At 67.5% G+C, this 57,041-nt stretch carries 47 protein-coding genes and 2 pseudogenes (2 of these 49 running past the window's edge); 30 read left to right on the top strand and 19 right to left on the bottom strand.

Annotation, left to right across the window (positions count from 1 at the left end):
* From NJD74_RS16370 to folE, 4 genes and pseudogenes are all read right to left on the bottom strand, one after another.
* Nucleotides 1-1,956, bottom strand: a pseudogene (locus NJD74_RS16370) (SbcC/MukB-like Walker B domain-containing protein); its annotated part reaches 1,689 nt to the left of the window's first position; the annotation flags it as partial.
* A gap of 46 nt (nt 1,957-2,002) precedes the next feature.
* Nucleotides 2,003-2,602, bottom strand: a pseudogene (locus NJD74_RS16365) (DUF4194 domain-containing protein); the annotation flags it as partial.
* Between the two features lie 88 nt (nt 2,603-2,690).
* Complete coding sequence (locus tag NJD74_RS16360; protein WP_319624584.1) at nt 2,691-4,160, bottom strand: DUF3375 domain-containing protein; 1,470 nt, start codon at nt 4,158-4,160, stop codon at nt 2,691-2,693.
* Between the two features lie 127 nt (nt 4,161-4,287).
* Entirely contained in the window at nt 4,288-4,890 is a 603-nt protein-coding gene (gene folE / locus NJD74_RS16355) for a GTP cyclohydrolase I FolE (protein WP_019183982.1), read from the bottom strand.
* 159 nt (nt 4,891-5,049) lie between these two features.
* Between folE and NJD74_RS16350 the strand changes: the two genes are divergently transcribed.
* The 6 genes from NJD74_RS16350 to NJD74_RS16325 all read left to right on the top strand — a co-directional run bounded on the left by NJD74_RS16350 (nt 5,050) and on the right by NJD74_RS16325 (nt 10,700).
* On the top strand, nt 5,050-5,505 hold the full coding sequence (locus NJD74_RS16350) for a MarR family transcriptional regulator (protein ID WP_261997941.1): 456 nt from the start codon (nt 5,050-5,052) through the stop codon (nt 5,503-5,505).
* A gap of 84 nt (nt 5,506-5,589) precedes the next feature.
* Nucleotides 5,590-5,799 carry a DUF1656 domain-containing protein gene (locus tag NJD74_RS16345; protein WP_319624583.1) on the top strand — a complete coding sequence of 70 codons (210 nt, stop codon included), beginning with the start codon at nt 5,590-5,592 and terminating at the stop codon, nt 5,797-5,799.
* Nucleotides 5,796-6,704: an HlyD family secretion protein gene (locus tag NJD74_RS16340; RefSeq protein ID WP_070426259.1), complete on the top strand. Its 909-nt coding sequence runs from the start codon at nt 5,796-5,798 to the stop codon at nt 6,702-6,704. The genes NJD74_RS16345 and NJD74_RS16340 overlap by 4 nt, the downstream gene beginning before the upstream one ends.
* The gene (locus NJD74_RS16335; RefSeq protein ID WP_319624582.1) at nt 6,701-8,158 is read left to right on the top strand and encodes an efflux transporter outer membrane subunit; all 1,458 of its coding nucleotides are present in this window, start codon (nt 6,701-6,703) and stop codon (nt 8,156-8,158) included. Before NJD74_RS16340 ends, NJD74_RS16335 begins: the two co-directional genes overlap by 4 nt.
* Nucleotides 8,159-8,161: 3 nt before the next feature.
* Nucleotides 8,162-10,219: an FUSC family protein gene (locus NJD74_RS16330; RefSeq protein WP_319624581.1), complete on the top strand. Its 2,058-nt coding sequence runs from the start codon at nt 8,162-8,164 to the stop codon at nt 10,217-10,219.
* An 85-nt stretch (nt 10,220-10,304) separates the two neighbouring features.
* Nucleotides 10,305-10,700: a hypothetical protein gene (locus NJD74_RS16325; protein ID WP_019183988.1), complete on the top strand. Its 396-nt coding sequence runs from the start codon at nt 10,305-10,307 to the stop codon at nt 10,698-10,700.
* A 14-nt stretch (nt 10,701-10,714) separates the two neighbouring features.
* Here the strand turns inward: NJD74_RS16325 and recD are convergent, their stop codons facing one another.
* The 3 genes from recD to recC are packed head-to-tail and all read right to left on the bottom strand — an operon-like array spanning nt 10,715 to nt 19,592.
* The gene (recD, locus tag NJD74_RS16320) at nt 10,715-12,610 is read right to left on the bottom strand and encodes an exodeoxyribonuclease V subunit alpha (protein WP_319624580.1); all 1,896 of its coding nucleotides are present in this window, start codon (nt 12,608-12,610) and stop codon (nt 10,715-10,717) included.
* Entirely contained in the window at nt 12,607-16,248 is a 3,642-nt protein-coding gene (recB, locus tag NJD74_RS16315; protein ID WP_319624579.1) for an exodeoxyribonuclease V subunit beta, read from the bottom strand. Before recB ends, recD begins: the two co-directional genes overlap by 4 nt.
* Entirely contained in the window at nt 16,245-19,592 is a 3,348-nt protein-coding gene (gene recC / locus NJD74_RS16310; protein WP_319624578.1) for an exodeoxyribonuclease V subunit gamma, read from the bottom strand. Before recC ends, recB begins: the two co-directional genes overlap by 4 nt.
* Before the next feature lie 224 nt (nt 19,593-19,816).
* Between recC and NJD74_RS16305 the strand changes: the two genes are divergently transcribed.
* The 6 genes from NJD74_RS16305 to NJD74_RS16280 all read left to right on the top strand — a co-directional run bounded on the left by NJD74_RS16305 (nt 19,817) and on the right by NJD74_RS16280 (nt 23,959).
* Nucleotides 19,817-20,605 carry an ATP-binding cassette domain-containing protein gene (locus tag NJD74_RS16305; RefSeq protein WP_070474222.1) on the top strand — a complete coding sequence of 263 codons (789 nt, stop codon included), beginning with the start codon at nt 19,817-19,819 and terminating at the stop codon, nt 20,603-20,605.
* Nucleotides 20,605-21,354 carry an MlaE family lipid ABC transporter permease subunit gene (locus NJD74_RS16300; RefSeq protein WP_019183993.1) on the top strand — a complete coding sequence of 250 codons (750 nt, stop codon included), beginning with the start codon at nt 20,605-20,607 and terminating at the stop codon, nt 21,352-21,354. The genes NJD74_RS16305 and NJD74_RS16300 overlap by 1 nt, the downstream gene beginning before the upstream one ends.
* 117 nt (nt 21,355-21,471) lie before the next feature.
* Nucleotides 21,472-21,999 carry an outer membrane lipid asymmetry maintenance protein MlaD gene (gene mlaD, locus NJD74_RS16295; protein WP_019183994.1) on the top strand — a complete coding sequence of 176 codons (528 nt, stop codon included), beginning with the start codon at nt 21,472-21,474 and terminating at the stop codon, nt 21,997-21,999.
* Nucleotides 21,996-22,658: an ABC transporter substrate-binding protein gene (locus NJD74_RS16290; RefSeq protein ID WP_019183995.1), complete on the top strand. Its 663-nt coding sequence runs from the start codon at nt 21,996-21,998 to the stop codon at nt 22,656-22,658. Before mlaD ends, NJD74_RS16290 begins: the two co-directional genes overlap by 4 nt.
* Nucleotides 22,648-22,959 carry an STAS domain-containing protein gene (locus NJD74_RS16285; protein ID WP_019183996.1) on the top strand — a complete coding sequence of 104 codons (312 nt, stop codon included), beginning with the start codon at nt 22,648-22,650 and terminating at the stop codon, nt 22,957-22,959. Before NJD74_RS16290 ends, NJD74_RS16285 begins: the two co-directional genes overlap by 11 nt.
* A gap of 1 nt (nt 22,960) precedes the next feature.
* Nucleotides 22,961-23,959, top strand: coding sequence for a VacJ family lipoprotein (locus tag NJD74_RS16280; protein WP_070474156.1), 999 nt, complete (start codon nt 22,961-22,963; stop codon nt 23,957-23,959).
* A 56-nt stretch (nt 23,960-24,015) separates the two neighbouring features.
* On the opposite strand, the gene NJD74_RS16275 is transcribed toward NJD74_RS16280, so the two are convergent.
* The 4 genes from NJD74_RS16275 to NJD74_RS16260 all read right to left on the bottom strand — a co-directional run bounded on the left by NJD74_RS16275 (nt 24,016) and on the right by NJD74_RS16260 (nt 27,716).
* Nucleotides 24,016-24,576, bottom strand: a complete 561-nt coding sequence (locus NJD74_RS16275; RefSeq protein ID WP_070474157.1) for a glutathione peroxidase — start codon at nt 24,574-24,576, stop codon at nt 24,016-24,018.
* Between the two features lie 56 nt (nt 24,577-24,632).
* A complete protein-coding gene (locus tag NJD74_RS16270) occupies nt 24,633-25,001 on the bottom strand; it encodes a hypothetical protein (RefSeq protein WP_070474159.1) in 369 nt (122 codons plus the stop codon).
* Between the two features lie 86 nt (nt 25,002-25,087).
* Complete coding sequence (gene rmuC / locus NJD74_RS16265) at nt 25,088-26,671, bottom strand: DNA recombination protein RmuC (RefSeq protein WP_070474161.1); 1,584 nt, start codon at nt 26,669-26,671, stop codon at nt 25,088-25,090.
* Nucleotides 26,672-26,708: 37 nt separating this feature from the next.
* Nucleotides 26,709-27,716, bottom strand: a complete 1,008-nt coding sequence (locus tag NJD74_RS16260; RefSeq protein ID WP_070474163.1) for a zinc-binding alcohol dehydrogenase family protein — start codon at nt 27,714-27,716, stop codon at nt 26,709-26,711.
* Between the two features lie 91 nt (nt 27,717-27,807).
* Between NJD74_RS16260 and NJD74_RS16255 the strand changes: the two genes are divergently transcribed.
* The 3 genes from NJD74_RS16255 (at nt 27,808) to NJD74_RS16245 (ending at nt 30,005) form a co-directional block, all read left to right on the top strand.
* Nucleotides 27,808-28,731 carry a LysR family transcriptional regulator gene (locus NJD74_RS16255; RefSeq protein ID WP_319624577.1) on the top strand — a complete coding sequence of 308 codons (924 nt, stop codon included), beginning with the start codon at nt 27,808-27,810 and terminating at the stop codon, nt 28,729-28,731.
* 60 nt (nt 28,732-28,791) lie between these two features.
* Nucleotides 28,792-29,418 carry a leucine efflux protein LeuE gene (gene leuE / locus NJD74_RS16250; protein WP_070474168.1) on the top strand — a complete coding sequence of 209 codons (627 nt, stop codon included), beginning with the start codon at nt 28,792-28,794 and terminating at the stop codon, nt 29,416-29,418.
* 185 nt (nt 29,419-29,603) lie between these two features.
* A complete protein-coding gene (locus tag NJD74_RS16245) occupies nt 29,604-30,005 on the top strand; it encodes a hypothetical protein (protein ID WP_070474169.1) in 402 nt (133 codons plus the stop codon).
* On the opposite strand, the gene NJD74_RS16240 is transcribed toward NJD74_RS16245, so the two are convergent.
* Nucleotides 29,971-30,870 (bottom strand): LysR family transcriptional regulator, encoded by a 900-nt coding sequence (locus NJD74_RS16240; RefSeq protein WP_319624576.1) that lies wholly within the window; start codon nt 30,868-30,870, stop codon nt 29,971-29,973. The genes NJD74_RS16245 and NJD74_RS16240 overlap by 35 nt on opposite strands.
* A 100-nt stretch (nt 30,871-30,970) precedes the next feature.
* Between NJD74_RS16240 and NJD74_RS16235 the strand changes: the two genes are divergently transcribed.
* Together NJD74_RS16235 and NJD74_RS16230 are read left to right on the top strand one after the other, a co-directional pair.
* Complete coding sequence (locus NJD74_RS16235; protein ID WP_319624575.1) at nt 30,971-31,966, top strand: aldo/keto reductase; 996 nt, start codon at nt 30,971-30,973, stop codon at nt 31,964-31,966.
* 236 nt (nt 31,967-32,202) lie between these two features.
* Nucleotides 32,203-33,615, top strand: coding sequence for an amino acid permease (locus NJD74_RS16230; RefSeq protein ID WP_019184038.1), 1,413 nt, complete (start codon nt 32,203-32,205; stop codon nt 33,613-33,615).
* Nucleotides 33,616-33,745: 130 nt separating this feature from the next.
* Here the strand turns inward: NJD74_RS16230 and NJD74_RS16225 are convergent, their stop codons facing one another.
* Entirely contained in the window at nt 33,746-34,996 is a 1,251-nt protein-coding gene (locus tag NJD74_RS16225) for a dipeptidase (protein ID WP_319624574.1), read from the bottom strand.
* Between the two features lie 118 nt (nt 34,997-35,114).
* Nucleotides 35,115-36,284 (bottom strand): class I SAM-dependent rRNA methyltransferase, encoded by a 1,170-nt coding sequence (locus tag NJD74_RS16220; RefSeq protein ID WP_313211278.1) that lies wholly within the window; start codon nt 36,282-36,284, stop codon nt 35,115-35,117.
* Nucleotides 36,285-36,698: 414 nt separating this feature from the next.
* Between NJD74_RS16220 and NJD74_RS16215 the strand changes: the two genes are divergently transcribed.
* Both NJD74_RS16215 and NJD74_RS16210 read left to right on the top strand, forming a co-directional pair.
* Nucleotides 36,699-37,658, top strand: a complete 960-nt coding sequence (locus NJD74_RS16215) for a TerC family protein (RefSeq protein WP_070474178.1) — start codon at nt 36,699-36,701, stop codon at nt 37,656-37,658.
* Nucleotides 37,659-37,755: 97 nt separating this feature from the next.
* Entirely contained in the window at nt 37,756-38,538 is a 783-nt protein-coding gene (locus NJD74_RS16210) for a rhomboid family intramembrane serine protease (RefSeq protein ID WP_261997925.1), read from the top strand.
* A gap of 113 nt (nt 38,539-38,651) precedes the next feature.
* On the opposite strand, the gene NJD74_RS16205 is transcribed toward NJD74_RS16210, so the two are convergent.
* From NJD74_RS16205 to rpmH, 5 genes are all read right to left on the bottom strand, one after another.
* A complete protein-coding gene (locus tag NJD74_RS16205) occupies nt 38,652-39,704 on the bottom strand; it encodes a glycerophosphodiester phosphodiesterase (protein WP_319624588.1) in 1,053 nt (350 codons plus the stop codon).
* A 134-nt stretch (nt 39,705-39,838) separates the two neighbouring features.
* Nucleotides 39,839-41,182: a tRNA uridine-5-carboxymethylaminomethyl(34) synthesis GTPase MnmE gene (mnmE, locus tag NJD74_RS16200; RefSeq protein WP_319624573.1), complete on the bottom strand. Its 1,344-nt coding sequence runs from the start codon at nt 41,180-41,182 to the stop codon at nt 39,839-39,841.
* Nucleotides 41,183-41,289: 107 nt separating this feature from the next.
* A complete protein-coding gene (gene yidC, locus NJD74_RS16195) occupies nt 41,290-42,987 on the bottom strand; it encodes a membrane protein insertase YidC (RefSeq protein ID WP_019184045.1) in 1,698 nt (565 codons plus the stop codon).
* Nucleotides 42,987-43,478 carry a ribonuclease P protein component gene (gene rnpA / locus NJD74_RS16190; protein ID WP_019184046.1) on the bottom strand — a complete coding sequence of 164 codons (492 nt, stop codon included), beginning with the start codon at nt 43,476-43,478 and terminating at the stop codon, nt 42,987-42,989. The genes yidC and rnpA overlap by 1 nt, the downstream gene beginning before the upstream one ends.
* Before the next feature lie 5 nt (nt 43,479-43,483).
* Nucleotides 43,484-43,624, bottom strand: a complete 141-nt coding sequence (gene rpmH / locus NJD74_RS16185) for a 50S ribosomal protein L34 (RefSeq protein ID WP_006404565.1) — start codon at nt 43,622-43,624, stop codon at nt 43,484-43,486.
* Nucleotides 43,625-43,877: 253 nt separating this feature from the next.
* On the opposite strand from rpmH, the gene dnaA reads away from it, so the two are divergent.
* From dnaA to NJD74_RS16130, 11 genes are all read left to right on the top strand, one after another.
* Nucleotides 43,878-45,212: a chromosomal replication initiator protein DnaA gene (gene dnaA / locus NJD74_RS16180; RefSeq protein WP_046272260.1), complete on the top strand. Its 1,335-nt coding sequence runs from the start codon at nt 43,878-43,880 to the stop codon at nt 45,210-45,212.
* A 276-nt stretch (nt 45,213-45,488) separates the two neighbouring features.
* Complete coding sequence (dnaN, locus tag NJD74_RS16175) at nt 45,489-46,589, top strand: DNA polymerase III subunit beta (RefSeq protein ID WP_319624572.1); 1,101 nt, start codon at nt 45,489-45,491, stop codon at nt 46,587-46,589.
* Nucleotides 46,590-47,779: 1,190 nt separating this feature from the next.
* Complete coding sequence (recF, locus tag NJD74_RS16170) at nt 47,780-48,877, top strand: DNA replication/repair protein RecF (protein WP_319624571.1); 1,098 nt, start codon at nt 47,780-47,782, stop codon at nt 48,875-48,877.
* A gap of 113 nt (nt 48,878-48,990) precedes the next feature.
* On the top strand, nt 48,991-51,450 hold the full coding sequence (gyrB, locus tag NJD74_RS16165; protein WP_070426277.1) for a DNA topoisomerase (ATP-hydrolyzing) subunit B: 2,460 nt from the start codon (nt 48,991-48,993) through the stop codon (nt 51,448-51,450).
* 67 nt (nt 51,451-51,517) lie between these two features.
* A complete protein-coding gene (locus tag NJD74_RS16160; RefSeq protein ID WP_019184051.1) occupies nt 51,518-52,369 on the top strand; it encodes a CPBP family intramembrane glutamic endopeptidase in 852 nt (283 codons plus the stop codon).
* A gap of 71 nt (nt 52,370-52,440) precedes the next feature.
* Nucleotides 52,441-53,247 (top strand): M48 family metallopeptidase, encoded by an 807-nt coding sequence (locus tag NJD74_RS16155; RefSeq protein WP_319624570.1) that lies wholly within the window; start codon nt 52,441-52,443, stop codon nt 53,245-53,247.
* Nucleotides 53,248-53,389: 142 nt separating this feature from the next.
* Nucleotides 53,390-54,586 (top strand): tetratricopeptide repeat protein, encoded by a 1,197-nt coding sequence (locus NJD74_RS16150; RefSeq protein ID WP_319624569.1) that lies wholly within the window; start codon nt 53,390-53,392, stop codon nt 54,584-54,586.
* A gap of 257 nt (nt 54,587-54,843) precedes the next feature.
* Nucleotides 54,844-55,401, top strand: a complete 558-nt coding sequence (locus NJD74_RS16145) for an energy transducer TonB (RefSeq protein WP_026069914.1) — start codon at nt 54,844-54,846, stop codon at nt 55,399-55,401.
* An 86-nt stretch (nt 55,402-55,487) separates the two neighbouring features.
* Nucleotides 55,488-56,246: a TonB-system energizer ExbB gene (gene exbB, locus NJD74_RS16140; protein WP_019184055.1), complete on the top strand. Its 759-nt coding sequence runs from the start codon at nt 55,488-55,490 to the stop codon at nt 56,244-56,246.
* Between the two features lie 57 nt (nt 56,247-56,303).
* Nucleotides 56,304-56,729 carry a biopolymer transporter ExbD gene (locus tag NJD74_RS16135; RefSeq protein ID WP_019184056.1) on the top strand — a complete coding sequence of 142 codons (426 nt, stop codon included), beginning with the start codon at nt 56,304-56,306 and terminating at the stop codon, nt 56,727-56,729.
* Nucleotides 56,730-56,732: 3 nt separating this feature from the next.
* Nucleotides 56,733-57,041, top strand: the 5' portion of a protein-coding gene (locus NJD74_RS16130; RefSeq protein ID WP_319624568.1) for a biopolymer transporter ExbD. 105 nt of this gene lie beyond the right edge of the window; only the first 309 of its 414 coding nucleotides appear in the window; its start codon is at nt 56,733-56,735; the stop codon falls past the right edge of the window.

Genomic DNA, 57,041 nt, shown 5'->3' with positions numbered 1-57,041 from the left:
GCAGGCGGCGATGCGCTGCGCCAGTTCGATCGCTTCGCGCTCGTACAGGTCCAGCTTGTCGCGGTTGTTGAAGCCGAGCAGCCAGCGGCGGCGGTCGCTGATGTTGTGGCGATCGTCCTTCTCGAAACGCTCGCCCGGGTGCTTGACCTGGCCTTCCTTGGTGATGCCGCGGTCGGTATCGCGCAGGTGGCGCGCATCGACGCATTCGTAGTCAAAGCGCTTGCCCAGCTCGCGGCGCAGCCAGCCGGCATAGCCGTGCTCGCGCAGCACCAGCTTGTGCAGCAGCGAGCGTGCACCGGGCTCGCGGACGTGCAGGGCATCGTCGTTGCGGCGCACGCGGTAATACACCAGGCGGGTACCGAGGTGGGTCTGGTTGATCCACTCCGAGACCTGGGCATGGTGGCGCTCGTCAACCAGCAGCGACTGCGCGAAGCCGTGCAGCACACGCTCGATCGCGCCCTGCCATGCGGCGTCTTCATCGCGGACCTGCAGCAGTTCACCCACGAACGGCAGCGCCGCCTCGGGAATGCCGGTGTCGCTGCTCAGGCGCGCGCGCAGCTGCTGCATCGGCGCCGGAATGCTGGACGGGGTGCGCTTGAGCGCCTCCAGTTCCGAACGCACCTCGGCAAAGCGGCGCTCGTCGTCGCGCTTGCCGCCCATGCGCTCGGCGATGGCTTCATCCAGCTCGGCCGCGGCACGCTGGCCGTCGTCCAGTCTGGCCTGGGCGCGGGCAAGCTGTTCGGCGAAGCCGTGCGCGGTCTCGGCCAGGGTTTCGCCGAGCTCGCGGCTGGCATGGTTGGCCTGGTTGCGCTTGGCCAGGCGGCGGTCGCGTTCCTGGGCGACACGGCCCTGTTCGCGCTCCAGCTCTTCGATGCGCTCGCCGCCCTGCTGGCGACGCTGCCCCTCCAGTTCGGCGAGGTGGCTTTCATGGTTCTCCAGCGCGCTGCGGCGCTGGCCTTCTTCACCGGACAGGCCGCGGTCGCGGGTGTCCAGTTCCAGCAGGCGCGCCTCGAGCAGGGCCAGGCGACGCTGCTCGCGCACACCGTCGATGCCCAGCTTCATCTCGTCCAGGTCTTCACGCTGGCGGCGCAGTGCCTGCAGATCGGCGTAGTGGCCGCGCGCCGGCAGCAGGGTTTCGACCTGGCGGCGCGCGGTGACCACGGCCTGGTGGGCGCCATCGAGTTCGGCGAAATCATCGACCAGGCGCTCGGCGGCATCGAAGGTGCGCGGCGCATCGAGCATGAAGTCGCGCAGGAACACGTTCAGATCGCCGAGGTTCTTCGCCGACTGCGTCTTGTGCAGCAGGCGCAGCGCCATTTCGTTCTCGATCCCGAGCACGTGGCGGAACCGTTCGGCATAGCTGGCGAAGCTGTCGAAGTGATGCACATCGCCCAGGCGCTGCTTGAGCTTGCGCAGGTCCAGGTCGAAGCCGCCGAGGTCGCGCGCGATGTCGAAGCTGCGCTCTGCGACCATGTAGTGCTTGCGCACATCGGCCGCGGCGGCGCCGTTGCCGGCGATCCAGAACAGCCGCACCAGGCTGACGATGCGGCCGTCGTTGCTGCGGTACTCCAGCACCAGCGCGGTCCAGGTGGCGCCCTTGCGCAGGTACTGGGTGGCGATCTCGCCGGTGCCGCTGTCTTGCTGGTCAGCCCACGCGCCACGCACATACGAGACCAGGTTGCGGTCGCGGCCACTGCGTTCGGCTTCGCGCGCGGCGGCGTTGAAGTCGACCAGGGCCGGCGGCACCAGCAGCGCGGACATCGCATCAAGCAGGGTCGACTTGCCCGAGCCGGAGCGGCCGACGAACAGGAAGCCACGTTCGGCGATCGGCACTTCAGTCAGGCCGGAGAAGGTGCCCCAGTTGTGGACCTGCAGGCGGCGCATGCGGAACTGCTGCGCGCGCGGGTCGGGCTGGTCGCCGGGGAACAGAGCGGGTGCGGGAATGTGGACGGTCATGGCAGGGCTAGCAATCCAGGCAGGGCAGCGGCGCGCGGGCGCGCGCTCAGGCGTCGAGGTCGGCCGGCGCTTCGCGCAGGCGGCGGTACACCTGGGCCAGGGCGGCGACATCTTCGGCGGAGAACATCAGTTTCAGTGCCGGCGAGACTTCATGACGCGCATCGTCACCGCCAAGGCGGGTGAGGATGTGGTTGTCCTTCATCTTCTGCACGGCACTGGCGACGCGGCGGTTGAAGCCGGCGCGGTCGGTGGACAGGTGGCGCTCGTACACGGCCAGTGCTTCGGCCAGTTCGGCATCCTCGACCACCGCGCGCACGCCGCGTGCATCGGCTTCGGCCAGCTGCTGGCGCAGGTGCAGCAGCAGCACCGAGTCGATGAAGGTCAGCGGCGAGGTACGCAGCAGCACCGGCGCGTCGATATCTTCGGTATCGGCCTGGCGGGTGAAGGCCACCCCGCTCTCGCGGTCCAGCACCAGCTCCAGGAACAGGTCCGAGAGCGCCGAGCGGATCGCCGCTTCACTGCGGATCAGCGCCGGCCACAGCTTGGCGTGGCGCAGCTGGTCGATGCTGGGGCCGATCAGCAGCTGGCACAGCGCACGGCGGCCATCGAGCGGCAGCCGGCCGGTATCGCCCATGTAGAAGACATCGTTGCTGCGTCGCAGGACCGGCGTCACCACGACGGGCTCGTCGTCATGCTCGTCGGCGCCGCCATCGATCGGGGTGTCGGTGGATTGTTCATGCCAGCTCATGGCGTTTCTCCTGGGTGAACCAGATCAGCGGAATGCGGGCGCGACGCCATTGGCCATCGCCGCCGCGCCATTGCGCGATCTCCTGTTGATCGGTGGCGACCTCGCCATGGCGGGTGCCGAGGGAGAGGTAACCGATGATGCTGCCCAGCCCCTGCGGGGCCTCACGGTGGTCGAGCACCTGCGCGATCGACAGCCGCGGCTGCTCGCCAAGCAGGTCGTGCAGATCGCGGCGCAGGGTGCGGAAGTCGATTTCCGAGGCGGCGACGAGATCGCCGACGCTCTCCAGCGAGATCGCGGCGGTGTCGTTGCGCTGCACGCTGCCATCGACCTGCGCCTGGCGCGGGTCGTGCAGTTTCCACTGCGACAGCGAGCGCAGGCGGCTGGTGGTCAGCTGCAGGTCGCGGCCGATGCTGCGCTGGGCCGGGATGTGGTCGCGCAGGCCCAGCGCCTCGCCCTGGGCCTGCTTGAGCAGCTGGTTGAGGCGGCGCTGTTCCAGGTAGCCGCGGCTCTGCACGAAGCCACGCAGGCTGCGCGCGAAGTGCTGCAGCACATCGTGGACCTGGCCACCGCGCTCGAGCATGGTGGTGGTGAAGCCGCGCAGGAAGGTGCGTTCGTTGCGGTCCAGCTTGCGGGCAAAGCCACGGGCAAGCACGGTCTCCAGCGCGGCGTCGAGCTGGGCGCTCTGTTCGGCATCGTTGAGCAGGCGCCAGAACGCGTCGAAACTGCGCCCGGCATCGCTGTCACCGATCACATCCACGCCTTCGAACAGCTTGGAGAGCACGTCGCCGCGCTCGCCTTCGTCATCGATGATGCGTTCGCGGAATTCGCGGTTGAGGCGTTCGAAGTCGTCACGCACGCGGTGGAAATCTTCGGTCAGTTCGTCGGCCAGGCCGATGATCTGGCGGGTCCGTTCCAGCGCGCGCTTGCCATCCAGCGAGGATACCTTGCCGCCGCTGACGCGGGCGATCTCGGCATCGATGCGGTCGCGCTCGTCGCGCAGCGCGGACAGGCGTGCGTCCGGATTGGATTCGGTCAGCGCGGCCAGCTGCGAGAGCTGCTCGATCACCAGTGCCAGGCGGCTCTCGGTGGCGGCAGCGCGCGCCTGCTCCAGGCTGTCGGCGAAGCGGATCGCCTGCGCGGCCTGGGTGGACAGTTCGTACTGTTCCTGGTCGGCACCCTCGGGCAGGCGGCGTTCCAGCCAGCCCTGGGCCAGCCAGTGGGCGATGTAGACCTGCGCGGTGCGCGGCAGATCGCGCGAGAGTTCATCGGCCTTGAGATCGTCCAGCGCGCGCTGCAGGCGTTCGTGCAGCACCGCGGTGGACAGGGTGCGCTCGTCCTGCATCAGCAGGCTCTGCAGCAGGCCGATGATCTCCGGCGCGTGATCGGCCGCCAGCAGCTTCCACTGCGATTGTTCGCGCAGGTGGCGGTAACGGGTAATGCGCTCGCGATGCTTCATTCGAGACCGGGGACAGGAAGACGGGCCGCGCGGGTCGCAGCGGCCGGGAGGGAAACGGGACGCGCACGCACCCGCAGGGCCGGGCCGAAGCCCAGCACCTGCCGGCCGCGCGCGACGGCGCGGGGAATCAGCGCTTGCCGCCCACTTCGATGAAACGCAGGAACTCGGCGCGGGTACGCGCGTCCTCGCGGAAGCTGCCCAGCATCTTGGAGGTGACCATGCTGACGCCACGCTTGTGGATGCCGCGGGTGGTCATGCACTCGTGCGCACCTTCCACCACCACGCCCACGCCGACCGGCTGCAGCACGTCCTGGATGCACTGGGCGATCTGCGCGGTCATCTTTTCCTGGACCTGGAAGCGGCGTGCGTACGCCTCGACCACCCGGGCCAGCTTACTGATGCCCACCACCTTGCCGGCCGGCAGGTAGCCGACGTGCACGCGGCCGATGATCGGCGCCATGTGGTGTTCGCAGTGGCTTTCGTACTCGATGTCGCGCAGCACGATCAGTTCATCGTAGCCGGCCACTTCCTCGAAGGTCCGCTCCATGTAGGCGCGCGGGTCATCGCGGTAGCCGCTGAACCAGTCGCCATAGGCTTCGGCGACGCGGCGCGGGGTATCCAGCAGGCCTTCACGGGTCGGATCTTCACCGGCCCAGCGCAGCAGGGTGCGCACCGCCGATTCGGCCTCGGCCTGGGTGACGGGGTTGGCGTCGTTGTCTTGCTTGCTCATTACATACAGCACCCGAAGGGGGGCGAGCATCGTACCCGACAGACCCCTCGGGCGTCCTGCGCCGGGGCTCGGTGGCCCTGCCCGCGCAGGCCCTCGTTGGGCGACGGTTGTGCCGGAGGTATTGATAGGATGGAAATTAGTAGTATCCTATCTATTCTGATGAACCGATCCTTCGACGAACGCACCCAGCTGCAGATGCAGCTCAGTTCCGGCCTGCTGTACGCAGGGCGGCAGTGGCAGCGCCTGGCCGACCAGGCCCTGGGCAGCTACGGCATCTCCGCCGCCTGCACCATGCCGCTGCTGATGATCGGGCGCGCCGGCGGGGGTATCCGCCAGGTGGCACTGGCCCATCAGCTGGGCATGGAAGGCCCGTCGCTGGTACGCCTGCTGGACAAGCTGGCCGCCAGCGACCTGGTCCGCCGCGAATGCGACGCCAGCGACCGCCGCGCCAACCTGCTGTGGCTGACCGACAAGGGCCAGGCCCTGGTCAGCGAACTGGAAACCCAGTTGATCGGCCTGCGCCAGGACGTGTTCGGCGAGCTGTCCATGGATGAACTGCGCACCGTGCTGAAGCTGTGGCAGCTGCTGGCCGACGCTGCCGACCGCGTGACGTAAGCCTGTTCCCCCGTTGTGCCGCCCGGTGTCGTCCCTCGACGCCGGGCGATCCCCTTTCCGCTCCCCTGCGAATCCTTTGCCTCGATGTACGGTGAATTCAGTCTCTATGGTGTGTTCGTCCCGACCCTGCTCGGGCTGATGCTGCTTGCCTACCTGCTCAAGAGCGGGTTGCGCGTGGTCCTGCAGCGCACCGGCGCCTACCGCCACATCTGGCACCCCGCCCTGTTCAACCTGGCCGTGTACGTGATCGTGCTCGGCGCGTTGTTTTCCCTGATGCGTTGGATGCAATCGTGAACAAGATCCTCAAGCAGACATTCCCGGTCGTATTGACCGTCGTGGCCGTGGTGGCCGCCGTGCTGGTGCTGCGCCACCTGTGGGCGTACTACATGGACGAACCGTGGACGCGCGATGCGCACGTCAGCGCCGACGTGGTGCAGGTGGCGCCGGATGTGTCCGGGCTGGTGGAGGCGGTGAAGGTGGCCGACAACCAGCCGGTCAAGCGCGGTGAGGTGCTGTTCGTGGTCGACCGGGCGCGCTATGAGATCGCGCTGGAGCAGGCCCAGGCCGCCCTGGGCGAGCGCCGCGCCACGCTGGACCAGCTGCGCCGCGAGATCGCGCGTGACCGCAGCCTGCAGGATCTGGTCGCCGCCGAGGATGCCGAAGTGCGCCGCGCCAAGCTGCTCGCCGCGCAGGCCTCGATGGCGACCGCACAGGCCGCGGTGGATCTGGCCAAGCTCAACCTGGCGCGCACTGAAGTGCGCAGCCCCAGCGATGGCCACGTCAACGACCGCACCGTGCGTGCCGGTGACTATGTGACCGCCGGGCGCCCGGTGATGGCCGTGCTCGATACCGGCTCGTTCCGCGTGGACGGCTACTTCGAGGAAACCCGCCTGCAGGGCGTGCATGCCGGCCAGAAGGTCGACATCCGCCTGATGGGCGAGGCGCAGCCGCTGCAGGGCCACGTGCAGAGCATCGCCGCCGGCATCGAAGACCGTTACCGCAGCGAAGGCAGCAGCCTGCTGCCGAACGTGACCCCGGCCTTCGACTGGGTGCGGCTGGCCCAGCGCATCCCGGTGCGCATCCATATCGACCGCGTGCCGGCCGGCGTGAACCTGATCGCCGGGCGCACCGCCACCGTTACCATCCAGCCGGACACCGCGCCGGCCACGCCGGCACAACCGGCACGGACGGCGCTGTGAACCGCCCGGCGCTGCACCGCATCGCGCTGGGGCTGGCGCTGACCACGCTGGCCGCGTGCCGCACCGTCGGCCCGGACTACGCGGTACCGGCCGGCTCCGCGTTCCAGCGGCCGGAGGCCAATGCCGCCTTCCTCGACACCGGCAACCCGCAGGTCGCCGCTGGCGCCGCGCTGCCCGCACGCTGGTGGGAGCTGTACCAGGACGACACCCTCAACGCCCTGGTGCAGCAGGCGCTGCGCGACAACGTGGAACTCAAGGTGGCCGATGCCAACCTGCGTCGCGCTGCTGCCGTGTACGAGCAGGCGCTGGATGCCGGTGGGTTCGAATACGAGGCCGAGGCCGGGGTGAGCCGCGCGCAGCTGTCGGCCGAATCATTCCTGCTTGAACACGAACTGCCGCCGATCAACCTGGCCGACGGCAAGTTCGCGGTGTCCTATCAGTTCGATCTGTTCGGCAAGCTCAAGCGCGCCTCCGAAGCCGCGCATGCCGACGAGCAGGCCACCGCCGCCGCGATGGACCTGGCGCGCGTGTCGCTGGTGGCGCAGGTGGCCGGCAGTTACGTCGACATCTGCCACGCCAACCACGAACTGCATGTGGCCGAGCACTCGCTGCAGCTGCAGCAGCGCAGCCGCGAGGTCACCCAGCGCTTGATCACCGCCGGCCGCGGCACCCCGCCGGAGCTGGCGCGTGCCAACGCCCAGGTGGCGATGCTGCAGGCCGCGTTGCCGCCGCTGCGCGCGCACCGGCAGGCCTCCGAATACCAGTTGGCCGCCCTGCTCGGCCGCACCCCGGGCCAGCTGCCCGACGGCGTGAGCGACTGCAGCCAGGCCCCGACCCTGGCCCAGGCGCTGCCGATCGGCGATGGCCGCGCGCTGCTGCAGCGCCGCCCGGACATCCGCCAGGCCGAGCGCAGGCTGGCTGCCGCCACCGCGCGGATCGGCGTGGCCACCGCCGAGCTCTACCCGGACATCCGCCTCGGCGCCTCGCTCGGTGCGGCCGGCCTGCTGGAAGACTTCGGCACGCCGCTGACCCAGCAGTGGTCGATCGGTCCGCTGATTTCCTGGACGCTGCCCTCCTCCGGCACGCACGCACGCATCCACGCCACCGAAGCCGGTGCCGACGCGGCGCTGGCCGAGTTCGACCACAGCGTGCTGCAGGCCCTGCGCGAAACCCAGACCGCGCTGAGCCGCTATGCCCAGGACCTGCAGCGCCTGCAGTTCCTGCAGCAGGCGCAGCAGCAGGCCGACCTGGCCGCCAGCCAGAACCGCCGCCTGTACCAGGGCGGGCGCACGCCCTACCTGGCCAGCCTGGACGCGGACCGCAGCCTGGCCAGCGCCGATGCGACGCTCGCCGATGCCCAGGCGCAGGTCTCGCGCGACCAGATCCAGTTGTTCCTGGTGCTCGGCGGTGGCTGGAATGCCGACGCCGTCGCCGCCGGCACGGCCGCGAGGTAAGCCATGCTGCTGCTGGACAGACAGGCCTGGTTGTTCTCGGTCAAGACCTTCCTGGCGGCGCTGGCAGCGCTGTACATCGGGCTGGCCGGCAATCTCTCGCGCCCGTACTGGGCGATGGCCACGGTCTACATCGTGACCCAGCCGATGCTGGGCCCGACCCGCGCCAAGGGGGCCTACCGCATCCTCGGCACGCTGATCGCCGGCGCGGCCACGCTGTGGATGCTGCCGCACCTGGTGGAAATCCCGCTGCTGCTGAGCGCGGCGATGTCGCTGTGGCTGTCCACCTGCCTGTTCATCGCCCTGCTCAACCGAGGCCCGCGCGGCTACGCGTTCCTGCTGGCCGGTTACACCACCGCCTTCATCGGCTTCCCGGCGGTGACCTCGCCGGACACCATCTTCGACACCGTGGTGGCGCGCAGCGAGGAGATCATCCTCGGCACCGTGGTGGCGGTACTGTTCGCCTCGCTGTTCTTCCCCGCCTCGGTGCGGCCGATGCTGCGCGCGCGGATCGGCGGCTGGATGGCCGATGCCGCCGACTGGTGCCGGCAGATCCTCTCGCGCGGTCACGCGCATGGACCGCGCAACCGCCTGGCGGCCGATCTGGTGCAGTTCGAAGCGCTGATCGAGTTCATGCGTCGCGACGACCCGCGCCACGCCGGGGCGGCGGTCTCGATGGAGCGCCTGCGCGAACGCATGCTGCTGATGCTGCCGGTGCTGTCCTCGATCGCCGACCGGCTCGGTGCGCTGCGCGCGGGTGGCCGCGCGCTGCCACCGGGGCTGGAGCCCTTGATCGCCGATCTGGCGCAGTGGCTTGAGCAGCCCGGCCGCTCCAGTGCCAGCGCCTACGCCACGCTGCGCGCGCGCATCGTCGCGCTCAAGCCGGCGGTGGATGGCGAGCTGGATCACCTGCTGCTGGTCACCCTGCTGCTGCGCCTGGAAGAGCTGGTCGATCTCTGGCAGGACTGCACCACCCTGCACGCCGCCATCGACGCCGGCACCGCGCCGAGCGATACCGCGCACTACCGCGTGCGCACCCAGCGCGTGGACCATGTGCGCCATGTGGACTACGGCATGGCGCTGTTCTCCGCGGCCAGTGCCGGTGTCGCCCTGATGACCTACTGCGTGCTGTGGATCGGGCTCGGCTGGGAGGGCGGCGGCAATGGCGCGATGATGGCCGCGGTGGCCGCCGCGTTCTTCGCCGCGCAGGATGATCCGGCGCCAAGCATGCTGTCCTTCCTGCTCTGGGCAATCGTGGCCAGCCTGGTGGCCGGCGTGTACCTGTTCGGGATCTTCCCGGCCGTGCACGACTTCGGCAGCCTGGTGCTGGTGCTGGCGGTGATCTTCCTGCCGCTGGGCCTGCTGCTGCATCGGCCCAAGACGGCATTGATCGGCCTGCCGCTCACGGTGAATCTGGTCGCGCTGTTGAATGTGCAGAACACCTACAGCGCCAACATCCAGAGCTTCATCAATTCGGCCGTGGCGATGTTCATCGGCATTGGCTTTGCGGTGGTGATGACGCGGCTGTTCCGCTCGGTGGGTGCCGAGTGGACCGCACGCCGGCTGGTACGCCAGGGCTGGAACACGCTGGCCGATGCGGCCGAGGGCCGTGGCCAGCAGGACCGCCAGCAGTTCGCCGCGCGCATGCTTGATCTGCTCGGCCTGCTCGCACCGCGCCTGGCGGCCACCCCGGAAGGCAGCGATATCGCCTCGGTGGACATGCTCACCGAAGCGCGGATCGGCCTGAACATCCTGCAGCTGCGCCGCTCGCGGCACGGCCTGCCGGCGGCCAGCGTGGCCGCGATCGAGGCCATCCTGGACGACATCGCCGCGTACTACCGCGCGCAGGCGGCCAAACGCCGCCCCCTGCCGGCACCGCCCGGGCTTCAGGCACGGCTGGAGGCCTCGCTCAAGCGCGTGCAGACCGTGGAGGCGGGCAAGGCCCGCGACGAGGCCCTGATGGGGTTGATCGGGCTGCGCTATGCGCTGTTCCCCGAGGCACCGGTCATCGAGGCCGCCGCCGATCCCGCCGCGGCAACACCGGGCCTGCCGGCGCCGCGCTGAACCGGCCCCGGCGCGCGCCGGCCGGTCCGCGCCGATCAGGGCTATCCTGACGCATGCATTTGCGCATGGATCAAGGTGATTCCCGATGAGTTACGACCTGATGGTGTTCGACCCCGCCGTCGCGCCGCGCGAGGCCGAGGCCTTCCTGCAGTGGTACGACGCGCAGACCGAGTGGAACGAGACACACGACTACGACGACCCGGCCGTGTCGGTGCCGGCGCTGCAGGCGTTCTTCGCCGCGCTCGCCGAGCATTACCCGCCGATGGACGGTCCGCTGTCCGATGAGGAAGACGACCGCCCGGAGGTGACCGACTACAGCATCGGCCAGCACGTGGTCTACGCCTCGTTCGATGACGAGGTGGCCGAGAACGCGCATGGCCTGGTGCAGGTGCTGGCCAACACCCACCAGCTGGGCTTCTTCGATGTCAGCGGTGACGGCGCCATCGTGTTCCCCGATGGCACCGTGGTGATTCCGGAGTAAGACCGGACACGGGGCTAGAACAACTGCCCCTGGGCCGGCGCCGTCACGACGGCGTCGGCTACTGCGTCTCCCTGGCCGCCCTGCAGGCGCGCCGCCAGGCCCGACAAACGGCTGGCATGCCGCGCCAAGGCGGCCTCCAACACTTCCGCACTGCCGAGCACGTGCAGCGCCTGCCGCGCGCGGGTCATACCCGTATAGATCAGCTCGCGCGACAGCACGCGGTTGTCGCGTCGCGGCAGCTGCAGCCAGACCTCATCGAACTCCGAGCCCTGTGCCTTGTGCACGGTCATCGCGAACGCACTCTCATGTGCGGGCAACGCACCCGGGTGGAAGCCGCGCGGCTGGTCCGGCGTCTCACCGGGGAACCACGCCGTGACACTGCCGTGCCGATCCATCAGGCAGATGCCGATGTCGCCGTTGAACAGGCGGTGCCGGTAGCTGTTCTCGGTGATCAGGAGCAGCCGGCCGTGGAAGTAACCCGGCGCCATGCCCGGCCGCGGCACACCGGCCAGCAGCGCTTCGATGCGGGCATTGAGCCCGCGCGCGCCCTGTGGGCCTTCGCGCACGGCGGTGAGCAGGCGGATGCGGCCGGCATTGGCCAGCGCAACGCCGGGATCGGCGGCTTCGCCGAGGCCACGCCAATGCCCGAGCAGGTGCTCGCGATGATGCTGCAGCGGGTCGCTCTGGTCCTCGTGGAAGTGCACACCGGCCAGCGTGCCCACGCGTAGCAGGGCAAGTGCGGTGGCACTGTTGCCCTCGCGCACGGCATGCGCCAGCGGCGCCAGATCGAGCGCGTCGGTCTGCCGGTAGCCGCGCTGCAGCTGCACGCGCCGGCCCGCGAACCGGCGTGGCGGTGCCAGCGGTTGCAGCGCGTCGGGCGCGAGCAGCGCGCGTAATGCCTGCGCGTCGTCAGCCTGGGTGCCCAGGCCATCGCCACTGGCATGCAGGATCGCACTGAGCACATCGCCGGCTTCCACCGAGGGCAACTGATCCGGATCGCCGAGCAGCACCAGCCGGCTGCCATCGGCGACCGCCTCGACCAGCTTGGTCATCAACGGCAGATCGATCATCGAGGCCTCGTCCACCACCACCACGTCATACGGCAGCGGGTTGTCGGCGTGATGGCGGAAGCGCGGCGAATCCGGGATCACCCCGAGCAGGCGATGCAGGGTGGTGCCGGTGCTCGGCATCGCATCGCACAGGGCCGGCGCGATGCCAACCAGGCGCAGCCGCTGCACGGCCAGGCGCAGGCTCTCGGCCATGCGTTCGGCGGCACGGCCGGTGGGCGCGGCCAGCGCGACCCGTGGCAATGCCTGGTCCGCCTGCACTGCCTGGGCGGCCAGCAGCACCAACAGGCGTGCGATGGTGGTGGTCTTGCCCGTACCGGGACCACCCGTCACCAGCACCAGCGGATGGCGCAGCGCGACGGCGGCGGCGCGGGCCTGGTGATCGATGCCCTCGCGCGCCTGCGGGAACAGCTGGCCAAACAGGGTGGCCAAGGTACCGGGATCGGCCTCGGCCAGCGGATGCGTGGCGATGCGTTGCAGGCCTTCAGCGAGCCGACGTTCGTATTCGCGGTAGCGGCGCAGATAGAGCAGCCCGTTTTCCAGCACCAGCGGTGCATCGCCGGCGACCACGTCATCTGCGGACGGCACATCCACCCACGGCGAGGCGCGCAGCTGCGCCAGCCAACCCTCGGGCGCGGGCCACGCGATCTCGGCGTCGATCAGCCGCTGCGGCTGGGTCGGGTCCAGACCAGCGTGCCCTTCCGAGACCGCCAGCGAGGCCAGTGCAGCACCCAACAACACTGCGTCGGGCGTATCCGGGCGCAACCGGCGCAGGCTCTGCGCCAGTGCGTGATCGAGCGTGCGCAGCGCATTGCCGCGGTACAGCGTAGTGAGCAAGCTCATGCCTCCCCCCGTGCGCGCGCGGCCATGCGTGCCTGGGCGTGTTCGCCCCCGGCGAACAGGGCATCCAGGGCATCGACCAGGGCCGGATCGAAGCGATGCGCATACAGGCCCGGGCTGTCGTCGCGGCGGGCATCCAGGCCGCGGCAGAACAGATAGCGGATACCGCCCATGTCGCGCGCATAGTCGTACTGCGCGCCCAGCCGGAAGCGCAGCCAGCGGTGCAACGCGACGGTGTAGATCAGCGCCTGCAGGTCGTATTCGCTGTGCTGCATGGCGCTGGCCAGCCGCGCCGCGTCGTAGCCGGGCAGGCGATTGGATTTGTAGTCGAGCACGTACCAGCGGTCCGCACGCACGTAGGTGAGATCGATCTTGCCCGTCATCAGCCCCTCCAGCCGCCGGCGGGTGCCGAAGCCATGGCGGTCACGCACCAGCCCGTGCGCGTGCAGCAGGCTCAGCAGCGCTGGAACGGCGGTCGGCTGCATCGCGAAGTGGAACTCGATCTCGGCACGGCGTGCATCGGCCGGCAGGTCGTGCAGTGCGCCGCCTTCCGGCAGGGGCACGGTCAGGGTCTGGCCGACCAGCCCGGTCAACATGGCCACGCCATCGTCCAGGTCTTCCTCGGCATAGCCTTCGGCGCGCAGCGAGGCACGCAGCACCTCGGCTTCCTCGCCGGGTGCGGGCTGCCCGGCCTGCCAGCCGGCCCACAGCGCGAAATCGGTGTTTTCCAGTACATCGTGCAGCACATTGCCGAAGCGGCTGCCCATGAAGCGCGGGTCGACTTCGTCGCTGGCCGTGACCGGTTGTTCGGCGTCCAGGGTGAGATCCACGCCGGCCGGTTCGTCGGCGGCGGGGGCCGGCACTTCAGTGGCAGCGGCATCGGTGTCGTGGCCGGCGTCGGCATGCGCCAACTGAGTGAAGCTGTAGACCCACCAGTCGTGCGGCACGCGGCGGGTCAGCGCGCGCACCGGCGGAAGTTCGCCCTCGCGTTCGAACGCGAGCTGCGCCGGGCGGGGTTCCACCGGGCCCTCGATCACGGCGATGTCCGGATGCGCACGCAGCGCTTCCAGGTCCGACAGCATCGGTGCCAGGCGGGTCTTCGCCAGCCCGGCCAGATCACCGGCGGCGATCCACAGCGCGTGCTCGGCCCGGGTCAACCCGACGTAGAGCAGGCGCGCGTCTTCGGCGTCCTGTTCCTGGGTGCTGCGCGTGCTGGCCGCATTCCAGCTGTCGTCCTTGTCCAGTTTCCAGTGCAGCTCGCGGCGGCCGTTGGCGTACACCGTGCAGTTGGCCTCGGTGTTCGGTGCGCCCCCCCCGATGCCGACGAACGGCAGGAACACCAGCGGATACTCCAGCCCCTTGCTCTTGTGCAGGGTGATGATCTGCACGCGGCGCGCATCCGATTCCAGGCGCAGCAGCTGCTGTTCGTCGTTCTGGTCGGCATGCGCCATGTGCACCTGCAGCCAGTCGAGCAGGCCGTGCATGCCCAGCGTCTGCCCGGCCGCCTGCTGCAGCAGTTCACCCAGCTGCAGGTAGTTGGTCAGGCGGCGCTCGCCATCCAGCAGGCCCAGCAGGCGCTCGGCGTGTTCGGCGCAGAGATCGGCGATCACCGCGAACGGGCCGCCGCGCTGCCAGCGCTCACGCCATTCCAGCAGCCGCACCTGGAAGGAGCGCTGCGCATCGCCTTCGCGCTCCAGCGCATCGATCGCCTCGGCATCTTCGCCGAGCAGCACGGTCGACAGTGCGGCGCGCAGCCGCCCTTCGTCGGCCGGCTGCAGCAGCGCCAGCAGCAACAGGCGCAGGTCGTGCGCTTCGGGCGTGGCATACAGGCTCTGCTTGCCCGCAGCGACGGCGGGAATGCCTACCGCACCGAGCGCCTGCTGGATGCGCGTGGCCTCCTTGTGCGAGCGCACCAGCACCGCGATGTCGCCGGGTTGCACCGGCACGTCGCGCAGCAGCGCGCGCCCTTGCCGGGCTTCGCTGAGGATCTGGTGGATCGCGGCCACACAGGCATCACTGGCCTGCTGCCGCGAGGGATCGGCCTTGAGGTCGCCGCCCTCGGTGTTGTGCAGCACGCGCACGGTCAGGCCAGGTGCGGGGAGACCGTCGCGCAGGAAATCCGCATCCATCCGGGTGCTGCCGGGGTGCACCGGTTCGAAGGCGATGTCGGCTTCGAGGAAGGCGCGCTCACCGGCGTTGGCGTACAGCGCTTCGATCGCGTGCAGCACCGCCGGACGCGAGCGGAAATTGCGGTCCAGCGCGGGCGCGGCATCGGCCTGGCGCTTGGCCTTGAGATAGGTGTGGATATCGCCGCCGCGGAAGCCGTAGATCGCCTGCTTGGGGTCGCCGATCAGGAACAGCGCCGGTGCCAGGCCCGCGTCCCGGGTCTCCTCCGAGTCGCCAAACACACGCTGGAAAATGCCCCACTGGCGGTCATCGGTATCCTGGAACTCATCCACCAGCGCGATCGCATACTGCGCGCGCAGCTGCTGCACCAGGGTGGCGCGGTGCGGGCCTTCCAGGGCATCGGCAACGCCATCGATCAGGTCATCGTAGGTCTGCACGCGGCCGATCCGCTTGAGCTCGGCCAGCCGCGCACGCGCTTCGTCGCGCAGATCATGCAGGAACGCGGTGGCCTGCTGGCGCAGCCACTGCTCGCGAGCATCGGCGGCATGCCACCAGGCCTGCAACGCATCGAACAGCGGCGACGCCGGGCACTGGCCTTCCATGCCGTCCTTGCAGAAGGCCAGCAGCTGTACCGGCAACAACTTGCCCAGATGGCTCTTCTCGCCGCGCGGCCAGTGCTGGGCGCTGCGGCCGGCCAACAGCTCGCCGAAGGCCTTGTCGAAGCTCGGCCGTTTGGCACGGCGGCCGTCGAAGATCTTGCGGTCGAAGGCCACGGCGATCTGCGCCTGGGCGTCTTCGACGTGCGTCTGGATCGCCTCGGCCAACGCAGCCGCGTTGAGCCGCAGTTGCGGGGCGGGATCGTCGAAGGTACGCGTGGGCCGCGCTGGCAGCAGCGGCAACGGCTTGATCAGCGTGGACAGATCGCCTGCCAGCGCCTCGGGCGAGGACCACAGCCAGGTCAGCGCATCGACCGTGGCCGGGTCGTTGGCATGCAGGCGCCACAGGTCGGCGGCCAGTTCTTCGTGCAGCTCGCGTTCGCTTGGCAGCAGGGTCGGCGGATCGAAGGTATGCCCGCTCTCCAGCGCATGTTCGCGCAGTACCCGGGTGCAGAAGCCGTGGATCGTGAAGATCGAGGCGAGGTCGATCTCGTCGGCGGCGGTTTGGAGCCGGCGTGCCAGCGCGGCGGGTGTCTCTTCACCGAGGGCGAGCTGGCGTTGCAGGATCACCCGGGTCAACGCGACATCGGGAGTGTCCTGATCGGTCGGCACCCGCTCGACCAGCTGTGCGGCCAGGGCCAGCCGTTCGCGGATGCGCTTGCGCAGTTCCTGCGTCGCGGCATCGGTGAAGGTGACGGCCAGGATCTGGCCGATGCGCCAGCCCTTCTCCACCACCAGCCGGGTGAACAGCGTGGCCAGGGTGAAGGTCTTGCCGGTGCCGGCGCTGGCCTCGATCAGGCGCACGCCGTCCAGCGGCAGCGCCAGGTAGGGATCGTTGAGCAGGTCGTGGTCGGTCATCGCAGGGCTCCTTGCTCGTCAAAGCCCGGGAACACCCGGCCTTCGCGCACCGCGGTGAACACCACGAAGCTGTTGTGCAGCAGTTGCCGGTAACTGTCGGCACTGGCGAAGGGGTCGTGGCCGCGCAGCGCGAGCTGGTAGCCGGCGCCGGTGGACTCGCCCCAGGTGCGGTCGCTGCCGTGCCACTTGGCGCGGCCCTCGGCCTCGCGCCTGGCCTCGGCGGCGGTGTAAAGCACCCAGCCGGTGGACGGGCCGTACAGCAGCGGCGCGCGCAGCCCTTCGCTGCGCAGCTGCAGCAGGCGACGCAGCACCTGCTGCGCGCGCTCGGCGCCCAGCGGCGGCAGCGTGTGCGGACCCAGCCCGTCATCGCCTGCCTCGTGGAACTGCACCAGGGGCAAGACATCGCCGGCGGCATTGGCCAGCAGCCAGTCCAGGCCCTGGCGGATCGCGGCACGACCGTTGAGCGGACCCGGGCGCAGGCGCACCAACCCGTGCGGATGTACTCCGTCCACGCGGCCGTGCAGGCGAACCCCGTCGATATCCACTTCGTAGCGGCGGCTGTCGGCCGTGGTACCGGCCTGCCACTGGGCCAGCGCCTGCGCGTAAGGCTCGGTCTGGGCCTGCAGCAGCGCGAACTGCCGTTCGCCCAGGGCGCCGGAGGGCAGCAGCGCCCGCGCACGCAGCCGTGGGTACAGCGGCGTGTCGTCCTGCCCAAGGGTGGCCTCGATCACGGCCTGCTGCAGCAGCACCGTGTCACCGCCGCGCGCGGCCATCACCAGCGGCTCGACGTCGTCGCCGTTGTCCACGTCATCGGGCAGGCGCAGGCCGAGCCGTTGCGAGAGGAACTGGCTGGCCGGATCGGTGAGGAAACGACGCAGCGCATCCACGCTCAGTTCCGGCTCGGCAGCGCTGCTCTCCATCGGCGGCAGCGGCGTGGCGAACCACGGCGCCAGCGCGCGACGTGCACCGCCGAGCGAGCCGGCGGCGGGGTGCCATTGGCGGCGATAGCTGAAACGCCGTGGCTCCTCGCCCCCGCCGAACGCGGCCGGAGCGAACGGCTGCAGTGAATGGCGCACGGTCATCCTGCGCGCCGCCGCCGGGGGATCCAGGTGGTACTCGGCCGCGGCATCGATCAGCTCGCTGACCAGCACCGAGGGTTCGCGCACGCTGCCATCGCGCGGATCGGCGCCCAGATAACTCAGGTAGAACACGTCCTGCGCCGAGGCGAACAGCTGCAGGAACAGGAAGCGATCATCCTCGCGCAGCGAGCGGTCGCCATGCCGGCGCTTGTCGGTGCCCAGCTCGGCGGTGAGCTGGTTGAGGCCGGCGGCCGGATCGCGGCGCGGGAAGTCGCCATCGTTCAGGCCAAGCACGCAGATCACCCGGAACGGCAGCAGGCGCATCGGCACCATCCGGCCGAAGCTGACGCCACCGGTCAACAGCGGTGCACGCGTATCGGCCTGGGCGAGCACGCCGGCGAAATGGGCGCGCAGCACCTCTGGTGGCACGTCGCCCTCGAAGCCGGCGGTCTCCGCATCGCGGGCGAACTCGTTGATCAGTTTGCGCAGGCGCTCCAGCGCGCGCTGGCTGCTGGCCGCCTGCGGCGGTTCGGGCAGCAGCGCATCGAGCAGGGCCAGCAGGCGCTGCCGCCACTGCCCGGGCGACATGGCCTCACCGAGCGCCCGCTGGTAGCGCGCCAGCACGCGCAGCAGGCCGAGCAGGCGGTCCAGCGCGTCCAGCGCACTGCCTTCCAGCTCCGGCCATGGCGCGACCCCGGCGATATCGCCGTCGCTGCCGCTGGCGTGGCCAAGCAGCAGGCGATCCAGCGCGAACTGCCAGGTAAACGCATCGTCCACCGGGGCCTTATGCTGGCCGCGATGGGCCGCATCCAGCCCCCAGCGCGCGCCGGCGGCCTGCAGCCAGTCGTGCAGGCGGTCGAACGCCACGGCATCGAGGCCGGCGGCGTCCGCCAACGGTGCACTGGCGAGCAGATCGAGCACTTCGTTCAATCCGAAGCGCGAGACCGGCAGCCCGAGCAGGTGCACGAACACATCGGCCAACGGCTCGCCGGCCAGCGGGCTGGTATCGGCCAGCGCATAGGGAATGTGGTCATCGCCGCCGCTGCGGCCGCCGAACACCGCTTCCAGGTATGGCACGTAGGGATCGATGTCCGGTGCCAGCACCGCGATGTCGCGCGCCTGCAGCGGCGGATCGAAGCGCGGATCCTGCAGCAGGCCGCGCAGCTGGTCATGCAGCACCTGCAGTTCGCGCAGGCGGGTGTGGCAGGCATGCACCTGCAGGCTGGGGTCGTCGTAGCGCAGCCCCTCGCGCAGCTCCCCCGCCGGCTGCCCGCGGCGGTGGAACAGATCGCGCTGCAGGCGGTGCAGCAGGCTGTCGGACAGCCCGCCGTCGGCCATGTCCGGGCGCGCATCCTCTTCGGGATCGTCGTACGCGGCGATCTCACCGGAGGGGTGCACGACCTCGTAGCTGCCCAGCACCGCCATGAAATCGCGACCCGCCGCGCCCCAGGCCTGCAGCAGGCGGTTCTCGCCCGCCGCCTCCCCGAACGGATCGGGCGCGCCGCTGCGCAGCTTCTCGCCCAGGGTCTGCAGATCGCCCCAATAGGCCTGGGTCGGCGTCGGCAGATAGAAGTGCATCGTGCCGACCCGCGCCTGGGTGGCCAGCACCCGCAGCACGTCCGGGGAGATGTTGAGGGTGGCGAAGGCGAACACGCGCGTCGGCAGGCCCTGCGGCAACGGCTGCCCGGCACCCTCGAAGCGGGCCAGGTAGGCATCGATGCGGCGCGCACGGTACTGCTCGCCGCCGGCGATGCGCCGCCACAGGATCGCCTGCGGGTCGTTCGGCGCTGCGCCCGCGTCCCAGCGCAGCAGCCAATCGCGACGCCACGCCTGGTACTTCTCGAACACCGAGGCCAGCTCGGCCGCCAGCGCCCATGGCTTGAGCGGATCGGCCGCGGACAGATACGCCTGCAGCGCCGCCATCGGCGGCTGCGCCATCAACACCGGGTCTCGCAGGGCGGCATACAACCGCCAGCGCAGCCCCTCGGCATTGAGATCGTCATGTTCCCCGGGCACGTTGGCATTGAGGGCGCGGGCGACCACCTCACCCGGCGTGAGGAACGCGAGGTTGGCGGCAATGCCATACTCGGCCGCCAGGGTCGATTGCAGCCAGCGGCGCATCGCCACCTGCGGGATCAGCACCACCTCCGGCACCAGGATGGATTGGCCCGGCACCGGCGTGCGCAGCGTCGTGGCCAGCAGCGCGGCCAGCACATCGAGCGAGTTGGAGTGGTACAGGCGAAAGTCTGAAGCAGCGTCGGTCATCGCAGGAGTGTGCCGTAGCCGACGCACGAACGCAGCGCTGCTGGCGGTGCGGACGAGGAAAAGGCGCGGGCCACCACCGGCCCGACACGCTGTGTTGCAGGTGACGGCATGCCCGCCGCGGCACTGCCCTCACCCGCCCGTGCGACAATACTGCACGGTCCAGTTCGGTTATGTTCAGCCGTTCACCACGATCTTACAACGTTGGAATTTTGTTAATGGCGCCCATGACGGTTTCCGAAGAGAGTCTGGTGCAGTTGTCCGACGTCCGCATCGACCGCGGCGGACGTACGATCCTGCGCGACGTTTCGCTGACCGTTCCGCGCGGCAGCATCACCGCCGTGCTTGGCCCGTCGGGCAGTGGCAAGTCCACGCTGCTGGCGGCGCTGACCGGTGAGCTGCGCCCGGTGGCCGGCGAGGTCACCCTGTTCGGCCAGCCCATTCCGACCGGCGCACGCGCGCTGTTGGAGATGCGCAAGAGCGTGGGCGTGCTGCTGCAGGGCAATGGCCTGCTGACCGACCTGACCGTCGCCGAGAACGTGGCCCTGCCACTGCGCACCCATACCCGCCTGCCGAAGCCCGTATTGCGCCGCCTGGTGCATATGAAGCTGCACGCAGTGGGCCTGCTGGCCGCTGCCGATGCCTGGCCGCGCGAGCTGTCCGGCGGCATGGCGCGGCGTGTGGCCCTGGCCCGTGCGCTTGCGCTCGACCCGCCGCTGATGATCTACGACGAGCCGCTGACCGGGCTGGACCCGATCGCCTCGGGCGTGATCATGAGCCTGATCCAGCGCCTCAACCACAGCCTGGGGCTGACCAGCATCATCGTCAGCCACCACGTGCACGAGACCCTGCCGATCTGCGACCAGGTGATCGCCATCGCCAACGGCGGCATCGTATTCCAGGGCAGCCCGGCCGCACTTGAATCCAGCCAGGACCCGCTGCTGCGGCAGTTCCTGCATGGTGAGCCGGACGGCCCGATCCCCTTCGATGCCGCACCACGTGCGAGGGTTGCCTGATGCCGTTCGTTGACGCTACCCGCTCGCTCGGTCGCGCCGGCCTGTTCTCGCTGACGGTACTGCGCGGCTCGCTGCCGACCGCCGATTTCCTTGCCGAGCTGACCCGCGAAATCTACAAGATCGGCGCACGTTCGCTGCCGATCATTGCCGTAGGCGGCGCGTTCGTGGGCCTGGTGCTGACCCTGCAGGGCTACCGCACGCTCACCACCTTCGGCGCCGCCGATGCGTTGTCCACGCTGCTTGGCCTCTCGCTGTACCGCGAACTGGCCCCGGTGCTGACCGCACTGCTGTTCATCGGCCGCGCCGGCAGCTCGATCGCCGCCGAACTGGGCCTGATGCGCGCCACCGACCAGATCAAGGCGCTGGAGCTGATGGCCATCGACCCGGTGGCCAAGGTCGTCGCCCCGCGCTTCTGGGCGGCGGTGCTGACCGTGCCGCTGCTGACCGGCATCTTCTGCTCGCTGGCGATCAGTGCCAGCTACTTCGAGGCCGTGCATGTGCTCGGCCTGGACAACGGCGTGTTCTGGTCGGCGCTGAGCAACAGCGTGGACTTCTGGGACGACTTCGGTGTGGCGATGCTGAAGTCGGCGATCTTCGGCGGCACCGCGGCCCTGGTCGCTTCCTATGTCGGCTTCCATGCCGAACCCACGATCGAAGGCACGTCGGTCGCCACCACGCGCGCGGTGGTCAACGCCTCGCTGCTGGTGCTGGTCTTCAACTTCGTGCTGTCCGCCATGATGTTCCAGTAGGTACCGACCGTTGGTCGGTACGGCCGTTGTCCCTGGCCAGCACCCCCGCTTGAGTACGCAAAGACTTCCCGCCCGGACACCTGTCCAGGCACCTGACAAAGAACAGTGAGATATCCCATGGCCATCCGCGGTCCCAGACTCGAATTTTCCGTCGGCGCGTTCCTGCTGCTGGCGCTGGCCTCGCTGCTGGTGCTGGCCGTGGCCTCCACCAATCAACGGTGGGGCACCGGCGGCAGCGGCTACGAACTCAAGGCGCGCTTCACCCAGATCGGCCAGCTGCGCAAGCAGGCGCCGGTCAAGATCGGCGGCGTGACCATCGGCCAGGTCTCGGGCATCGAACTGGATCCCCAGAAGTTCGACTCGATCGTGACCCTCAAGCTGGACGGCAAGTTCAAGGATCTGCCGGCCGACACCTCGGCCGGCATATTCACCAGCGGTTTGCTCGGCGAGAGCTATATCGGTCTGCAGCCGGGCGGTGACCCGGATGTGCTCAAGTCCGGCGACGAGATCGTCTTCACCCAGCCGGCGGTGGACCTGCTCCAGCTGGTCGGCAAGTACATGTTCAGCGGTCCGGCCAATACCGGTGGCGCTGACTCCCACGATGGCAACGGCGCGCCTGCGCCTGCAACGGAACCGCAACCATGAAAAAGACCCTGATCCCGGCGCTGCTGGCCTCGGCCCTGCTCGCCGCCACGCCCTCGCTCTCCTTCGCCCAGGCCGCTCCCGCTGCCGCTGCCGCCCAGCAGGGCCAGGCCAGCAAGGCGGTGATGGACGCCAGCACCCGCATCCTGACCTCGCTGCAGCAGCGCCGCACCGAGTTCCGGGCCAACCCGGCCGTGCTGCGTGACTTCATCAACAGCGAGCTCAACAAGACCTTCGACCGCGACTACGCCGCCCGCCTGGTGCTGGGCGTGCACGGCCGCGGCGCCTCCGATGCCGACGTCAAGCTGTTCGCCGATGCGATGGCCGACAACCTGATGCAGCGCTACGGTTCGGCCCTGCTCGAGATCCAGGGCAAGCCGACCTTCCGCCTGAAGAGCGAGTCGCCGCTGCCGGGCAACCGCGGCGTGCGCGTGTCCACCGAGCTGATCCGCGCCGGCAACGAGCCGACCCCGGTCGACTACCTGATGCGCAACGTCAACGGCCAGTGGAAGATCTTCGATGTGATGATCGAAGGCATTTCCTACGTGCAGACCTTCAAGACCCAGTTCGACGCCCCGCTGCGCCAGAAGTCGATCCAGCAGGTCGCCACCGAACTGCGCAACGGCAGCATGCAGGCCGGGCAGGCCCCGCGTGGCAAGTAACAGCGCCAGCGTGCAGCGCAACGGTGCCTCGCTGGTGTTCAGTGGGGTGCTCGACCGCGCGGCGGTGACGGCCCTGTGGCCCTCGCTGGCCGCGCTGGACGGCGTGCAGCAGTTGGATCTGGCGGCGGTGAGCAAGCTGGACAGTGCCGGCCTGGCCCTGCTGGCCGAGCTGGCCGCACGCCTGCGTGCAAACGGGACCGCGCCGACGATCATCGGCAGCCCGGACGGTTTCACCGACCTCAGTGCCGCCTACCGGCTGGCACCCACCCTGGATTTCCATGCCCTTTCTGCGGCGAGCTGACATGAACGTCATACGCACCCTCCCCCTCCTCGTGCTGGCGCTGGCCCTGAGCGCCTGTGCCGGCAAACCCGCACGCGACAGCGCACCGGTCAGCGTCGAGGTCGCCCCTGCGGCGGCACCGGTGGCCGATGTGGCCGACACGCCCGTGGTACCGGCCGACGCCGTCGCCGACAGCACGGCCCCGGCCGCGCAGGCCGGTACCGACCCGGCGGCGGAACCGGCCACGGCCGGCACCGCGCCGACCAACGCCGAGGACGACTTCGCTGCGTTGTACGGCGGGCCCGCCCCGAGCGCGGATGGCACCGAGCCCAGCGGCACCCCGTACGATCCGTGGGAACCGTTCAACCGCAAGGTGCACAGCTTCAACAACGTGGTCGACCGTGCGGTCGCACGCCCGCTGGCGGTGGCCTACACCAATGTGGTGCCGCGCTTCGCCCGCACCGGCGTGAGCAACTTCTTCAGCAACCTGCGCGCACCGGTGACGATCACCAACCAGCTGCTGCAGGGCCGTCCGGACGATGCCTGGGACAGCCTGGGCCGCTTCCTGATGAACTCCACGCTGGGTATCGGCGGGCTGTTCGATCCGGCCAGCAAGGCCATGGTGCCGCGTCGCAAGGAAGACTTCGGTCAGACCCTGGGCACGTGGGGCTGGCGCCGTTCGCGCTACGTGGAGCTGCCGTTCTTCGGCCCGCGTACCGTGCGCGATGTGTTCGGCCTGGCCGGCGACATGCCGCTCTCGCCGATCCGCACGATCGAAGAGGACAAGATCCGCATCGGCCTGCAGGGCCTGCAGCTGGTGGACATGCGTTCGCAGCTGCTGGCGGTCGATGACATGCGCGACAACGCCGTGGACGAGTATTCGCTCGTGCGCGATGCATGGCTGCAGCGCCGCAACTACCAGATCGAGAACGACCTGCGTGGCAAGCATGCGCGCGGCAAGGACGATCCGGACGCCCCGATTCCGGTCGATGCGATGCCGATGCCGAACTGGGGTAACTGATCCCCCACGAGAAAGCCCCGCCGAAGCGGGGCTTTTTTTGTTCCCGCGTCAGCCGATCAGGCCGCCAGCGCGGCGTCGATCGCGGCCACCAGACGGGTATCGTCGGCCGGCACGTCCGGGGCGAAGCGCGCGATGACCTGGCCGTCGCGGCCGATCAGGAACTTCTCGAAGTTCCACAGCACGCCCGGGGCGGCATTGACCACCAGCTCGGGGTACTTGGCCACGGCGCCCTGCAGCTTTTCGCGCATCGGGCCTTCGCCGGTGGCGGTCGGCTGCGCGGCGGTCAGCTGCTGGTACAGCGGATGGGTGTCCTCACCGGCCACGCTGATCTTGGCGAACATCGGGAAGCTGACGTTGTACTCGAGCTGGCAGAACTGCTGGATGTCCGCTTCGCTGCCCGGTTCCTGGGCCAGGAAGTTGTTGGCGGGGAAGCCCAGCACTTCCAGGCCGGCGGCCTGCTTGTCGGCGTACAGCGCCTGCAGACCTTCGTACTGCGGGGTCAGGCCGCACTTGGAGGCGACATTGACCACCAGCAGCACCTTGCCGCGGTAATCGGCCAGCGAGGTCGGCTGACCTTCGATGGTGGTGACGGGGATGTCGTAGACGGTCTGGCTCACGGCAGGTTCCTTGCGTTGGATCAGGGGAGGCACAGCATAGCCGTGCCGCGGGAAGCTCAGTCGACGCAGATCGTGCCCAGTGCCACGCCGCCATCGATGCGCTGGCGGCAGCCGAAGTTCTGGCTGACATCACGCTGGCAGACGCCGCGCGCGGCCGTTCCCGGCGCGACATCGCTCGTGGCCAGGCATTGGCCGCTGCAGTCGGCCTTGGCGCTGCAGACCTTGCCGGCATCGGCGTAGGGCACCACGCACTGCACGCGCTGCAGGCGACCCAGCGGCTGCAGACTGCCACCGGCGGCGGTGCATGCGGCAGCGCTCGGTGTGGCGGAGGTGGTCGCCGCGGTGTCGGCAGGGGTATCGACAGGTGGCGTACTGCTGCACCCGGCCAGGGCGAGCAGGAGGGACAGCATCAGGGTCAGGCGCATCGGCGTTCCTTGGAAGGCGGAAGAGAGACAGGGCAGAGCGTGTGCCGCGCAGCATGCGTGATCGCCTGCATGCATGGCGTCGGCGCTCACTCCTGCGCGGCGCTGGTCTCGTCGCCGGCCACGTCCTCGTCCTCGCCGCTCATGTCGCCGAGCAGGTCCTGGGTCTGTTCGCTGCCCAGCGTTTCCACGCTGCGCAGGCGGCGCTCGATGGTGCGCGTCTTGCGGCTGGCTTCACCGAGGCTGCGGCCGACGGTGGTGATCTGCTTCTCGGCTTTTTCCAGGATGCCGGCGAACTTGCCGAACTCACTTTTGACCGCACCGAGCAGGCCCCACACTTCGCTGGAGCGCTGTTCGATGGCCAGCGTGCGGAAGCCCATCTGCAGGCTGTTGAGCAGCGCGGTGACGGTGGTCGGGCCGGCCACCACCACGCGGTGGTCGCGCTGCAGCAGGTCGATCAGGCCGGGGCGGCGGATCACTTCGGCGTACAGGCTTTCGGTCGGCAGGAACATCACCGCGAAATCAGTGGTGTGCGGCGGGGCGATGTACTTGTCGCAGATCGATTTGGCCTGGATGCGGATCGCGCGCTCCAGCTGCGCGCCCTGCACGCGCACCCCCTCGACATCGCCCTGTTCCTGCGCATCGAGCAGGCGTTCGTAATCCTCGCGCGGGAACTTGGAATCGATCGGCAGCCACACCGGCGTGTCTTCGTGGCCACGACCCGGCAGGCGCACCGCGATATCCACGATCTCGTTGCTGTCCGGGCGCACTTTGACGCCGCGCGCGTACTGCTCCTGGGTGAGCGTCTGCTCGAGGATGTTGTCCAGCTGCACTTCGCCCCAGCTGCCGCGGTTCTTGACGTTGGTCAGCACGCGCTTGAGGTCGCCCACGCCGGTGGCCAGCTGCTGCATCTCGCCAAGCCCGCGCTGGACCTGCTCCAGCCGCTCGGAGACCAGCTGGAACGAAGCACCCAGGCGGGTTTCCAAGGTGGTCTGCAGCTTCTCGTCCACGGTCACGCGCATCTGGTCGAGCTTCTCGGCGTTGTCGCTCTGCAGGCTCTTGAGCTGCTGCTCGAGCGTGGCGCGCATCTCGCCGATACGCTGCTCGTTGCGCTGGGTCATTTCCTGCAGGCGCAGGCCCAGCGATTCACCCAGGCGCTGCTGCGACTGCCCGGTTTCCTCGCGGCCCAGGCGCGCGTCTTCGGCCAGGGCCTGGCGCAGCGCGGCCATGTGGCTGTCGGTGCGGGTGGTCAGGTCCACCAGCTGCTGGCCGAACGCTTCAATGCGCGCCTGCTGCTGTTGCCCGAATGCTTCCAGCTGCGCACGCACTTCCTGCATGCGCAGTGCCAGCAGGTCGCCGGTGCGCTGCTGGCTGAGCGTGCTTTCCTCGCGGGCCTTGCGCGCGTCTTCACCGAGCGCATCGCGCAGCAGGTCCAGGCGCTGGTCGGTGCGGGTGGAGAGATCGGTCAGCGCGCGCGCGAAACTCTCCAGCCGGGCATCCTGCTGGCGGCCCAGGCCTTCGAGCTGCTCACGCAGTTCGCTGCGGCCGACCCGCGCTTCCTCGCGCAGGGTCTGTTCGAGGCCGCCGTTGCCGGAACGCCGCAGCAGCGCGAGCAGCTGCAGCACGAGGACGGCACACACCAGGCCGCCGAGAATGAGGAATTCGGTTTGCATGCGCCAAGTGTAGGCCGCGGCGGTCTCATTGGCTGCGTCAGAACCCTTCGAGCACGAGCTTGCCGCGCGCGCGGTGGCTCTCGATCAGGGCGTGCGCCTGACGCAGGTTGGCGGCGTTGATGCGGCCGTAGTGTTCGCCCAGCGTGGTGCGCAGCACGCCCGCGTCGATCAGCGCGGCGACGCGCTCGAGCAGCTCGTGCTGGCGCTGCACGTCGGGGGTGTTGAAGCTGGAGCGGGTGAACATCGATTCCCAGTGCAGCGACAGGCTCTTGCGCTTGAGTGCCATCACATCGAGCTGGCCCGGGTCGTCGATCAGCGCCAGCTGGCCCTGCGGGGCGAGCGCGGCGACGATCTGGTCGTAGTGCTGGTCGGTATGGGTCAGGCTGGCGACGTGGCTGACCTCGGCGATCCCCAGGCGCTGCAGGCCTTCGCCCAGCGGCTGGGTGTGATCGATCACATGGTGCGCGCCCAGCGCGTAGACCCAGTCCTGGGTGTCCGGGCGCGAGGCGGTGCCGATCACGGTCAGGCGGGTCAGCTGGCGGGCCAGCTGGACCAGGATCGAGCCGACGCCACCGGCCGCGCCGATCACCAGCAGGGTCTGGCCTTCACCGCCGTTCTCGGGGATGCGCAGGCGGTCGAACAGCAGCTCCCAGGCCGTGATCGCGGTGAGCGGCAGCGCCGCGGCGGCAGCGTCATCCAGGCTGGCCGGCTTGTGCCCGACGATGCGCTCGTCCACCAGCTGGTACTCGGCATTGCTGCCGGCGCGGCCGATCGCACCGGCATAGAAGACCGCGTCGCCGGGCTGGAACAGGGTCACCTCGTCACCGACCGCATCCACGATGCCGACCGCGTCGAAACCGAGGACGCGCGGCTCGGTTACCGCCACGCCGTTGCGGACCTTGGTATCGACCGGGTTCACCGAGATCGCCCGGACCTCGACCCGCAGGTCGCGTGGGCCAGGCGTGGGGATCGGCAGGGTGATGTCCACCAGCGCGGCGGGGTCGCTGATCGACAGGCCATGCTGGGTATAGGCGACGGCTTTCATCGGGGGGAGATCCGTTGGGGAAGACGGACAGACTGCGCTTCACGGCCAAGCGGAGAAAGGCGCAAAATCGGGCAGCACTTTCACTCCAGGAATGAAAATGGTCCGGTTTGACGATCTCGCCCTGTTCGTCCGCACGGCGGCGCTGGGCAGCTTCTCCAACGCCGCGCGCGAGGCCGACCTGCTGCCCGGCCAGGTCGCGGCGGCGGTGGCGCGGCTGGAGCGCGAGCTGGACCTGCGCCTGTTCGTGCGCTCCACCCGCAGCCTGCGCCTGACCGCCGAGGGCGCGCTGTATCTGCCCTACGCGCAGGAGGTGCTGGCCGCGCTGCGCGAGGGCGAGGCCCGAGTGCGTGGCGAGGATGCCGAGCTGCGCGGCACGCTGCAGGTGGCGGCGCCATCGGACCTGGGCCGCAACCTGCTGCTGCCGTGGCTGACCGAGTTCCGCGCCGCGCACCCGAAGCTGCAGCTGCGCCTGCAGTTGTCCGACCAAGTGGCCGATGTGTTCCGCGATCCGGTCGACATCGCCTTCCGCCTGGGCCGGTTCGACAACGCCAGCTATGTCGCCCTGCCCCTGCTGCCCGGCAATCGGCGGGTGCTGGCCGCCTCACCGGACTACCTGGCCCGGCACGGCACGCCGGACAGCCTGGACGCGTTGAAGGAGCACCACTGCCTGCTCTACCAGCTGGCCGGGCGTGCGTATGACCGCTGGAGCTTCGAGGCCGATGGCCGCCGCACGGTGATCCCGGTGCGCGGCAACATGGTCTGCGACGATGCCGACGTGGTCCGGCGGTGGGCGGTGGCGGGGGAAGGCATCGTGTTCAAGTCGTGGCTGGATATCTGCGCCGATGTGCAGGCCGGGCGCCTGCAGGTGCTGCTGGACGGGGCCGGCGACAGCCTGCCGTTGAACCTGGTGTGCCCGCACCGCAAGCAGTTCTCCCCGGCGATCCGCCAGCTGCATGCGATGTTCGAACAACGGCTGCAGCCGCTGCTCGCCGGGTTGCCGGCCGGCGCGCGCTGACGCTATCGCCCGGCGCGCGGCTGCCGGACAATGCCCCTTCCCCGTAGTCGAGTCGCCGCCATGCCGTGGATGGGCATCCAGGATCTGTGGACCTTTGTTGCTGCCGTGCTGGTGTTCCTGGCCCTGCCGGGCCCAGGCACCTTCACCCTGCTCACCGCCACCGGGCGCGGCGGGGTGCGCGGCGGTTACACAGCGCTGTTCGGCCTGCTGCTGGGCGACCAGATCCTGATGTGGCTGGCGGTAGCCGGTGTGGCGGCGCTGCTCAAGGCCAACCCGCTGGTGTTCCACGCGGTGCAGTACCTCGGCGCGGCGTACCTGGTGTGGATCGGCATCGGCCTGCTGCGCGCACCGCGCGCCCAGGGCGAGGAAGGTGGGATCCGCCTCACGCCGGGCCACTACTTCCGCCAGGCGGTGCTGATCAACCTGCTCAACCCGAAGGCGATCATCTTCTACATGGCCTTCCTGCCGCTGTTCATCGATCCGGCACGGCACCAGGGTGTGGTGACGTTTGCGACCATGGCGCTGATCATCTTCGTCATGGGGCTGGCCTACTGCTCGGTGCTGATCGGGGTGGGCAACCTGCTGCGCCGTCGGATTCTGCAGCACCCGCGTGTCGGGCTTTGGCTGAGGCGCGTGGCGGGGGTGTTCCTGGTCGGGTTCGGTGTGCGGCTGGGCGTGAGCGGCTGAGCCCTTGCACGCAAGCGTGGTGCACGACGACAGCGCGCGTCGCGTTCGGCCGCGGATAGGCAGCATCATCGCGACGCTCGGTTTTCATTCAAACATTGAGATTCCCCTGCGTACCGGCGAGGTGTCCAATCGGCGCCATCGTCCAACGTCGCCTCACCGGCGCGTGCGCAACACTGCGGGGACCCATGCCGCCACCTGTCTACTTCGTGCAGCACCTGAGCGGTCATGACGAGCGCCTGCTCGGCATGCACACCCGGCGCATCGATCTGGCCCATCCCGCCGTGACCCGCATCGTCGCGGGGCTTCAGCCGCTGGACCGGATCGATCTGCGTACGTGCCTGTTCGACTGCCACGCCAGCCTGGTGCTTGGGCTGCGCCATCGCATCGCCGAGGCCGAAGCGGCGGCGCAGGGCTGGCGTCTGTTCGATGCCGACGGCGTGTTGTGCTGCAAGCGCTTCCCCGGGGATGCGCAGGTGATCTATCCCCAGGGCCATCCACCGCAGGCAGACTGGGCACGCGCCCTGCTGCCCGGCACCGGCCCAGCCGCGCGCGTCAGCGCCGCATCACCTCACGCAGGTGGTCGATGAACACCCGCAGCTTGGGCGCCATCTGGTCACGTGCCGGGTAGTAAAGGTGGAAACCGGCGAACGGCTGCTGCCAGTCCTGCAGCACGCACTGCAGCCGGCCGGCCGCCACATCGCCGGCGTACAGCGCCTCGAACCCCTGGGCCAGGCCAATGCCCCGGGTGACGGCGGCATGGATCAGCCCGGCGTCGTTGAACACCAGCCGGCCCGCCACCTCGACCTCGAAATCGCGACCCTCGCCGGTGAACTCCCACGCCATCCGCCGGCCGGTGCTGAGCCGGTGCACGATGCACTCGTGCGCGACCAGGTCGGCCGGGGTCGCGGGCACGCCGTGCATGGCCAGATAGTCCGGCGTGGCCACCACCACCTGGCGTTCCAGCGGCCCGATCGGCACCGCGATCATGCCGCGGGCCAGGCTTTCGCCCAAGCGGATCCCCGCGTCGAAGCCGCCGGCGACCAGATCGGTCAGCGCGGTTTCCACGAACAGCTCCACCTCGATCTGCGGGTAACGCGCCAGGAAGCCGGGCAGGTGCGGCAGCACCAGCAGTTCGGCAGCGATCCGCGGCACGTTGATGCGCAGCTTGCCGGCGGGGACATCGCGCACCTGGTCCAGGTCGTCGAACGCGGCGTCGATCCGGGCCAGGCCCTCGCGTACCTGCGCCAGGAAGCGTGCGCCCTGCTCGGTCAGGCCGACCCGGCGCGTGGTCCGGTGCAGCAGCCGCACGCCAAGGTGGGCCTCCAGCGCACGCACCGTCTGCGAGAGCGCCGAGGGCGATACGCCCAGCTCGTCGGCGGCCCGGGTGAAGCTGGCATGGTGCGCGACGCGGGCGAAGGCAACCACGGCGGGCAGGGGATGCTGAGCGCTCATTGTGAAGGCTTGCTTCAAAGACGATGCAGGAGCGGCCAGTTTATCCACATAGTCCGCAGGAGGATGCTGGTCCTGTTCCTTCCCTTCCCCGGAGTACTTCATGCAGACCCGCACCCTTGGCCGTGATGGCCCCACCGTTTCCGCGCTCGGCCTGGGCTGCATGGGCATGAGCGCCTTCTATGGCGGCCGCGGCAGCGATGCCGACGCGATCGCGGTCATCCACCGCGCGCTGGAACGCGGCGTCACCCTGCTCGACACCGCCGACATGTACGGCCCGCACACCAACGAGGTGCTGGTCGGCAAGGCGATCGCCGGCCGTCGCGACCAGGTGTTCCTCGCCACCAAGTTCGGGATCAGGCTGGAGCCGAGCGACACCGCCGCGCGCAGCGTCGATGGCCGCCCCGAGTACGTGATCGCCGCCTGCGAGGCCAGCCTGCAGCGGCTGGGCGTGGACCACATCGACCTGTACTACCAGCACCGCGTGGACGGCACGGTGCCGATCGAGGACACCGTGGGGGCGATGGCGCGGCTGGTCGAACAGGGCAAGGTGCGCTTCCTCGGCCTCTCCGAAGCCTCGGCCGGCACGATCCGCCGCGCCCATGCGGTGCATCCGATCACCGCGGTGCAGACCGAGTACTCGCTGTGGTCGCGCGATCCGGAAGACAACGGCGTGCTGGCGACGGTGCGCGAGCTCGGCATCGGCTTCGTGCCGTACTCGCCGCTGGGCCGTGGCTTCCTGACCGGCGCGATCCGCAGCCCGGCCGATTTCGACGCCGATGACTACCGCCGCCATTCGCCGCGCTTCCAGGGCGAGAACTTCGACCGCAACCTGGCGCTGGTCGATGCGGTTACGGCGATGGCCAACGCCAAGGGCGTGAGCCCCGGGCAGCTGGCCCTGGCCTGGGTACTGGCGCAGGGCGAGGACCTGGTACCGATCCCGGGTACCAAGCGCCTGGCGTATCTGGACGAGAACCTGGGCGCGCTGCAGGTGCAGCTCAGCGCCGACGAGCTGGCCCGCATCGACGCCCTCTTCCCGGCCAATGCCGCCGCCGGCCCGCGCTATGTCCCCGCGGCGATGGCGACATTGAACCGCTGAGATCCACCGGCCAGCAGCGTGCGCGGCAGCCAGACCGCGTTCGGCGACGACATCCGGTGCCGTGACCGGTACCGGATGTCACAGGGATGAGTGCCCGGACTTTGTGCTGGTTTCGTCACCTTCGCCCCAGTCATGGCGACCGTGCGGCTGCTTACGACGCTTGGCAGTAGTAATGCTGCGCCGCGTTCGGTAAAACTCGCAGACTTGTCGTTCACAGTCATCCACCGCGAGGCCCCATGTCATTGCTCCGGCGCAAGTCCCTAGACACTGTCACCGTCCATGAAGCCGGCAGGCAACTGATCCCGACCCTGAGTTGGCCGCACCTGATCGCGCTGGGCATCGGCGCCATCGTCGGCACCGGCATCTACACCCTGATCGGTGTCGGCGCGAACCTGGCCGGGCCGGCGGTGTTGATCTCGTTTGCCATCGCCGGCGCGGTCTGCGCCTGCGCGGCGCTGTCCTATGCCGAACTGGCCACGATGATGCCGGCCGCCGGCAGCGCCTACACCTACAGCTATACCGCGCTCGGCGAGATGGTGGCCTGGGTGGTGGGCTGGAGCCTGATCCTGGAGTACTCGCTGGTGGTCAGCACGGTGGCGGTGGGGTGGTCCGGCTACGCGGTCGGCTTCCTGCACGGCTGGGGCATCGACCTGCCCTTGATGCTCACCGCCGGCCCGCACGTGGAAGGCGGTTTCATCAACCTGCCGGCCGTGCTGATCACCTTCCTGGTGGCCGGCATGCTGATGGCCGGGACCAAGGAGAGTGCGACGCTCAACGCGGTGCTGGTGGTGGTCAAGATCATCGCGCTGACCGTGTTCGTGGCGATCGCCCTGCCGCACTTCGATACCGGCCACATGGAGCCGTTCATGCCGTTCGGCTTCGTCAAGTCGCTGGGCGCCGATGGCGTCGAGCGCGGAGTGATGGCGGCCGCGGCGATCATCTTCTTCGCGTTCTACGGCTTCGATGCGATCTCCACCGCGGCCGAAGAAACCAAGAAACCCGAGCGCGACCTGGCGATCGGCATCATCGGCTCGATGGTCGGCTGCACCATCATCTACGTGCTGGTGGCGCTGGCCGCCGTGGGTGCGATGAGCTACACGATCTTCGGCCAGAGCGCCGAGCCGCTGGCACTAATCCTGCGCGAGCTGGGCAGCCCGGGCGCGGCCAAGTGGATCGGCGCGGCGGCGGTGATCGCCCTGCCGACCGTGCTGCTGGCCTTCCTGTATGGCCAGAGCCGCATCTTCTTCGTCATGTCGCGCGATGGCCTGCTGCCGCGTGGCCTGTCCAAGGTCAGCGCGCGCACCGGCACCCCGATCGCGACCACGCTGTTCACCGCGGTGCTGGTGGCCGCGCTGGCCGGTGTGGCACGCCTGGATGAAATCGCCGCACTGGCCAACGCCGGCACGCTGGCCGCGTTCACCGCGGTGGGCCTGTGCCTGGTGGTGCTGCGCAAGCGCGAGCCCAACCGCGTGCGCAAGTTCCGCACGCCGCTGGCCTACGTGGTCGGCCCGCTGGCGGTGATCGGCTGCGTGTACCTGTTCTTCAGCCTGCCGAGCACCACGCAGTTGTACTTCCTGGCGTGGAACGTCGTGGGCCTGATCGCCTACTTCGCCTATGGCCGCCGCAATGCGGTGCTGGGCAAGGGCTGAGCTATCGCGCCGGCCACCGGGCCGGCGATGAGATGACCGGGTGTGAAAAAGGCAGGCCCAAGGCCTGCCTTTTTCGTTGTTGGCAGCGGTGACGACGCCCTGCCGGGCAGCGCGCGACGCGCCACTGGCCTCAGGGTTTCGCGGCCGCGGCCTTGGCGGCATGATCGTGCGCCTGCTGCATGACGCGCAGCAGGTTGCCGCCCCAGATGCCGGCGATCTGCTGCTCGGTGTAACCCTTGCGCAGCAGCCACGCAGTGATCTTGGGCAACTGGCTTACGTCCTGGAGATCGGCCAGGCCACCGCCGCCATCCCAGTCCAGGCCGATGCCTGCGTGTTCGGGGCCGACCACCTTGAGGATGTGCTCGAAGTGGGCGAAGAAATCGTCCAGCGTGGCCTTGCGCAGCGGGATGCGCTGGTCGATCTCCTCCAGCCCCTTCTTCAGCGCGACCCCCTGCTGGATGCTCATCCCGTCGTAATCGGTGCCGAGCTGCGCCATCAGCGCCGTCTCGGCCGCTTTGCGCGCCTCGCTTTTGCCGGTGTCGATCAGGTAACCGCCATAGGCGTTGACCTGGATCACGCCGCCGGCCTTGGCCAGCCGCTTCAGGCGCGCATCGTCGAGGTTGCGCGGATGGTTGTAGATCGCCTTGGCCGAGCTGTGCGAGAGCACGAACGGCACCGGCATGCGCTCGATCAGATCATCGAACACCGCATCGGAGGCATGCGATTGATCGATCACGATCCCCAGACGCACCGCTTCATCCACCAGCGCCTTGCCGGCCGGGCTCAGGCCCTTCCATTCGGCGCCCTTGGGATCGGTGGCCGAATCGGCGAACTCGTTGTTGGCGAAGTGCACGGTGCTGAGCAGGCGCAGGCCGGCCAGGTGGTAGTAGCTGAGCAGCGTGGGATCGTCGACCAGCGGGCTGGCGTTCTCCATGCTGATGTAGACCACGCGCTTGCCGGCGGCCTTGATGCGCGCGGCATCGGCGGCGGTCAGCGCGAGCTGGAAGGTATCCGGATGCGCGGCGAGCATCTCGCGGATTTCCGTCAGCCGCAGCAGGCCGGCATCGCGGTCGTGCTGGTGCGCCTGCGCACTGCGGTCGCCCTGGTCGGTGTAGATGGCCCAGAAACCGCCATCCAGCGCGCCTTCCACCATGCGCGGGTAATCCACTTGCGACAGCGCGTTGTGGTCGTGCCGCTGGGTGATGTCGAAGCCGTCACGGTGGAAGTTGGCCGGTGTATCGAGGTGGCTGTCCAAGGTCAGCAGCCGCTGCTGCAGCCTGGACGCCCTGGCCAGTTCCTGCGGGGTGAATTCGATCGCGTGGGCGGCCAGTGGCGTGCACAACGCCAGCGAAACCAGCAAAGACAGACTGCGCAACGTCATGACGCCTCACCTTGGTTGTAGAGCCACGCCATGCGTGGCTGGGCTTGATCTGGCCCGCGAAGCCACGCATGGCGTGGCTCTACGGTCCCGGGTTCAACGGGTCTGGCCCGGACAGACCTCAATCCACCACGCGGCAGAACACCGCCTTGAGATACCGCGATTCCTGCACGTGGGCCATGAACGGGTGATCCGGACCGGCGCCGGCCACCTTCAGGATCTGGATGGTGCGGCCGGCGTAGAAGGCGGCGCGGCGCAGCATGTCCAGGAACTGATCTTCGGCCACCAGGCCGGTGCACGAGAACGTGGCGAGCAGGCCACCGGGCTTGACCACCCCCAGCGCCAGCTTGTTCATGTCCAGATACTTCTTCAGCGCGGTGATGACCTGATCGCGGTCGCGGGTCATCTTGGCCGGGTCCAGGATCACCACGTCGAACTGCTCGCCGCGGTTGGAAGCATCGCGCAGCCACGGGAAGATGTCGGACTGGATGAACTTCGGGCGCACGTTGTTGAGCTTGGCGTTGCCCTTGGCGATGGCGATCACGTCTTCATCGATGTCGATGCCGACCACCTCGGCCGCACCGCGCGCGGCGGCGTACACCGCAAAGCCACCGGTGTTGCAGCACAGGTCCAGCACGGTCTTGCCTTCCACCTGCTGGCTCAGCCATTGGCGGTTCTCACGCTGATCGGCGAAGAAGCCGGTCTTGTGCGCACCGGCCGGGTCGGCGCGGAACTTCACGCCGTACTCGGTGATCACCGAGGCTTCGGTGGTGGTGTTGCCGTGGAAGTCGAAGCTTTCCTGCTTCTGCACGTGTTCGTCGGCGAAGCTGTGGAAACGGCAGCCCGGGAATTGTTCGCGCAGGGCTTCATACACCCACTCGCGGTGGCGGAACATGCCGGCGGCGAAGAATTCGACCACGACCAGGTCGCCATAGCGATCCACGACCAGGCCGGACAGACCGTCACCTTCGCTGTGGACCACGCGCCAGGCATCGGAGATCTCGTCCAGCTTGAGCACCTCACGGCGCAGCGACACCGCCTGGGCGATCTTGCGCGAGAACCAGCCGGCGTCGACCGGGATGCCCTGATCGGTCTCCAGGATGCGCACGGCAATGCGCGAATGACCGTTGTAGAAGCCACGCCCGATCCACTCGCCGTCCACGCCGACAACGTCGACGATGGCACCGGGTTTGGGACGGACGGCCGGCTTTTCGACCAGTTTCTGGAAGATCCACGGGTGGCTGGAGCGCCAGGCGTTCTTGAGGCGGACAACGGGGGCAGGGGTATTCATGGGCGTATTGTAAACGGGAAGCCTGCAGCCCTCGGCGCTGGGAGCGACGCCGCTGGCGCTCTGGTGGTGACGGCCGCTGGCCGTCAGCGCGCTAAACCCGGCCGCTACGTGGTTGACGGCCAGCGGCCGTCACTACCGGTTGGGGCGTTTCGTTCAGCCGCACCGGGGCATGGAAAGGATTTGACGTCGGCCCAGGCACCCCGCAGAATCGGCCCCAGAAGGGGAGTAGCTCCCAGACGTTGTCGCCGTCAATTCGAGCCCGCAGGCTCCGGTGCAACGGCAGTCCCACCCATCGGGACTGCGAGCGAGACCTTCGCCGTATGGCGAAGCTCTGTCCCTGGATCCCCCCGATCCTCCGTTGCAGATCCTCGCCATCCGGCTTGAGGCAATCTATTTTTCCAACGGATAAACCCAATGCAGACGATCGGTAATGTGTGGTTGTGGGGCGGCTTCGGCGCGGTGGTGATCATCGCGCTGCTGGTCGACCTCGTCCTGATGCGACACGGCGGCCCCCACAAGGTCACCTTCAAGGAGGCCCTGTGGTGGTCCATCGGCTGGGTCGCCCTGGCCCTGGCCTTCAACGGTGGCCTCTGGTATTACCTGAACGAGACTGCCGGCCAGGTGGTGGCCAACAAGGTCGGCCTGGAGTTCCTGACCGGTTACCTGGTCGAGAAAGCCCTGGCCGTGGACAACATCTTCGTGTTCCTGATGATCATGGGCTACTTCGCGGTGCCCGAGGAACAGCGCCAGAAGGTGTTGATCATCGGCATCCTGGGCGCGATCGTGCTGCGTACGATCATGATCTTCGCCGGCAGCGTGCTGCTGACCAAGTTCCACTGGCTGCTCTATGTGTTCGGCGCGTTCCTGCTCTTCACCGGCTGGAAGATGTGGTTCTCAGCCGGCAGCGAGCCGGATCTGGAGACCAACCCCGCCCTGCGCTGGATGCGCAAGCACCTGCGCCTGCTGCCCGACTACGCCGGCAATGCCATGAGCGTGATGCGCGATGGCAAGCGCTGGTTCACCCCGCTGTTCGTGGTGCTGATCCTGATCGCGGTCACCGACGTGATCTTCGCGGTGGACTCCATCCCGGCGATCTTCGCCATCACCACCGACCCGTTCATCGTGCTGACCTCCAATGTCTTCGCGGTGCTGGGCCTGCGGGCGATGTTCTTCCTGCTGGCCGGCATGGCCGATCGCTTCCACCTGCTGCCGTACGGCCTGGCCCTGGTGCTGGCCTTCATCGGCATCAAGATGATGCTGATCGACCTCTTCAAGATCCCCACCCCGATCTCGCTGGGTGTGGTGGCGGTGATCATCGCCGCGACCGTGGTGCTGAGCCTGAAGAATCCGCCGAAGGAAGGCGGCCACGCCTGACCGACCGTGCCGCCTGCGGGATTGTCCCGCAGGCGGTACCTCTCTCTCCCACGGCGTTGCCCTTGTGTTCATCCGGGGCGGCGCCATCCCTAAGGGTATGAACGCCAACCTGCCCCAGCCCACCGGCGCGCCGCCGGTCCCCTCCCGCAACGACCGTGGTGGTGTACTGCGGGCGTTCAACCTGAGCCTGGCCTTCGTGCTGCTGCTGGTGGCGGTGTATACCGCCCAAGGCCACTTCGACTGGCGTCCGTGGGCGGTTGCCCCGCTGGACAAGGCCGGCCTGCTCGGCATTCTCGGTGCACCGCTGCTGCACGGTTCGATCCAGCACCTGGGTGCCAATGCGGCGGCCCTGCTGATCCTCGGCACCCTGGCCGGCAGCGTCTATCCCAACGCAACGCTGCGGGCGCTGCCCCTGCTGTGGCTCGGTTCGGGACTCGGTGCCTGGCTGCTCGGCGATCTGGGCAGCCGCCATCTCGGTGCCAGTGGCATCACCCACGGCCTGATGTTCCTGGTGTTCGTACTTGGCCTGCTGCGCCGCGACCGGCCGGCCATCGCCGCCGGGCTGATCGCGTTCCTGTTCTACGGCAGCATGCTGCTCACCATCCTGCCGCACGAGCCGGGCGTGTCCTGGCAATCGCATATGGGCGGTGCCTTTGCCGGCATCATCAGCGCGCTGCTGTTCCGCCTCTCCGACCCGATGGCGCCGCGCAAACGCTACAGCTGGGAGGATGAGGAAGAGGACGAGCTCGAGGCAGCGCGCGACGCCGATCTGGAGCCGCCCTCCCCGACCCGCGTGCCGGTGCTGTGGCAACCGCGCGAGGGCCGCGACTTCGTGGTGCTGCCGTTCCGGCGGCGCGATGAAGGGTCATCGCTGGATTGACCGGCGACGCCATCTGATGGCATGCCGGGGTAGAGCCACGCCATGCGTGGCTGCCGTGCGCCGGACATTCCGATATCGCGCCGATCACGATCGTACCGACCAACGGTCGGTACCTACCGGCTCGCCGGTGCGCCATCCCCATCCACCGCACGCCTGCCCAGCGCCGGGTCATCGGTGAAGAAGGCATCGATGCCGGTGGCCAGATAGGCCCGCATCTCGGCGACCGAACCTTCCGCGTTGCGGGTATTCGGCTCGCCGCTGCGGAACTCCGCGGCCTGGAAGTAGTTTTCCGGCCGGAACGTATACGGCACCACCATCAAGCCGACCGCATGCGCATCACGCACCAGGGAGGTCGGGGTGCCGAGCTTCCCCTGCGCGTCCAGCGGAATGACCATGCGCAGGCTCGGGCCGATGCCGTCGGCATAGGTGGCCACGTCGCGCAGCCCGGCCGGGGTGATCAGGTCGGCATAGCGCTGGCGGCCCTTGGCGGCCAGCACGTCACCGGGCTGCTGCGCGGGATCGCCGAGCAGCTGCAGCAAGCGGATGTTGCTGTCGCGGCCGAGCTTGTCACGCAGGTAACGCAGGTTGCCGATCTCGAAGGACTGGATCGTCACCGGCGCCACGCGCGTGTAGGCGTTGCCCTGGAGCGCGGCGACCACCTTGTCTTCCATCGGCAGGCCGATGCTGGTGAAGTAGGTGCCGTGCTTGATCTCCGGCACCAGCCCGATGCCGCGGTTGGCGCGGCCGGCCTGCTGCACCAGGAAGGCGATGATCTCGTCCAGCGTGGCGATGCGGAACTGGCCGTCGAAGGCGGTGCTGCGCAGCTGCGGCAGGCGCTCGCGGGCGTACAGCGTTTTCAGCTCGGCCAGGGTGAAGTCTTCGGTGAACCAGCCTTCGATGCGCTCGCCGTCGATGGTCTTGACGGTCCTGCGGCTGGCGAACTCGGGGTGCGCGGCCACATCGGTGGTGCCACCGATCTCGTTCTCGTGGCGCGATACCAGCACGCCGTCCTTGGTCATCACCAGGTCCGGCTCGATGTAGTCGGCGCCATCGGCGATGGCCTGCGCGTACGCGGCGAGCGTGTGCTCGGGCAGCAGCGCACTGGCGCCGCGGTGGCCGTAGACGGCGGCCTTGGCCGGCGTGGAGGAAGACGATTCAGCGCTCATGGCCACCGATGGTGCCACGGCCAGCGACACCAGCAACACACACCCCCACAACGGCTTGGACACTGCAGATCCCTGTCGATAAAGAACCGGGTCAGTCTGCTGCAGGGGTGTGACAGCGCGAAGAAAGGCGCCGCCTACTTCCCGATGCAGAAGCTGGAGAAAATGCGCCCGAGCAGATCATCGGCGCTCATCCGCCCGGTGATCTCGCCCAGCGCCTCATGGGCCAGGCGCAGTTCCTCGGCGGCCAGTTCCAGGTGCTCGAGGACCAGTTCCGATTCGGCGCGCTCGGCATGGCCGATGGCCTGGCTGATCGCCTCCACATGGCGGGCACGCGCGGAGAACTCGCCGTCCACGCTGTCGCCGGCACTGCCGCTGGCCAGCGCGCGCAGGCGGGCGTGCAGCTGATCCAGGCCGACGCCGGTGGCGGCCGAGACATGCACCACGTCCGCAGCGGCGTCGGACGGGATCGCGTCCAGCAGATCACTCTTGTTGTGGATCCACAGCTGCTGCGGCACCTCGGCGATGCTGTCGCCCACCGCGTCGCGGCCCGCCTGCGGGTCGCGCGCATCGACCACCACGATGGCCAGGTCGGTGCGCTGCATCTCCGCGCGCGCCCGGCGCATGCCTTCGCGCTCGATGGCATCCCCGCCTTCGCGCAGGCCGGCGGTGTCGACCAGGGTCAGTTCCAGCCCATCGATACGGATGGTTTCGCGCAGGGTGTCGCGGGTGGTGCCGGCGATGTCGGTGACGATCGCCCGCTCGCTGCCGGCCAACGAGTTGAGCAGCGAGCTCTTGCCGGCGTTCGGCGGGCCCACCAGCACCGCGTGCAGACCATCGCGCAGCTTGCGCCCGCGTTCGGCATCGTCGCGCAGCCGGATCAGTGCCTGCAGCGCGGTGACCAGACCGCTGCGCACCTGGGCGCCGCCGAGGGTATCCAGGGGTTCGTCGGCGAAATCGATCGCCGCTTCCACGTGGATCCGCAGCAGAACAAGCTGTTCTGCGACCTCGTCCACGCGGCGCGAGAACACGCCATCCAGCGAGCGGCGGGCCGCGCGCGCTGCGCGGGTATCGCTGGCAGCGATCAGGTCGGCGATCGCCTCGGCCTGGGCCAGGTCGAGCTTGCCGTTGAGGAAGGCGCGCTCGCTGAACTCACCGGGTCGTGCCTGGCGTGCGCCCAAGGCGATGCAACGCGCGACCAGCTGCTGCAGCACCACCGGGCTGCCATGCCCCTGCAGCTCCACCACTTCTTCGCCGGTGAAGCTGTTCGGGGCCGGGAACCACAGCGCGATGCCATCGTCGATCACCTCGCCCGCCGCATCGCGGAAGCGCGCGTAGTGCGCGTGCCGCGGCTGCATCGCGCGCACGCCGATCGCCTCGGCGATGGGGCGCGCCTGCGGGCCGGACAGCCGCAGCATGCCCACGCCGCCTGCGCCGGGCGCGGTGGCGATGGCCACGATGGTGTCGGGGGCATGGGTCATGTCGGGCTCACTGCAGCGTGCGGGGAATCAGGGGCATTCTACGGACCGCACGGATGCGCGGGCCGCAGATGCAGGAAACCCGCCTTGCGGCGGGTCTCCTGTGCAGCTTACTTCTTGGCGGTGACGACCGGCAGCGGGTCGCTGCCGTGGCGCTTGGTCATCCACCACTGCTGGAGCAGGCCCAGGCCACCGTTGACGACCCAGTACAGCACCAGACCGGACGGCATGAAGGCCATCATGACGCCGAACACCAGCGGCATCAGCTGCATCATCTTGGCCTGCATCGGGTCCATGCCCGGCGCCGGGGTCAGCTTCTGCGTGGCCCACATCACCGCCACGTTGATCACCGGCAGGATGAAGTACGGGTCACGTGCGGTCAGATCCTGGATCCAGCCCAGCCAGGGGGCCTGGCGCAGTTCCACCGATTCCACCAGCACCCAGTACAGCGCGAAGAAGATCGGCATCTGGATGAGGATCGGCAGACAGCCGCCCATCGGGTTGATCTTCTCTTTCTTGTACAGCTCCATCATCGCGGTCTGGAACTTCTGGCGGTCATCGCCATAGCGTTCCTTGAGCTGCGCGATGCGCGGCTGGAAGCGACGCATCTTGGCACCGGACTTGTACTGCACGGCCGAGAGCGGATACAGCACCAGCTTCAGCAGCACCACCAGGCCGACGATGGCCCAGCCCCAGTTGTCGACCACCTTGTGAACCTGGTTCAACACCCAGAACAGGCCCTGGCCGATGATCGCCATCAGCGAGAAGCGGCTGTAGTCGACCACGCGGTCCAGGCCCTTCACGTCTTCCTTGGCGATCAGGTTGACCAGCTTCGGGCCGACCCACAGGCGGGCTTCGGTGCTGACCTGCTGGCCCGGGGCCACGGTGAAGGCCGGGCCACGCGCTTCGATCTGGTCGCGGCCGTTGTTCTGCGCCAGCGAGTACTGCGCGGCCTGGTCGGCCTGCGGAATCCACGCGGTGAAGAAGTGGTGCTGCAGCATCGCCAGCCAGCCGCCGGTGATGGTGCGGTTGAGGTGGCCGTCGTCCAGGTAATCCTTGAACGCGCGACGCTCGTAACCGTCCTGCGGGCTGAACCAGGTCGCGCCGTTGAAGCTGAACGAGTCCGGGTTGGTCATGCTGCGCGAGAGGATGGTCGGGGTGCGGTCCAGGGTGCGGAACACGTAGCCGCTCCACGGGGCGCTGCCACCGTTGACCACTTCATCCTTGACCGTGATCGCGTACTCGTTGCGACCCAGCGAGTAGGTGCGGCGGATGGTCACGCCGTTCGGGCCGGTCCATTCGAACGGCACGGTGACCTCGTCCTGGCCCTTGGCCAGCACGAAGTCGTGGTTGTCGCCGACCAGCTTGAAGCCGTTGGCGGCCGGCACCGGCATGGTCTTGTCTTCACTGATCCAGCCACTGACCGCGCGGTACGGGTGGGTGGCTTCTTCGGTCAGCAGGCGGACCGGCGGGCTGCCTTCTTCCTTGGTCTGCGGGAACTGCAGCAGTTCGGCGTCCAGCACCGTGCCACCGTCCAGCACCAGACGCAGCACGTCGGTGGTGATGGTCACGCGGGCCGGGCCGGCCTCGGTCTGTGCGGCCGGCTGTGCCGCCGGCAGGGAACCGTCAGCCTGGGGCACGGGTGCACCGGGAATGCTGCCGGCAGCCGCACCCGGCACGCTGGCCTGGGTGGTCTGGGCGGCCACGGCCGGGGTCGGCGGCGCGGCTTTGTCGCGGCCCCACTCCATCCACAGCAACACGGCCACCATCAGCCAGGCAAAAATCAGGAAAACGCGGGTCTGGTTCATCAGCGTGCAGGCTCGACGGGGCCGGCACGCAATGCCGGCTCGGACTGGGAAAGGGGTACAACGCCCAGGGGCGGCGGCATTGTGCCGTCCGCGCCCGGCATGGGCAATGCGCCAAGGCGGCGCAGCAGGCGTTCAAAGGCCTGGCGGATATCTGAATTGCTGGCGGTACGGGCGGCGCTGCGGGCAACGACGACGTAATCGCCGGCACTCATCCACGGCCGTAGGTGGCGTGTGGCATCGCGCAGCACACGCTTTACTCGGTTGCGACCCACGGCTCGGGGATCGACTTTGCGCGACACCGCAAGACCCAACCTGGCTGGCGTATCGCTCTTCAGCCAGTGCAGGGTCATCAGCGGATCGGACACACGGCGGGCGCCGTTGAAGACCGTTGTATATTCGGCACGCGTACGAACCCGCGCAGAGCGAGGAAATCGCTTGCGCGGGTCGGAACTGCTCACAGTCAGGATTGCGTCTGCCGCGGGAAGCGGCATTGCAATCAAGCGCTCAGGACTTTACGGCCCTTGGCGCGGCGACGCGACAGGATCTTGCGGCCGTCAGCGGTCTTCATACGGGCACGGAAGCCATGGTCGCGCTTACGCTTGAGGTTGCTGGGTTGGAAAGTGCGCTTGGTGGCCATGCGGGCCTCTATATGAAGGGGACGGAAAGAACCGGAAATTCTATAGACCTCATCGAGGTCCCGTCAAGTGTCTATCACTACGGGAATTCACCGGGCTGTGCAATAGCTGTGGATCGTTTTGTGAATAACTTTGGGACAACCATTCCCGGCCCCCCTCGTCGGTGGTAGTCTGCGCCATCCATTCTTCCCCCCTTCCGGCCTGCGGTGCGGCGCTTTTGTTCGCCTATCCGCTGGCCCCAGACGATTATTGCCGATGGATGCCTGGTCTCGTTCCCTCGAACGCCTCGAAGCGGAGTTTCCGCCCGAGGATGTTCACACCTGGTTGAAGCCGCTGCAGGCAGATCTGCGCGCGGACAGCCTGGTGCTTTATGCGCCGAACGCCTTCATCGTCGACCAGGTGCGCGAGCTGTATCTGCCGCGCATCAAGGAACTGCTGGCGCACTTCGCCGGTTTCGGCGACGTTTTTCTTGAAATCGGCTCGCGTCCGCGCCCGGTGGAGGCGCAGATCGCGCCGATTCCGGGCCTGTCCGCACCGGCGGCACCGGCCGAGCCCCTGGTGCCGTTCGCCGGCAACATGGATTCGCACTACACCTTCGCCAACTTCGTGGAGGGCCGCAGCAACCAGCTGGGCCTGGCCGCGGCGTTCCAGGCGGCGCAGAAGCCGGGCGACCGGGCCCACAACCCGTTGCTGCTGTACGGCGGAACCGGCCTGGGCAAGACCCACCTGATGTTCGCGGCAGGCAATGCGATGCGTCAGGCCAACCCGGCGGCCAAGGTGCTGTACCTGCGTTCGGAACAGTTCTTCAGCGCGATGATCCGTGCGCTGCAGGAAAAAACCATGGACCAGTTCAAGCGCCAGTTCCAGCAGGTGGACGCGCTGCTGATCGATGACATCCAGTTCTTCGCCGGCAAGGACCGTACCCAGGAAGAGTTCTTCCATACGTTCAACGCCCTGTTCGACGGCAAGCAGCAGATCATCCTGACCTGCGACCGGTACCCGCGCGAAGTCGAAGGCCTGGAAGCACGGCTGAAGTCGCGACTGGCCTGGGGCCTGTCGGTGGCGATCGAGCCGCCGGACTTCGAGACGCGTGCAGCGATCGTGCTGGCCAAGGCCCGCGAGCGTGGCACCGATATCCCCGACGATGTGGCGTTTCTGATTGCCAAGAAGATGCGCTCCAATGTCCGCGACCTCGAAGGTGCGTTGAATACCCTGGCCGCACGCGCCAATTTCACCGGCCGTGCGATCACCACTGATTTCGCCCAGGAAACCCTGCGCGACCTGCTTCGCGCCCAGCAGCAGGCGATCAGCATTCCCAACATCCAGAAAACCGTGGCCGACTACTACGGGCTGCAGATCAAGGATCTGCTCTCCAAGCGTCGGACCCGCTCGCTGGCCCGTCCCCGTCAGGTCGCCATGGCCCTGACCAAGGAACTGACCGAGCACAGCCTGCCGGAAATCGGCGACGCCTTTGCCGGCCGGGACCACACCACGGTGCTGCATGCCTGCCGGCAGATCCGGACGTTGATGGAAGCCGACGGCAAGTTGCGGGAAGACTGGGACAAGCTGATCCGGAAGTTGAGCGAATGATGCATGTACGCCGCTAAGGCGTCATCGCATAAAACGGTGCAGAATCCGGTAGTAAGCGAGGTATAGGTTGTGGATAAAAAAGCCGCTCGATTCGGCGGTAAAGTTATCCACACCTTTCCCCACCCCTTGGGGGCTAGTAATGCAGAGGGTTTCGAGGTCAAAAAACCTTTTGTTTACAAAGGCTTAGTCGTGTTTTCCCGCGATTCTGGCCCTACCAGCACCACCAAGCTTTTGATTTATTCCACATTTTTTTAAAGCATAGGGGCACGGAACCACATGCGTTTCACACTGCAGCGCGAAGCCTTTCTCAAGCCGTTGGCACAAGTCGTCAACGTGGTCGAACGCCGCCAGACCCTGCCGGTTCTGGCTAATTTCCTGGTTCAGGTCCAGAACGGACAGCTGTCGCTGACCGGCACGGACCTGGAAGTGGAAATGGTGTCGCGGATCGCGGTGGAAGATGCCCAGGACGGCGAGACCACCATCCCCGCCCGCAAGCTGTTCGAGATCATCCGTGCCCTGCCCGATGGCAGCCGGATCACCGTCTCGCAGACCGGTGACAAGATCACCGTGCAGGCCGGGCGCAGCCGCTTCACCCTGGCAACGTTGCCGGCCAACGACTTCCCGTCTGTCGACGAAGTGGAAGCCACCGAGCGCGTGGCCATCGGCGAAGCGACCCTGAAGGAGCTGATCGAACGCACCGCGTTCGCGATGGCCCAGCAGGACGTGCGCTACTACCTCAACGGCCTGTTGTTCGACCTGCGTGGCGATGCCCTGCGTACCGTGGCGACCGATGGTCACCGCCTGGCGCTGTGCGAAACCGAGCTGGAAAAGGCCAGCGGTGCCAAGCGGCAGATCATCGTGCCGCGCAAGGGCGTGACCGAGCTGCAGCGCCTGCTGGAAAGTGGTGATCGCGAGATCGAGCTGGAAGTCGGCCGCAGCCACGTGCGCGTCAAGCGCGACGATGTGACCTTCACCTCCAAGCTGATCGACGGTCGCTTCCCGGATTACGAGGCTGTCATCCCGATCGGTGCCGATCGCGAAGTGAAGGTCGATCGCGACGCCCTGCGTGCCTCGCTGCAGCGTGCTGCGATTCTGTCCAACGAGAAGTACCGCGGTATCCGCGTGGAAGTCTCGCCGGGCAACCTGAAAATCAGCGCGCACAACCCGGAGCAGGAAGAAGCCCAGGAAGAGATCGAGGCCGATACCACGGTCAGCGACCTGGCCATCGGCTTCAACGTGAACTACCTGCTGGATGCCCTGTCGGCACTGCGCGACGAGCACGTCGTGATCCAGCTGCGTGATTCGAACTCCTCTGCCCTGGTCCGCGAGGCCAGCAGCGAGAAGTCGCGTCATGTGGTGATGCCGCTGCGTCTCTGACCTGGCGCGCTGGTTCCACGTGGAACCGAGTTGTTTGAGAAGCCCGGCACTGCCGGGTTTCTTTTTGGGCTCAAGAAGCGATGTTCCACGTGGAGCATCGTCGTAGCGTTGAACCTTTGGAGATGCTTGGTTCGTCTGCCCGCCCGCCAGCCTGCTTGTCTGACCGGGTATCCGCAAACGCAGGCCTGCTGCATGGGTAGGCGGTGAACGCCGATGTCCATGGTTACCGGCCACGTGGACCAAGCTCGCCACCGGTACACGCGATTCGCATCCCCGCTGCGCTCACAAACCAGTGGCGGTCTTGCGATGGGGTGATCGTTCTCGAACGCAGGTGCAAAAGTGGCTCGGTAGCGCCGCCCGCCGCCAATCTCGCGAATCCTGTTAAGCCGCCACTGCGAACCAGGACAGATTTCTCTCCCGATCTGGAGCGCCGCGACGAGCGGCTTTTCTGCCGCTGAATCACAGCTCTATGCTTTTAAAAACTGTATATAAATCTAAAGCTAGGTGGTGGTGGTAGGGCCAGATTTGGTTGAAAAGTAGGTTAAGTGGTTGGTTACAAAGGGAATTAGGGCCTCGAAACCCCCGGTAAAACAGGGCCTGAGCCTGGGGGTGATCCTGTGGATATCTTTAAAGCCTGTTTCAGGGCTTCTTTTTATCCACAGATTGCCCTTAGGTTGTGCATAACTCATACATGGGGGATGTGGACAGTCTCGTTTGGGTCTGCGCGAGCGTCCTTCATTTCTGACGGGGTGCGCTTCGGCGACGCGCGCAGAATTCAAACAATCCCGCTCGGACGTACTGATCGGGCTGCTGGGCGCCCTGGAAAACGCCGCGGATTTCTTGAAATCTGCAGCACCATGGGCCTGGATGAGCCTCAGAATTGAAGAAATTGAGCGCGTTCTCGAGCCTCCGGGTGGAGGTCGACGGGCATGTTCCACGTGGTACGGCACGCCTGAGTGAGTCCCGTACGCCGCCTCGTCCGCCTTGCACTGCCCTGCTCCACATCGGGCAGTGGGGTTCGCCATCGTCCGCCGGGGCCCGGCACTTCCTCCCGGGGCTCGGTGAAACGCGGGGGACTGTACGGCGACGCACTTCCAGGGCTGCTTGCACCACGTGGAACCAGGGCAATGCAGTAAGCTGATCGATTCCCCGCTACCCCTCTGCCGCCCGGCGCGGCGTCGATCTTCCGCATGCATATCCGCCGTCTCTCCCTGCACCAGGTTCGCCGCTTCGATACCGTCGAACTCGCGCCGAAACCGGGCATCAATCTGATCACTGGCGACAATGGCGCCGGAAAGACCAGTGTCCTGGAGGCGCTGCATGTCATGGCGTACGGGCGCAGTTTCCGTGGCCGGGTGCGGGATGGGCTGGTGCGCCAGGGCCGGGAGGCGCTGGATGTCTTTGTCGAATGGGATGAGCAGCGCGAAGGCGCCGAAACCCCGACGCGGCGGAAGGCCGGGCTCCGCCACAGTGGGCAGGAATGGAAAGGCCGACTGGACGGCGAGGATGTCGCCCAGCTCGGCACCCTCTGCGCGGCGCTGGCGGTGGTGACCTTCGAACCAGGTAGCCACGCGCTGGTCAGTGGCGGCGGTGAGCCCCGTCGGCGGTTCCTCGATTGGGGTTTGTTCCACGTGGAACCAGACTTCATGGGGCTGTGGCGGCGGTACTCGCGAGCCCTCAAGCAGCGCAACGCCCTGCTCAAGCAGGGCGGGCACCCGCACGCCCTGGATGCCTGGGATCGAGAGCTCGCCGAAACCGGCGAACCGCTGACCACCCGTCGGCAGCACTACCTGGAGCGGTTGCAGGAACGCACCGTGGAACTGGCCGCCGTCCTGGCCCCCAATCTGGGCATCCAGTCGCTGAGCTTGAGCCCAGGGTGGCGCAAGCAGGAGGTTTCACTCTCCGATGCCCTGCTTCTGGCCCGGGAACGTGACCGGATGGCCGGCTATACCTCGGTCGGTCCACACCGGGCCGACTGGAGCGTCGGATTCGAGACCATTCCCGGCCGGGATGCACTCTCGCGGGGGCAGGCGAAACTGACGGCCCTCACCTGCCTGCTGGCACAGGCCGAAGACTACGCCGAGCAGCGCGGCGAATGGCCGGTCATCGCATTGGACGACCTGTCTTCGGAGCTGGATCGGCACCACCAGGCACGGGTGCTGGAGCGCTTGAAGGCCGGCCCGGCGCAGATCTTCATCACCGCCACTGAAGTTCCGGCGGCACTGATCGACGCGACAGATATCACGCGGTTCCACGTGGAACATGGACAGGTCCAGCCTGTGCCATAGTGGTCCCCCAGGGGCCACGGTGCCCGGCTGGTATAATTGCTGTTGCAACCCCTTATTACTCGGCGCCCCGCCTCACCGCGGCGGACCGACCTGCGGAGCCTACGGCAAGCGCAATGACTGAAGAACAGAACATCCCCGCAAACAGCGGCAACTACGACGCCAACAGCATCACCGCCCTGGAAGGCCTCGAGGCTGTCCGCAAGCGTCCTGGTATGTACATCGGCGACGTCCATGACGGCACCGGTCTGCACCACATGGTGTTCGAGGTCGTCGACAACTCCATCGACGAAGCCTTGGCCGGCCACGCCGACCATGTGTCGGTGATGATCCACGCAGACGGTTCGGTCTCGGTGTCGGACAACGGGCGCGGCATCCCGACCGGCAAGCACGAGCAGATGAGCAAGAAGCTCGATCGCGAAGTCTCCGCCGCCGAAGTCGTGATGACGGTCCTGCACGCCGGTGGCAAGTTCGATGACAACAGCTACAAGGTGTCTGGCGGCCTCCACGGCGTGGGCGTCAGCGTGGTCAATGCGCTCTCGCAGAAGTTGCTGCTGGATATCTACCAGGGCGGCTTCCACTACCAGCAGGAATTCGCTGACGGTGCTGCGGTCAACTCGCTCAAGCAGGTTGAAGCCAGCACCAAGCGCGGTACCACCCTGCGCTTCTGGCCGTCGGTGAAGGCGTTCCACGACAACGTCGAGTTCCACTACGACATCCTGGCCCGCCGCCTGCGTGAGCTGTCTTTCCTTAATTCCGGCGTCAAGATCGTGCTGGTGGACGAGCGCGGCGACGGCCGGCGCGACGACTTCCATTACGAAGGCGGCATCCGCAGCTTCGTGGAGCATCTGGCGCAGTTGAAGACGCCGCTGCACCCGAACGTGATCTCCGTCACCGGTGAGTCCAACGGGATCGTCGTGGACGTGGCGCTGCAGTGGACCGATTCCTACCAGGAAACGATGTACTGCTTCACCAACAACATCCCGCAGAAGGATGGCGGTACCCACCTCGCCGGTTTCCGTGGTGCGCTGACCCGTGTGCTCAACAATTACATCGAGCAGAACGGCATCGCCAAGCAGGCCAAGATCAACCTGACCGGCGATGACATGCGCGAAGGCATGATCGCGGTGCTGTCGGTGAAGGTGCCCGACCCGAGCTTCTCCAGCCAGACCAAGGAAAAGCTGGTCAGCTCGGACGTGCGCCCGGCGGTGGAAAGTGCCTTCGGTGCGCGCCTGGAAGAATTCCTGCAGGAAAACCCCAACGAAGCCAAGGCGATCGCCGGCAAGATCGTGGACGCGGCGCGTGCACGTGAAGCGGCCCGCAAGGCGCGCGATCTGACCCGCCGCAAGGGCGCGCTGGATATCGCCGGCCTGCCGGGCAAGCTGGCCGACTGCCAGGAAAAAGATCCGGCGCTGTCCGAATTGTTCATCGTCGAGGGTGACTCGGCAGGTGGCTCGGCCAAGCAGGGCCGCAACCGCAAGAACCAGGCCGTGCTGCCGCTGCGCGGCAAGATCCTCAACGTGGAACGTGCCCGCTTCGACCGCATGCTCGCCTCGGACCAGGTCGGTACGCTGATCACCGCGTTGGGCACCGGCATCGGCCGGGACGAGTACAACCCGGACAAGCTGCGCTACCACCGCATCATCATCATGACCGACGCCGACGTCGACGGCGCGCACATCCGTACGCTGCTGTTGACCTTCTTCTACCGTCAGATGCCGGAGCTGATCGAGCGTGGCCACATCTACATCGGCCTGCCGCCGCTGTACAAGATCAAGCAGGGCAAGCAGGAGCTGTACCTGAAGGATGACCCGGCGCTGGATGCGTACCTGGCCAGCAGCGCGGTGGAAAATGCCTCGTTGATCCCGGCCGAGAGCGAGCCCGGCATCGAAGGCGTGGCGCTGGAGAAGCTGCTGCTTTCCTACGCCTCGGCGCAGGAAACCATCGCGCGCAACAGCCATCGTTATGACCGCCAGGTGCTGGAAGCGCTGATCGATTTCACGCCGATGGATCTGGAACACCTGCGCAAGGCCGGCGCAGACGAGGGCCTGGCCGCGCTGGCCACCCGCCTCAACCAGGGCAGCCTCGGTTCGCCGCGCTATACGCTGGAACTGCAGGAACCCACCGACGAACGTCCGGCAGCCGTGCTGGTCACGCGTCGCCACATGGGCGAACAGCTGATCCAGGTGCTGCCGCTGGCCGCATTCGAGACCGGCGAACTGCGTGCCCTGCACCAGTCCTCCCTGCTCCTCCACGGCCTGGTCCGTGCCGGTGCGAAGATCAGCCGCGGTGCCAAATCGGCCGAGGTCGGCAGCTTCGCCGAGGCGCGCAACTGGCTGCTGGATGAAGCCAAGAAGGGCCGCCAGATCCAGCGATTCAAGGGTCTGGGTGAAATGAATCCCGAGCAGCTCTGGGACACCACGGTCAATCCTGACACCCGCCGCCTGCTCCAGGTGCGGATCGAGGATGCCGTGGCTGCCGACCAGATCTTCAGCACGCTGATGGGCGACGTGGTCGAACCGCGCCGCGACTTCATCGAAGACAATGCGCTGAAGGTCGCCAACCTGGATATCTGACACAATCGGGGCAAGGCCGGCCGGGGGCGACCCTGGCCGGCCATCGCCCCCCGATGCCAGGAATCCGATGTCCGTTACCCCCCCGGCGTCCATGACGCCTCCGCTGCCTCCCGCTGTTCCACCATCACCGCGCAGGCCGGGTTCTCCGCTTGCAGGGTTCTTCATCGATCTGGGCATCGGCGTGGCGGTGCTGCTCTCGCTCAGTCTGATCAGCGGTTTGGCCTGGGGGCTCTACCGCGGTGCGATCGTCGGTTACCAGGCGGCGCGCGACGGTGCGGATGCGTCCGCCGTCGCAGGTCTTGCCCAGCAGCTCGGACAACCCGGTGCCCTCGCCCAGATCCTGATGGCGCTGGTCGCCACCGGTGGCGCGGCACTGGTGCTGTATTTCTTCCGTCGTCGGGCCACGCCCGCCGAACGGGCGCTGTCGTTCCAGGCCGCCCGTCGCCCTTCCACCTGGGGGTGGACACTGCTGGTCGCCACCGGGGTGATCGTCGGCAGCAATCTGATCGCGTGGCTGGCCAAACAGGGCGGTATCGAGCCGGTGCCGACCAACCTGGCGCTGATGGAACAGGCGATGACGCGCTTCCCCTGGTTCCTGGCGCTGTTTGCCGTGGTGCTTGCTCCGGCCTATGAGGAACTGCTGTTCCGCCGGGTGCTGTTCGGTCGCCTGTGGCAGGCCGGCCGGCCGCTGCTGGGCATGTTGCTGAGCAGCCTGGCCTTCGCCCTGGTGCATGAAATTCCCGGTACCAGCGCCAACGGCCCATGGGAAATCGCCCAGCTGTGGCTGGTCTATGGCGGCATGGGCGCCGCCTTCGCCTGGCTCTACCAGCGCACCGGCACCTTGTGGGCGCCGATCGCCGCGCATGCGTTGAACAACGGCATTGCCCTGGCCGCCCTGATGTTCCTGGGCATCCAATAACGACCATGCGGCTTGACGAAAATTTACGTCGCCACGTTCCACACTGCGCATATGAACACGGGGGATCGCACATGAAACCAGTGCTGTTGGGAATTGCCATCGCCATGCTGGTGAGCGCGTGCGCCACCACCACCTCACCCACCGGCCGCCGCCAGATGGTGGGCGGGGTATCGCAGGCCGAGCTGGACCAGCTGGGCGCGCAGGCGTTTACCGAGACCAAGTCCAAAGGTACGTTGAGCACCGACCCGAAGCAGAACGCCTACGTCCAGTGCGTGGTGAATGCGCTGGTCGCTCAGCTTCCCGCACAGTACCGTGGCGTACGGTGGGAGACGGCTCTGATGGTCGACAAGGAACCCAACGCGTTCGCTTTGCCCGGCGGCAAGGTCGGGGTCAATACCGGCATCTTCACCGTCGCCAAGAACCAGGATCAGCTGGCCGCCGTCATCGGCCACGAGATCGGGCACGTGATCTCCCGCCACCACGAAGAACGCATCACCCGCCAGATGGGTGCGCAGACCGGGCTGTCGGTCCTCGGCGCGCTGGCAGGCGCGGCCTACGGCGAGGGCGCGGCCAATACCGTCAGCCAGCTCGGCGGCGCCGGTGCCCAGGCGGCCTTCCTCCTGCCAGGCTCGCGGACCCAGGAAAGCGAGGCCGATATCGTCGGCCAGCGCCTGATGGCCGAGGCCGGTTTCAACCCGGCCCAGGCAGTCGATCTGTGGCAGAACATGATGGCTGCCAGCGGCGGCCGGTCACCGCAGTGGCTGTCCACCCACCCCGATCCGGCCAACCGCATCCGGGAATTGCAGCGAGACGCGCCCTCCCTGAGTGGTGTATACCAACAAGCCCAGGCGGCCGGGCGTCGTCCGAAGTGTGGCTGACGCGCCCTTATGCGACCAAAAGATGCTGTATTGCAGCATCGGAAACGATTTCTCACGCCATCAGTTTCTGATACGTTTGGCGGCTCAGATTTTTCTGACAGTCCGTTTTGATGCCGCTGCGGCGGTTCGATCGAGGTGAAAGATGATTTTCAGCAACCACAAGCAAGCCGTCCTTTCCGTCCTCATCGCGACCGCTGTAAGTGGCGCCATGATCACCGATGCCTTCGCCCAGGCCCGCTCGTCGGAGCGTGGCGCGCGTGGTGGGAAGAAGCAGGCCAAGGCCGAAGTGCTCTACCCGAACGCGACCCGCCAGGAGCCGGAGCAGAAGTCCTCGGCCAAGGTCGGCCCGAAGCTGCAGAAAATGATTGACAGCTACAACGAGCAGAAGTTCCCGGAGACGCGCGCGCAGGCCGACGAAATCCTGGCCAATCCCGCCGCCAACACCTACGACAAGTCGCTCGCCGCGCAGCTCGCCTCGCAGGCGGCCTACCAGCTGGACGACGTCGCCTCGGCCAAGAAGTACCTCGAGCAGGTGCTGCAGCTCGGCGGCCTGGACAACAACGGCCATTACCAGTCGATGCTGATGCTGGGTCAGCTGCAGCTGCAGGACGACCAGATCAACGAAGGCCTGGCGACCCTGGACAAGTACTTCGCCGAGACCAAGTCGAACAAGCCCGAAGAGCTGATCGCCAAGGGCCAGGCGCTGTACCAGGCCGAGCGCTATGCCGAGGCCATCCCGGTGCTGCAGCAGGCCATCGCCGGCTCGCCCGAGCCGAAGGACAACTGGAACCAGTTGCTGATGGCCGCCATGGCCGAAGCCGGCCAGACCGGCGAAGCGGTCAAGCAGGCTGAAACGCTGGCGGCCAAGAACCCGAACGACAAGAAGGCCCAGCTGAACCTGGCCAGCATGTACATGCAGGCCGACCAGATGGACAAGGCCGGCGCGGTCATGGCCAAGCTGTACGCAGCCGGCCAGCTGACCGACGAGCGCGAGTACAAGCAGCTGTACTCGATCTACGCCAACAGCGAGAACAAAGAAAAGGACGTCATTGCCGTTATCAATGATGGCCTGCAGAAAAACATCCTGAAGCCGGATTATCAGGTATACCTGGCACTGGCCCAGGCGTACTACTACTCCGAGCCGCAGCAGGCGGACAAGGCGATCGAGGCGTGGCAGAAGGCTGCCCCGCTTTCCAAGGATGGCGAGACCTACCTGAATCTGGCACGCGTGCTGCATTCGGAAGGTCGCATTCCGGAGGCCAAGCAGGCCGCCCAGCAAGCGCTGGCGAAGGGTGTGAAGAACCAGGCGGATGCGAAGAAAATCATCAACCTGAAGTAAGTAGGAATAACGCCTGAATGCCTGCACAAGTGATGCGCAGGCGCTCAGGATTGGTATAAGCTTGGAGGTTCCTGCGGTGTCATGCACCGCTGATCATGGGCTACCTGTCCCCGGGTATCCCGGCCCCACTAATGAGCTCTTGGCGCATGACGGAACAACTAGTCGTTCACAGGTACGAACAACGCGATGACACCGGCCTCTCCTGGCCGCGTATCGTGGGTATCGCTTTTGTAATCGCACTGCATCTCGCCGCCTTCATGATGCTTCTGATCCCTGCTGTGGCTCCCAAGGCCGTCGCGGAGAAAGAACGCAACATCATGGTGACCCTGGTCGACGCTCCGCCGCCGCCCCCACCGCCGCCGCCGCCGCCGCCGCCGGATGACACTCCGCCGCCGCCGGTCAAGAACCTGTCGCCGCCGAAGCCGTCCCCGGTTCCGCCGCCGCCGCAGGCTCCTGTGGTCGATATCCCGGACCCGCGTCCGACCGACATCGTCACGCCGCCTTCGCCGCCGTCGCCGCCGCAGCCGCCGAGCACCATTGAGGCAAGCGTCGACATCTCGTCGAAGAACATGAACCCTCCGCGTTACCCGCCGGCCGCGTTCCGTGCTGGTATCCAGGGTGAAGTCATCCTGATCATTGACGTCGATGCCAATGGCAACGTCACCAATGTGTCGGTCGAGAAGTCCAGCCGTAACCGTGACCTTGACCGCGCCGCCATGGAAGCAGCTCGCAAGTGGAGCTTCCGTTCCGCGGAATCGGGCGGGAAGAAGGTCGCAGGTCGCGTTCGCGTCCCGGTCAACTTTGCGCTGAACTGATAGTGGCCGGTGGCCCGCCGGCCACCGCCTCTAGCGGTTATTTCTAGCAATACCCTTTATCACCACACACAACAAAGGTAAGCGTCATGCTGCAGGAACTTTTCATCGCCGCTGCTGCCGGGGGCAACTCCAACGCCCTGTCGCAGATGGGCTTCGAGCACCTGATCCACGAGATGACCACCCAGCCGGGTGACTTCGCCGTCTCCTGGGTCGTGCTGCTGACCCTGATCATCATGTCGGCCATGTCCTGGTACTGGACCGTCATCAACATCTTCCGCGCCACCCGTCTGAAGGCTGCTGCCGACAAGGTCGTGAGCCTGTTCTGGGATACCCCGAACGCCCAGGACGCCATCCGCGCGATGGAAGAACAGCCGGCTTCGGAGCCCTTCTCCAAGATCGCTCTGGACGCTGCACAGGCTGCTGCGCACCACCAGCGTTCGGAAGGCGGCACCTCCGGTGGCCTGGGTGAGAACCTGAGCCGTTCGGAGTTCGTCGATCGCGCCCTGCGTCAGGCCGTGACCCGCGAAAGCAACAACCTGCAGTCGGGCATGACCCTGCTGGCCACCGTCGGCGCAACCGCTCCGTTCGTGGGTCTGCTGGGTACCGTGTGGGGCATCTACGGCGCGCTGATCAAGATCGGTGCCACCGGTTCCGCCTCGATCGACGCCGTTGCCGGCCCGGTGGGTGAAGCACTGATCATGACCGCCATCGGTCTGTTCGTGGCTATCCCGGCCGTGTTCGCCTTCAACTTCTTCAGCAAGATCAACAGCGCCACGATCAGCAAGTTCGATACGTTCGCTCACGACCTGCACGACTTCTTCGCCACCGGTTCGCGCGTTCGCTAATAGCGACGCGCGTCACCCAGCGAGAACGTAGTCAACACGATCTAGACGGAGCCCGTTATGGCTTTCAGTAGTGGTAACAGCGGCGGCCCCATGGCCGACATCAACGTTACGCCCCTCGTGGACGTGATGCTGGTGCTGCTGATCATCTTCATCATCACGGCGCCCCTGATGTCCCACAAGGTCAAGGTGGATCTGCCTGAGGCCAACCTGGTGCAGAATCCGGAAGACGCTGAGAAGCGTTCGAGCCCGATCACCTTGGCAGTCAAGGAAGACGGCTCGATCTACTGGAACGACGAGGAAATCGACAAGCAGACGCTCGAGTCGCGCTTGGCGACCGCCGCCCAGCAGACCCCGCAGCCGCCCCTCAACCTGCGTGGTGATCGCACCACCAAGATGCGCGTCATCAACGAGATGACGAAGATCGCGCAGGAACAGGGCATGCTCGACGTTGGCTTCGTCGCCACCAAAGAGAAGGGGCAGTAAGCCATGGCGTTCAGTACTGGTGGTAACAAAGGCCCCATGGCCGACATCAACGTCACGCCCCTCGTGGACGTGATGCTGGTGCTGCTGATCATCTTCATCGTCACCGCGCCGATCATGACGTACCCGATCGCCGTTGACCTGCCGCAGCGCGTGCTCAACCCACCGCCGGTGACTGTCGAACCGCCGCCGCCGATCGAGCTGAAGGTGGACGCCAGCAACCAGGTGTCGTGGAACAACAGCCCCGTGGCTGTGAGCGAACTGCAGCAGCGTATGGAGCAGGAAGTGCAGCGTGATCCGACCAACCAGCCGGAA

The organism is Stenotrophomonas sp. RG-453 (assembly GCF_033843685.1).
Taxonomy (GTDB): Bacteria; Pseudomonadota; Gammaproteobacteria; order Xanthomonadales; family Xanthomonadaceae; genus Stenotrophomonas; species Stenotrophomonas bentonitica_A.
This window is presented reverse-complemented; position numbering and strand designations above follow the sequence as displayed.

Excerpts from the sequence above, each read along its gene's own strand:
- NJD74_RS16240 (WP_319624576.1), bottom strand. The coding sequence starts at position 30,870 with ATGAGCGCTCAGCATCCCCTGCCCGCCGTGGTTGCCTTCGCCCGCGTC.
- NJD74_RS16225 (WP_319624574.1), bottom strand. The coding sequence starts at position 34,996 with ATGACGTTGCGCAGTCTGTCTTTGCTGGTTTCGCTGGCGTTGTGCACG.
- NJD74_RS16350 (WP_261997941.1), top strand. The coding sequence starts at position 5,050 with ATGAACCGATCCTTCGACGAACGCACCCAGCTGCAGATGCAGCTCAGT.
- recB (WP_319624579.1), bottom strand. The coding sequence starts at position 16,248 with ATGACCGACCACGACCTGCTCAACGATCCCTACCTGGCGCTGCCGCTG.
- folE (WP_019183982.1), bottom strand. The coding sequence starts at position 4,890 with ATGAGCAAGCAAGACAACGACGCCAACCCCGTCACCCAGGCCGAGGCC.
- NJD74_RS16245 (WP_070474169.1), top strand. The coding sequence starts at position 29,604 with ATGCCGCCACCTGTCTACTTCGTGCAGCACCTGAGCGGTCATGACGAG.
- leuE (WP_070474168.1), top strand. The coding sequence starts at position 28,792 with ATGCCGTGGATGGGCATCCAGGATCTGTGGACCTTTGTTGCTGCCGTG.
- NJD74_RS16305 (WP_070474222.1), top strand. The coding sequence starts at position 19,817 with ATGACGGTTTCCGAAGAGAGTCTGGTGCAGTTGTCCGACGTCCGCATC.
- recC (WP_319624578.1), bottom strand. The coding sequence starts at position 19,592 with ATGACCGACGCTGCTTCAGACTTTCGCCTGTACCACTCCAACTCGCTC.
- NJD74_RS16260 (WP_070474163.1), bottom strand. The coding sequence starts at position 27,716 with ATGAAAGCCGTCGCCTATACCCAGCATGGCCTGTCGATCAGCGACCCC.
- NJD74_RS16150 (WP_319624569.1), top strand. The coding sequence starts at position 53,390 with ATGATTTTCAGCAACCACAAGCAAGCCGTCCTTTCCGTCCTCATCGCG.
- rnpA (WP_019184046.1), bottom strand. The coding sequence starts at position 43,478 with ATGCCGCTTCCCGCGGCAGACGCAATCCTGACTGTGAGCAGTTCCGAC.
- NJD74_RS16215 (WP_070474178.1), top strand. The coding sequence starts at position 36,699 with ATGCAGACGATCGGTAATGTGTGGTTGTGGGGCGGCTTCGGCGCGGTG.
- NJD74_RS16280 (WP_070474156.1), top strand. The coding sequence starts at position 22,961 with ATGAACGTCATACGCACCCTCCCCCTCCTCGTGCTGGCGCTGGCCCTG.
- NJD74_RS16155 (WP_319624570.1), top strand. The coding sequence starts at position 52,441 with ATGAAACCAGTGCTGTTGGGAATTGCCATCGCCATGCTGGTGAGCGCG.
- NJD74_RS16235 (WP_319624575.1), top strand. The coding sequence starts at position 30,971 with ATGCAGACCCGCACCCTTGGCCGTGATGGCCCCACCGTTTCCGCGCTC.
- NJD74_RS16345 (WP_319624583.1), top strand. The coding sequence starts at position 5,590 with ATGTACGGTGAATTCAGTCTCTATGGTGTGTTCGTCCCGACCCTGCTC.
- yidC (WP_019184045.1), bottom strand. The coding sequence starts at position 42,987 with ATGAACCAGACCCGCGTTTTCCTGATTTTTGCCTGGCTGATGGTGGCC.
- exbB (WP_019184055.1), top strand. The coding sequence starts at position 55,488 with ATGCTGCAGGAACTTTTCATCGCCGCTGCTGCCGGGGGCAACTCCAAC.
- NJD74_RS16270 (WP_070474159.1), bottom strand. The coding sequence starts at position 25,001 with ATGCGCCTGACCCTGATGCTGTCCCTCCTGCTCGCCCTGGCCGGGTGC.
- gyrB (WP_070426277.1), top strand. The coding sequence starts at position 48,991 with ATGACTGAAGAACAGAACATCCCCGCAAACAGCGGCAACTACGACGCC.
- rmuC (WP_070474161.1), bottom strand. The coding sequence starts at position 26,671 with ATGCAAACCGAATTCCTCATTCTCGGCGGCCTGGTGTGTGCCGTCCTC.
- NJD74_RS16255 (WP_319624577.1), top strand. The coding sequence starts at position 27,808 with ATGAAAATGGTCCGGTTTGACGATCTCGCCCTGTTCGTCCGCACGGCG.
- NJD74_RS16210 (WP_261997925.1), top strand. The coding sequence starts at position 37,756 with ATGAACGCCAACCTGCCCCAGCCCACCGGCGCGCCGCCGGTCCCCTCC.
- NJD74_RS16360 (WP_319624584.1), bottom strand. The coding sequence starts at position 4,160 with ATGAAGCATCGCGAGCGCATTACCCGTTACCGCCACCTGCGCGAACAA.
- NJD74_RS16300 (WP_019183993.1), top strand. The coding sequence starts at position 20,605 with ATGCCGTTCGTTGACGCTACCCGCTCGCTCGGTCGCGCCGGCCTGTTC.
- NJD74_RS16220 (WP_313211278.1), bottom strand. The coding sequence starts at position 36,284 with ATGAATACCCCTGCCCCCGTTGTCCGCCTCAAGAACGCCTGGCGCTCC.
- NJD74_RS16330 (WP_319624581.1), top strand. The coding sequence starts at position 8,162 with ATGCTGCTGCTGGACAGACAGGCCTGGTTGTTCTCGGTCAAGACCTTC.
- NJD74_RS16135 (WP_019184056.1), top strand. The coding sequence starts at position 56,304 with ATGGCTTTCAGTAGTGGTAACAGCGGCGGCCCCATGGCCGACATCAAC.
- NJD74_RS16325 (WP_019183988.1), top strand. The coding sequence starts at position 10,305 with ATGAGTTACGACCTGATGGTGTTCGACCCCGCCGTCGCGCCGCGCGAG.
- NJD74_RS16230 (WP_019184038.1), top strand. The coding sequence starts at position 32,203 with ATGTCATTGCTCCGGCGCAAGTCCCTAGACACTGTCACCGTCCATGAA.
- recF (WP_319624571.1), top strand. The coding sequence starts at position 47,780 with ATGCATATCCGCCGTCTCTCCCTGCACCAGGTTCGCCGCTTCGATACC.
- NJD74_RS16160 (WP_019184051.1), top strand. The coding sequence starts at position 51,518 with ATGTCCGTTACCCCCCCGGCGTCCATGACGCCTCCGCTGCCTCCCGCT.
- recD (WP_319624580.1), bottom strand. The coding sequence starts at position 12,610 with ATGAGCTTGCTCACTACGCTGTACCGCGGCAATGCGCTGCGCACGCTC.
- NJD74_RS16205 (WP_319624588.1), bottom strand. The coding sequence starts at position 39,704 with ATGAGCGCTGAATCGTCTTCCTCCACGCCGGCCAAGGCCGCCGTCTAC.
- NJD74_RS16145 (WP_026069914.1), top strand. The coding sequence starts at position 54,844 with ATGATGCTTCTGATCCCTGCTGTGGCTCCCAAGGCCGTCGCGGAGAAA.
- NJD74_RS16290 (WP_019183995.1), top strand. The coding sequence starts at position 21,996 with ATGAAAAAGACCCTGATCCCGGCGCTGCTGGCCTCGGCCCTGCTCGCC.
- mnmE (WP_319624573.1), bottom strand. The coding sequence starts at position 41,182 with ATGACCCATGCCCCCGACACCATCGTGGCCATCGCCACCGCGCCCGGC.
- rpmH (WP_006404565.1), bottom strand. The coding sequence starts at position 43,624 with ATGGCCACCAAGCGCACTTTCCAACCCAGCAACCTCAAGCGTAAGCGC.
- mlaD (WP_019183994.1), top strand. The coding sequence starts at position 21,472 with ATGGCCATCCGCGGTCCCAGACTCGAATTTTCCGTCGGCGCGTTCCTG.
- dnaA (WP_046272260.1), top strand. The coding sequence starts at position 43,878 with ATGGATGCCTGGTCTCGTTCCCTCGAACGCCTCGAAGCGGAGTTTCCG.
- dnaN (WP_319624572.1), top strand. The coding sequence starts at position 45,489 with ATGCGTTTCACACTGCAGCGCGAAGCCTTTCTCAAGCCGTTGGCACAA.